General features: G+C 67.4%; 57 protein-coding genes (1 of these 57 running past the window's edge). 34 read left to right on the forward strand and 23 right to left on the reverse strand.

Annotated elements, in window-relative coordinates; translation table 11 throughout:
* Window positions 1–972: 972 nt before the first annotated feature.
* Together CR919_RS12075 and CR919_RS12080 are read right to left on the reverse strand one after the other, a co-directional pair.
* Window positions 973–1,536, reverse strand: coding sequence for a TlpA disulfide reductase family protein (locus CR919_RS12075; protein ID WP_099820219.1), 564 nt, complete (start codon window positions 1,534–1,536; stop codon window positions 973–975).
* Window positions 1,533–2,807: a YihY family inner membrane protein gene (locus tag CR919_RS12080; RefSeq protein ID WP_032977469.1), complete on the reverse strand. Its 1,275-nt coding sequence runs from the start codon at window positions 2,805–2,807 to the stop codon at window positions 1,533–1,535. Before CR919_RS12080 ends, CR919_RS12075 begins: the two co-directional genes overlap by 4 nt.
* A 77-nt stretch (window positions 2,808–2,884) precedes the next feature.
* On the opposite strand from CR919_RS12080, the gene wrbA reads away from it, so the two are divergent.
* From wrbA to CR919_RS12095, 3 genes are all read left to right on the forward strand, one after another.
* On the forward strand, window positions 2,885–3,478 hold the full coding sequence (wrbA, locus tag CR919_RS12085) for an NAD(P)H:quinone oxidoreductase (protein ID WP_093818977.1): 594 nt from the start codon (window positions 2,885–2,887) through the stop codon (window positions 3,476–3,478).
* A complete protein-coding gene (locus tag CR919_RS12090; RefSeq protein ID WP_099820220.1) occupies window positions 3,475–3,810 on the forward strand; it encodes a DUF2069 domain-containing protein in 336 nt (111 codons plus the stop codon). Before wrbA ends, CR919_RS12090 begins: the two co-directional genes overlap by 4 nt.
* Before the next feature lie 79 nt (window positions 3,811–3,889).
* Window positions 3,890–4,375, forward strand: a complete 486-nt coding sequence (locus CR919_RS12095; protein ID WP_033830416.1) for an asparaginase domain-containing protein — start codon at window positions 3,890–3,892, stop codon at window positions 4,373–4,375.
* A gap of 117 nt (window positions 4,376–4,492) precedes the next feature.
* Here CR919_RS12095 and CR919_RS12100 read toward each other — a convergent pair whose 3' ends face one another.
* The 3 genes from CR919_RS12100 to sufT all read right to left on the reverse strand — a co-directional run bounded on the left by CR919_RS12100 (window position 4,493) and on the right by sufT (window position 8,388).
* Window positions 4,493–6,232, reverse strand: coding sequence for a S8 family peptidase (locus CR919_RS12100; RefSeq protein WP_099820221.1), 1,740 nt, complete (start codon window positions 6,230–6,232; stop codon window positions 4,493–4,495).
* 450 nt (window positions 6,233–6,682) lie between these two features.
* On the reverse strand, window positions 6,683–7,777 hold the full coding sequence (locus CR919_RS12105; RefSeq protein ID WP_099820222.1) for a branched-chain amino acid aminotransferase: 1,095 nt from the start codon (window positions 7,775–7,777) through the stop codon (window positions 6,683–6,685).
* Window positions 7,778–7,836: 59 nt separating this feature from the next.
* Window positions 7,837–8,388, reverse strand: a complete 552-nt coding sequence (gene sufT / locus CR919_RS12110) for a putative Fe-S cluster assembly protein SufT (RefSeq protein ID WP_025877975.1) — start codon at window positions 8,386–8,388, stop codon at window positions 7,837–7,839.
* Window positions 8,389–8,509: 121 nt separating this feature from the next.
* Between sufT and CR919_RS12115 the strand changes: the two genes are divergently transcribed.
* Window positions 8,510–8,929 carry a hypothetical protein gene (locus tag CR919_RS12115; protein ID WP_099820223.1) on the forward strand — a complete coding sequence of 140 codons (420 nt, stop codon included), beginning with the start codon at window positions 8,510–8,512 and terminating at the stop codon, window positions 8,927–8,929.
* Window positions 8,930–9,087: 158 nt separating this feature from the next.
* Here the strand turns inward: CR919_RS12115 and CR919_RS12120 are convergent, their stop codons facing one another.
* Both CR919_RS12120 and CR919_RS12125 read right to left on the reverse strand, forming a co-directional pair.
* On the reverse strand, window positions 9,088–10,548 hold the full coding sequence (locus CR919_RS12120; RefSeq protein ID WP_099820224.1) for an NAD(P)(+) transhydrogenase (Re/Si-specific) subunit beta: 1,461 nt from the start codon (window positions 10,546–10,548) through the stop codon (window positions 9,088–9,090).
* Window positions 10,545–10,865: an NAD(P) transhydrogenase subunit alpha gene (locus CR919_RS12125; RefSeq protein ID WP_089238935.1), complete on the reverse strand. Its 321-nt coding sequence runs from the start codon at window positions 10,863–10,865 to the stop codon at window positions 10,545–10,547. Before CR919_RS12125 ends, CR919_RS12120 begins: the two co-directional genes overlap by 4 nt.
* 97 nt (window positions 10,866–10,962) lie before the next feature.
* On the opposite strand from CR919_RS12125, the gene CR919_RS12130 reads away from it, so the two are divergent.
* From CR919_RS12130 to CR919_RS12140, 3 genes are read left to right on the forward strand one after another with little or no spacing between them, the layout of a single operon-like run.
* Window positions 10,963–11,547: an RNA polymerase sigma factor gene (locus CR919_RS12130; RefSeq protein ID WP_099820225.1), complete on the forward strand. Its 585-nt coding sequence runs from the start codon at window positions 10,963–10,965 to the stop codon at window positions 11,545–11,547.
* Complete coding sequence (locus tag CR919_RS12135; RefSeq protein ID WP_099820226.1) at window positions 11,544–11,870, forward strand: hypothetical protein; 327 nt, start codon at window positions 11,544–11,546, stop codon at window positions 11,868–11,870. Before CR919_RS12130 ends, CR919_RS12135 begins: the two co-directional genes overlap by 4 nt.
* Before the next feature lie 4 nt (window positions 11,871–11,874).
* Entirely contained in the window at window positions 11,875–12,339 is a 465-nt protein-coding gene (locus CR919_RS12140; protein ID WP_099820227.1) for a DUF3106 domain-containing protein, read from the forward strand.
* Between the two features lie 72 nt (window positions 12,340–12,411).
* On the opposite strand, the gene CR919_RS12145 is transcribed toward CR919_RS12140, so the two are convergent.
* Complete coding sequence (locus tag CR919_RS12145; RefSeq protein WP_099820228.1) at window positions 12,412–13,491, reverse strand: NAD(P) transhydrogenase subunit alpha; 1,080 nt, start codon at window positions 13,489–13,491, stop codon at window positions 12,412–12,414.
* A 52-nt stretch (window positions 13,492–13,543) separates the two neighbouring features.
* The gene (locus tag CR919_RS12150; RefSeq protein WP_099820229.1) at window positions 13,544–15,865 is read right to left on the reverse strand and encodes a DUF1631 domain-containing protein; all 2,322 of its coding nucleotides are present in this window, start codon (window positions 15,863–15,865) and stop codon (window positions 13,544–13,546) included.
* A 332-nt stretch (window positions 15,866–16,197) separates the two neighbouring features.
* On the opposite strand from CR919_RS12150, the gene CR919_RS12155 reads away from it, so the two are divergent.
* The 4 genes from CR919_RS12155 to CR919_RS12170 are packed head-to-tail and all read left to right on the forward strand — an operon-like array spanning window position 16,198 to window position 19,049.
* Window positions 16,198–16,779: a nitroreductase gene (locus CR919_RS12155; protein ID WP_099820411.1), complete on the forward strand. Its 582-nt coding sequence runs from the start codon at window positions 16,198–16,200 to the stop codon at window positions 16,777–16,779.
* Window positions 16,776–17,708, forward strand: a complete 933-nt coding sequence (locus CR919_RS12160; protein WP_099820230.1) for a 5'-3' exonuclease H3TH domain-containing protein — start codon at window positions 16,776–16,778, stop codon at window positions 17,706–17,708. Before CR919_RS12155 ends, CR919_RS12160 begins: the two co-directional genes overlap by 4 nt.
* On the forward strand, window positions 17,705–18,259 hold the full coding sequence (locus CR919_RS12165) for an NUDIX hydrolase (protein ID WP_049463930.1): 555 nt from the start codon (window positions 17,705–17,707) through the stop codon (window positions 18,257–18,259). The genes CR919_RS12160 and CR919_RS12165 overlap by 4 nt, the downstream gene beginning before the upstream one ends.
* Window positions 18,252–19,049 (forward strand): N-formylglutamate amidohydrolase, encoded by a 798-nt coding sequence (locus CR919_RS12170; RefSeq protein WP_099820231.1) that lies wholly within the window; start codon window positions 18,252–18,254, stop codon window positions 19,047–19,049. Before CR919_RS12165 ends, CR919_RS12170 begins: the two co-directional genes overlap by 8 nt.
* Before the next feature lie 112 nt (window positions 19,050–19,161).
* On the opposite strand, the gene CR919_RS12175 is transcribed toward CR919_RS12170, so the two are convergent.
* Window positions 19,162–19,833 carry a hypothetical protein gene (locus CR919_RS12175; RefSeq protein ID WP_099820232.1) on the reverse strand — a complete coding sequence of 224 codons (672 nt, stop codon included), beginning with the start codon at window positions 19,831–19,833 and terminating at the stop codon, window positions 19,162–19,164.
* Window positions 19,830–21,248, reverse strand: a complete 1,419-nt coding sequence (locus CR919_RS12180; RefSeq protein ID WP_099820233.1) for an MFS transporter — start codon at window positions 21,246–21,248, stop codon at window positions 19,830–19,832. The genes CR919_RS12175 and CR919_RS12180 overlap by 4 nt, the downstream gene beginning before the upstream one ends.
* 106 nt (window positions 21,249–21,354) lie before the next feature.
* On the opposite strand from CR919_RS12180, the gene CR919_RS12185 reads away from it, so the two are divergent.
* A complete protein-coding gene (locus tag CR919_RS12185; protein ID WP_099820234.1) occupies window positions 21,355–22,239 on the forward strand; it encodes a LysR family transcriptional regulator in 885 nt (294 codons plus the stop codon).
* A gap of 244 nt (window positions 22,240–22,483) precedes the next feature.
* Here CR919_RS12185 and pip read toward each other — a convergent pair whose 3' ends face one another.
* Window positions 22,484–23,425, reverse strand: a complete 942-nt coding sequence (gene pip / locus CR919_RS12190) for a prolyl aminopeptidase (protein WP_032977488.1) — start codon at window positions 23,423–23,425, stop codon at window positions 22,484–22,486.
* Window positions 23,426–23,474: 49 nt separating this feature from the next.
* Window positions 23,475–24,332, reverse strand: coding sequence for a peptide chain release factor N(5)-glutamine methyltransferase (prmC, locus tag CR919_RS12195; RefSeq protein WP_099820235.1), 858 nt, complete (start codon window positions 24,330–24,332; stop codon window positions 23,475–23,477).
* Window positions 24,333–24,865: 533 nt separating this feature from the next.
* Here prmC and ahpC point away from each other — a divergent pair.
* The 5 genes from ahpC to CR919_RS12220 all read left to right on the forward strand — a co-directional run bounded on the left by ahpC (window position 24,866) and on the right by CR919_RS12220 (window position 29,845).
* Window positions 24,866–25,429, forward strand: a complete 564-nt coding sequence (gene ahpC, locus CR919_RS12200) for an alkyl hydroperoxide reductase subunit C (protein ID WP_025877950.1) — start codon at window positions 24,866–24,868, stop codon at window positions 25,427–25,429.
* A gap of 233 nt (window positions 25,430–25,662) precedes the next feature.
* Window positions 25,663–27,255: an alkyl hydroperoxide reductase subunit F gene (gene ahpF / locus CR919_RS12205; protein ID WP_099820236.1), complete on the forward strand. Its 1,593-nt coding sequence runs from the start codon at window positions 25,663–25,665 to the stop codon at window positions 27,253–27,255.
* A gap of 81 nt (window positions 27,256–27,336) precedes the next feature.
* Window positions 27,337–28,302, forward strand: a complete 966-nt coding sequence (locus tag CR919_RS12210; RefSeq protein WP_099820237.1) for a LysR substrate-binding domain-containing protein — start codon at window positions 27,337–27,339, stop codon at window positions 28,300–28,302.
* A 123-nt stretch (window positions 28,303–28,425) separates the two neighbouring features.
* Entirely contained in the window at window positions 28,426–28,830 is a 405-nt protein-coding gene (gene rnk, locus CR919_RS12215) for a nucleoside diphosphate kinase regulator (RefSeq protein ID WP_049468992.1), read from the forward strand.
* Window positions 28,831–28,888: 58 nt separating this feature from the next.
* Window positions 28,889–29,845 (forward strand): transaldolase, encoded by a 957-nt coding sequence (locus tag CR919_RS12220; protein WP_099820238.1) that lies wholly within the window; start codon window positions 28,889–28,891, stop codon window positions 29,843–29,845.
* Between the two features lie 550 nt (window positions 29,846–30,395).
* Here the strand turns inward: CR919_RS12220 and msrA are convergent.
* Together msrA and CR919_RS12230 are read right to left on the reverse strand one after the other, a co-directional pair.
* A complete protein-coding gene (gene msrA, locus CR919_RS12225) occupies window positions 30,396–31,061 on the reverse strand; it encodes a peptide-methionine (S)-S-oxide reductase MsrA (RefSeq protein WP_165787273.1) in 666 nt (221 codons plus the stop codon).
* Window positions 31,062–31,091: 30 nt separating this feature from the next.
* The gene (locus tag CR919_RS12230; protein WP_089238899.1) at window positions 31,092–31,355 is read right to left on the reverse strand and encodes a DUF2007 domain-containing protein; all 264 of its coding nucleotides are present in this window, start codon (window positions 31,353–31,355) and stop codon (window positions 31,092–31,094) included.
* Between the two features lie 196 nt (window positions 31,356–31,551).
* On the opposite strand from CR919_RS12230, the gene CR919_RS12235 reads away from it, so the two are divergent.
* The 6 genes from CR919_RS12235 (at window position 31,552) to CR919_RS12260 (ending at window position 36,879) form a co-directional block, all read left to right on the forward strand.
* Complete coding sequence (locus CR919_RS12235; RefSeq protein ID WP_099820240.1) at window positions 31,552–33,300, forward strand: glutamine--tRNA ligase/YqeY domain fusion protein; 1,749 nt, start codon at window positions 31,552–31,554, stop codon at window positions 33,298–33,300.
* 43 nt (window positions 33,301–33,343) lie between these two features.
* On the forward strand, window positions 33,344–33,991 hold the full coding sequence (locus CR919_RS12240; RefSeq protein ID WP_099820241.1) for a hypothetical protein: 648 nt from the start codon (window positions 33,344–33,346) through the stop codon (window positions 33,989–33,991).
* 50 nt (window positions 33,992–34,041) lie between these two features.
* Complete coding sequence (locus CR919_RS12245; protein WP_099820242.1) at window positions 34,042–34,773, forward strand: DUF6348 family protein; 732 nt, start codon at window positions 34,042–34,044, stop codon at window positions 34,771–34,773.
* Window positions 34,774–34,869: 96 nt separating this feature from the next.
* Window positions 34,870–35,430, forward strand: a complete 561-nt coding sequence (locus CR919_RS12250) for a nucleoside deaminase (protein ID WP_025877937.1) — start codon at window positions 34,870–34,872, stop codon at window positions 35,428–35,430.
* Window positions 35,414–36,481, forward strand: coding sequence for a 23S rRNA (cytidine(2498)-2'-O)-methyltransferase RlmM (gene rlmM, locus CR919_RS12255; protein WP_099820243.1), 1,068 nt, complete (start codon window positions 35,414–35,416; stop codon window positions 36,479–36,481). The genes CR919_RS12250 and rlmM overlap by 17 nt, the downstream gene beginning before the upstream one ends.
* Window positions 36,481–36,879 (forward strand): hypothetical protein, encoded by a 399-nt coding sequence (locus tag CR919_RS12260; RefSeq protein ID WP_099820244.1) that lies wholly within the window; start codon window positions 36,481–36,483, stop codon window positions 36,877–36,879. The genes rlmM and CR919_RS12260 overlap by 1 nt, the downstream gene beginning before the upstream one ends.
* Window positions 36,880–37,044: 165 nt before the next feature.
* Here the strand turns inward: CR919_RS12260 and CR919_RS12265 are convergent, their stop codons facing one another.
* Both CR919_RS12265 and ubiH read right to left on the reverse strand, forming a co-directional pair.
* On the reverse strand, window positions 37,045–38,226 hold the full coding sequence (locus CR919_RS12265) for a UbiH/UbiF family hydroxylase (protein WP_099820245.1): 1,182 nt from the start codon (window positions 38,224–38,226) through the stop codon (window positions 37,045–37,047).
* A complete protein-coding gene (gene ubiH / locus CR919_RS12270; protein ID WP_099820246.1) occupies window positions 38,223–39,428 on the reverse strand; it encodes a 2-octaprenyl-6-methoxyphenyl hydroxylase in 1,206 nt (401 codons plus the stop codon). Before ubiH ends, CR919_RS12265 begins: the two co-directional genes overlap by 4 nt.
* A gap of 109 nt (window positions 39,429–39,537) precedes the next feature.
* Between ubiH and CR919_RS12275 the strand changes: the two genes are divergently transcribed.
* The 10 genes from CR919_RS12275 to CR919_RS12320 all read left to right on the forward strand — a co-directional run bounded on the left by CR919_RS12275 (window position 39,538) and on the right by CR919_RS12320 (window position 49,418).
* The gene (locus tag CR919_RS12275) at window positions 39,538–40,122 is read left to right on the forward strand and encodes a hypothetical protein (RefSeq protein WP_025877927.1); all 585 of its coding nucleotides are present in this window, start codon (window positions 39,538–39,540) and stop codon (window positions 40,120–40,122) included.
* A gap of 8 nt (window positions 40,123–40,130) precedes the next feature.
* Window positions 40,131–40,685 carry a cob(I)yrinic acid a,c-diamide adenosyltransferase gene (locus CR919_RS12280; protein WP_089238883.1) on the forward strand — a complete coding sequence of 185 codons (555 nt, stop codon included), beginning with the start codon at window positions 40,131–40,133 and terminating at the stop codon, window positions 40,683–40,685.
* Between the two features lie 6 nt (window positions 40,686–40,691).
* Window positions 40,692–41,630: a histone deacetylase family protein gene (locus tag CR919_RS12285; protein WP_099820247.1), complete on the forward strand. Its 939-nt coding sequence runs from the start codon at window positions 40,692–40,694 to the stop codon at window positions 41,628–41,630.
* An 89-nt stretch (window positions 41,631–41,719) separates the two neighbouring features.
* Window positions 41,720–44,221 (forward strand): LPS-assembly protein LptD, encoded by a 2,502-nt coding sequence (gene lptD / locus CR919_RS12290; protein WP_243380116.1) that lies wholly within the window; start codon window positions 41,720–41,722, stop codon window positions 44,219–44,221.
* On the forward strand, window positions 44,218–45,561 hold the full coding sequence (locus CR919_RS12295) for a peptidylprolyl isomerase (RefSeq protein ID WP_099820249.1): 1,344 nt from the start codon (window positions 44,218–44,220) through the stop codon (window positions 45,559–45,561). Before lptD ends, CR919_RS12295 begins: the two co-directional genes overlap by 4 nt.
* Window positions 45,562–45,564: 3 nt before the next feature.
* Window positions 45,565–46,545, forward strand: coding sequence for a 4-hydroxythreonine-4-phosphate dehydrogenase PdxA (pdxA, locus tag CR919_RS12300; RefSeq protein WP_099820250.1), 981 nt, complete (start codon window positions 45,565–45,567; stop codon window positions 46,543–46,545).
* Complete coding sequence (rsmA, locus tag CR919_RS12305; protein ID WP_099820251.1) at window positions 46,542–47,345, forward strand: 16S rRNA (adenine(1518)-N(6)/adenine(1519)-N(6))-dimethyltransferase RsmA; 804 nt, start codon at window positions 46,542–46,544, stop codon at window positions 47,343–47,345. Before pdxA ends, rsmA begins: the two co-directional genes overlap by 4 nt.
* A 13-nt stretch (window positions 47,346–47,358) precedes the next feature.
* Window positions 47,359–47,742 (forward strand): Co2+/Mg2+ efflux protein ApaG, encoded by a 384-nt coding sequence (apaG, locus tag CR919_RS12310; protein WP_025877914.1) that lies wholly within the window; start codon window positions 47,359–47,361, stop codon window positions 47,740–47,742.
* A 15-nt stretch (window positions 47,743–47,757) separates the two neighbouring features.
* Entirely contained in the window at window positions 47,758–48,777 is a 1,020-nt protein-coding gene (locus CR919_RS12315) for a symmetrical bis(5'-nucleosyl)-tetraphosphatase (RefSeq protein WP_099820252.1), read from the forward strand.
* Window positions 48,774–49,418, forward strand: a complete 645-nt coding sequence (locus CR919_RS12320) for a DUF1287 domain-containing protein (RefSeq protein ID WP_099820253.1) — start codon at window positions 48,774–48,776, stop codon at window positions 49,416–49,418. The genes CR919_RS12315 and CR919_RS12320 overlap by 4 nt, the downstream gene beginning before the upstream one ends.
* A gap of 93 nt (window positions 49,419–49,511) precedes the next feature.
* Here the strand turns inward: CR919_RS12320 and CR919_RS12325 are convergent, their stop codons facing one another.
* From CR919_RS12325 to CR919_RS12350, 6 genes are all read right to left on the reverse strand, one after another.
* A complete protein-coding gene (locus tag CR919_RS12325) occupies window positions 49,512–50,003 on the reverse strand; it encodes a dihydrofolate reductase (RefSeq protein WP_099820254.1) in 492 nt (163 codons plus the stop codon).
* Window positions 50,004–50,008: 5 nt separating this feature from the next.
* Entirely contained in the window at window positions 50,009–50,803 is a 795-nt protein-coding gene (locus tag CR919_RS12330) for a thymidylate synthase (RefSeq protein WP_099820255.1), read from the reverse strand.
* Window positions 50,800–51,687 (reverse strand): prolipoprotein diacylglyceryl transferase, encoded by an 888-nt coding sequence (gene lgt, locus CR919_RS12335; RefSeq protein WP_099820256.1) that lies wholly within the window; start codon window positions 51,685–51,687, stop codon window positions 50,800–50,802. The genes CR919_RS12330 and lgt overlap by 4 nt, the downstream gene beginning before the upstream one ends.
* Before the next feature lie 84 nt (window positions 51,688–51,771).
* Window positions 51,772–52,266, reverse strand: a complete 495-nt coding sequence (locus tag CR919_RS12340) for a TPM domain-containing protein (RefSeq protein WP_099820257.1) — start codon at window positions 52,264–52,266, stop codon at window positions 51,772–51,774.
* Window positions 52,266–53,150 carry a TPM domain-containing protein gene (locus CR919_RS12345; protein ID WP_099820258.1) on the reverse strand — a complete coding sequence of 295 codons (885 nt, stop codon included), beginning with the start codon at window positions 53,148–53,150 and terminating at the stop codon, window positions 52,266–52,268. Before CR919_RS12345 ends, CR919_RS12340 begins: the two co-directional genes overlap by 1 nt.
* Before the next feature lie 3 nt (window positions 53,151–53,153).
* Window positions 53,154–53,774, reverse strand: coding sequence for a LemA family protein (locus CR919_RS12350; RefSeq protein ID WP_025877902.1), 621 nt, complete (start codon window positions 53,772–53,774; stop codon window positions 53,154–53,156).
* A gap of 298 nt (window positions 53,775–54,072) precedes the next feature.
* Here CR919_RS12350 and CR919_RS12355 point away from each other — a divergent pair, with 298 nt between their 5' ends.
* A protein-coding gene (locus tag CR919_RS12355) for a hypothetical protein (RefSeq protein ID WP_133119610.1) crosses the window boundary here: on the forward strand, window positions 54,073–54,914 show its 5' end (the start). It continues 1,231 nt past the right edge of the window; 842 of the gene's 2,073 nt are visible here — the first part of the coding sequence; its start codon is at window positions 54,073–54,075; its stop codon lies beyond the right edge, outside the window.

Below are 54,914 nucleotides of genomic sequence, written 5' to 3' on the forward strand. Positions count from 1 at the left end.
GCGCCAAGCTACATGGCGATCGTCGAGATCCAGGCTTGCACGGCGGCCCACGCCGGCTCTCGACACCTACGCTGCCAGATTCCGATCAGATAAGGCTTGGCCGCGGCATCCATGCCGCGGACACCCCGCACTCCGACACCGCCCCACCTCTGACAGATCTCCGCGACTTGGTAGATCCACGCCATGCGTGGATGGATCTCCATCGGAATCGATTATTTCGACAATTGAACGAAGAGCATCCACGCATGGCGTGGATCTACGTGTCGACCAAGGTCGACACCCACCAAGAGCAGGCCATGCCATTCCGACAGTTGGCCGCGGCATCCATGCCGCGGACACCCCGCACTCCGACACCGCCCCACCTCTGACAGATCTCCGCGATCTGGTAGATCCACGCCATGCGTGGATGAATCTCCATCGGAATCGAATATTTCAACAATTGAACGAAAGGCATCCACGCATGGCGTGGATCTACGTGTCGACCAAGGTCGACACCCACCAAGAGCAGGCCATGCCATTCCGACAGTTGGCCGCGGCATCCATGCCGCGGACACCCCGCACTGCGACACCGCCCCACCTCTGACAGATCTCCGCGATCTGGTAGATCCACGCCATGCGTGGATGGATCTCCATCGGAATCGAATATTTCGACAATTCATCGAAAAGCATCCACGCATGGCGTGGATCTACGTGTCGACCAAGGTCGACACCCACCAGGAGCAGGCCATGACATTCCGACAGATCGCGGAAATCCGTCGAAGGCGGGGTGGGTCCGGTTGCGGGGGCGTGAGCGCCATGGATGGCGCGACCGAGCTTACAGGGACGTACTTGCAGCGTCCCCCGCAACCGGACCCACCCCGCCATCCCACGGAATGCCCGCCGTTGCTTTGGCCGTTGCCGTTGCCGTTGCTTTGGCCGTTGCCGTTGCCGTCGATTCGGCGGGTGCAGGGCGCAGCCTTGCCGACCCACCTGTTACTTGGCAGCCGCGATCTGCTGTTCGATGTCGGCGGCGGTGACCGGGCCCAGGAAGCTGTGCGCCAGCTTGCCCTGCGGATCGATCAGGTGGGTCAGCGGCAGGCCGCGCGGGGTGGCGAAGTCAGCCGGCGGGTCGAACGGATCGACGATCACGATCGGGTAGGTCACTGGATGCTTGGTCAGGAACGACTGCATCTCCGGCGCCTCAATGTCCTCGTAGGCCAGTCCCACCACTTCGATGTTGCTGCGCATGGCATGCAATGCCGACAGCTCGGGCATTTCCTTGCGGCAGGGTGCACACCAGGTCGCCCAGAAGTTCACCACCACCCACTTGCCGCGATGTGCGGCCAGGTCGTAATCACTGCCATCGACCGCCTTCATCTTCAGCGTCGGGAACTCGGCAGTGACGCGCTCGGCGGGCGTGTCCTCCACCGGCGCCGGCGCGGCCGGGGTCGGTGCCTGCGCGGGCGGCTGGCTGCTGGCCGGGGTCGGCTCCTGCGCGGGTTTGCAGGCGGCCAGGGCCAGCAGCGCAGCCAGCAGCAATGGGGTCTTGCAGGTCATGGGGCGTCTCCAGAATCAGGGTAGATGTCGCTGACGCGACGCTTGAGGCGTTCACGCAACGGCAGGCGCAACTCGTCCAGCGCAGCCAGTGCGGCCCGGCCGAGGCTGTCATCGCGGTAAGGCAGGTGTTGTTCGGCCACCGGAATGCGCAGCTGCGTGCATTCGTACAGATCGCCCAGGCTGACCTGGTCCAGGTCGCGGGCCAGCAGCCATTCACCGCGCTCATCACGGCGCAGCAGACCGATGCCCTCCAGGTGGCAGGCCAGGTCCTGCAGCAGCGAGTCGGTCAGCATCGGTTCCAGCCGCAGGATCTCATCATCGGCCAGGCCCCTGCCCTTGGCGCGTGCGTGCTGGAAGCGCCCGAGCAGGCGCAGCAGGCCATAGAACTCGTAGCCCTGCGGCAGGCGCAGTTCCACCGGCTGGTAGCGGAAGGCCGCCATCGACGATGCCAGCGACGCGCCCAGCAGCACGGCCACCCAGCACAGGTAGATCCACAGCAGCAGGATCGGCACGAAGGCCACCGTGCCATACAGCTTCTGGTAGGACTGGAAGCTGCCCAGATAAGCGCCGATGCCCCACTTCACCAGCTCCAGGATCACCGCGGCGAGAATCGCGCCTGGAACCGCGTGGCGCCACTTCACGGTGTGGTGTGGCACCACCCGGAACATCAGGGTGATGCAGACGAATTCGATCAGGATCGGTGCCAGCCGCAACGCGAGATCGGCCAGCCAGCGCCCCTCCTGCGTGCCGAACAGCGGCATCGCGAACACCCGCGCCGACACGGCCAGCGACGCAGCGGCGAGCATCGCGCCGAGGGTCAGCACCGTCCAGTAGACCAGGAAGCGGGTCAGCCGCGGTCGGCTGCTGCCGACGCGCCAGATCTGGTTGAAGGTCTCTTCAACACTGTTGAGGGTGATCAGCAGCGAGATGACCAGGGCGATGAAGCCGGCGGCCGTGAGCTGGCCCGCGCTGGCCGAGAACTGCCGCAGGTAGCCCTCGGCAGCGCGCGCGGCATTGGGCACGAAGTTGGAGAAGACGTAGTCGCTGAGCTGGTCGCTCCAGCGGTCGAACACCGGGAAGGCCGAGAGCACGCCGAACACCACGATCGCCAACGGCACCAGCGCGAACACCGTGGTGTAGGCCAGCGCGGCGGCCGCCTGGAACAGGCGGTCGTCGAGGAAGCGGCGCCACAGGAAGCGGCCGAAGCTGGCGGCGCGTGCGCGATCCCGCGCGCGCTCCATCCACAAATTGAGCGTATCCAAAGGTTCCATCGGCGCAAGGGTACCCGATGCGGAATCGATGCAGGATAGCCATACTGGCGTCCACACGATGAGGAGAGCTGGGCGCGATGGGCGAAATCCTGGTGCTTTACTACAGCCGCGGCGGTTCGGTGGCACGGCTGGCGCGCCAGATCGCGCGGGGCATCGGCGAGGTGCCGGGCATGGCGGCGCGACTGCGCACGGTGCCGCCGGTGGCCGCCGTCACCCAGACCGCGCAGCCGCCGGTACCGGACGATGGCGCGCCGTATGTGAGCGTGCAGGACCTGGTGGAGTGCCAGGGACTGCTATTGGGCAGCCCCACCCGTTTCGGCAACATGGCCGCGCCGGTCAAGCATTTCCTCGATGGGCTCGGCGCCGAATGGGTGAACGGCACGCTGGCGGGCAAGCCGGCCGGGGTGTTCACGTCCACCGCGTCGATGCATGGCGGCCAGGAGTCGACCCTGCTGTCGATGCAGGTACCACTGCTGCACCACGGCTGCCTGATCGTCGGCATTCCGTTCACCGAGCCGGCGCTGAGCCACACCACCAGTGGCGGCACGCCGTATGGCGCAAGCCACGTGGCCGGTGCCGCCGACGACCCGCAACCAACTGACGATGAGGCGGTGCTGGCACGGGCGCTGGGCCGGCGCGTGGCCGACATCGCGCAGCGGCTGGCACGATGAGCGCCGCGCCGCGCACCGTGCTGCTGCTGGCCTTGATGGGGCTGGCGGCGCTGTTTGCCGGCTGGTTCATCAACGACAGGCACTGGCTGGCCACCCAGCTGGTGTTCACTGCGCCGCCGCTGGCGCTGGCCATCGCCCTGCGGCTGGGCTGGCGCAAGGCCGGGTTCTGGGCGGCGGTGCTGGCGCTGGGCTGGTTCAGCCACGGCGTGATGAGCGCCTGGAGCCACCCGGAAACGCGCTGGCTGGCACTGATCGAAATCGTGCTGGCGCTGCTGGTGATCTTTTCGGCCAGCCTGCCCGGCCTGCGCGCCCGTTTCGGGCGGCGGCGCTGACGCTGCGCCCGGTGGGCCGTATCATCTGTGTTCCCGGCCCCGCGCCGCTGTACCTGCCTTGGTTTCGCGCATGCACATGATGGAAGAGCTCCTGGTCGTCACCACCGGTGGCACGATCGACAAGATCTATTTCGACGACAAGTCGGACTACCAGATCGGCGACCCGCAGATCGGCATGATCCTGCGCGAACTGGGGGTCACGTTCCGGTTCAACGTGATTCCGATCCTGCGCAAGGATTCGCTGCACATCAACGACGACGATCGTGAGCTGATCCGCGCGACGATCGCTGCGCAGCCCACCCGCCACGTGCTGGTGACCCACGGCACCGATTCGATGGTGCAGACCGGCAAGGTGCTGGCGACGATTCCGGACAAGACCATCGTGATGACCGGTGCGTTGAGCCCGGCGCGGTTCCGTGGTTCGGATGCGGAGTTCAACATCGGCTGTGCGATCGGTGCGGTGCAGTCGCTGCCGGCGGGGGTGTTCATCGCGATGAATGGCCGGATCTTCGATCCGCAGCATGTGCGCAAGAACGTGGCGGCGAACCGGTTCGAGTCGGTTTGAGGGACGTGTAGTGCCGAGCCCATGCTCGGCAGCCCTCTGATAGCCTAGCGTGGGCTCGGCTCTACAAAAAAACACCCCGGCCGAGGCCGGGGCGTGCCCATGGAGAGGGGCTTGGGCTCAGTACTGGGCGTTGAGGGTCACGCCCGAGAAGGTGCTGTACGCCTTCACCCGCACGTGCCATACGCCGGCAGCGGGGCTGTTGACGGTGCAGGTCTCGTTGTTGCCGCTCAGGTACGGGCGGCAGGTGTAGACGGTGTCGGTCGGGGCACTGCCCTGGCGCAGGTACAGGTCGGCGTCACCGCTGCCGCCGCTGATCGCCACGCGCAGCTGCGCGCTGCCAGCCGGGACGTTGACGGTGTAGCTGAGCGATGCGCCGCTGGCCGCGCCGAGGCCGGTGACCGGCACGTTGTTCTGCAGCACGGTGCCGCCCGGGTTGGGCGTGGTGCCGTTGATCGCGGCTGTCACTGCGGCATCGGCGTCGATGATGCCGGCGCCGCAACCACCCGAGCACGCACCCGGCAGCGGACGCGCGGTGCTCTTGATGATGCTTTCCACCTGCGCCGGGCTGAGCGGGCTCGGTGCCACCGACTGCATCAGCGCAACCACGCCGGCCACGTGCGGCGCCGCCATCGAGGTGCCGTTGTAGGACGCATAGCTGGCGCTGCCCGGGGTGGTGGTGCCGCTGTTGAGCGTGGACAGGATGCCCTGGCCCGGTGCGGAGATGTCGATGCCGGTGCCGTAGTTGGAGAAGCTGGCACGTGCGCCTGCCGAGGTGGTCGCGGCCACCGCGATCACGTTCGGGCAGTTCGCCGGGACCGACGAGGACACGTTGGTGTTGCTGTTGCCGGCAGCGACCACCACGGTGGTGCCACGGCCGACCGCGCCGTTGATGGCGTTCTGGTAGGTGGTCGAGCAGCTGCCGCCGCCGCCGAGCGAGAGGTTGATGACCTCGGCCGGATTGGCGTTGGCGGGCACACCGCTGACCGTGCCACCGGAGGCCCAGACGATGGCGTCGGCGATGTCGGAGGTATAGCCGCCGCACTTGCCGAGCACGCGCACCGGCACGACCTTGGCATTGAATGCGGTCCCGGCCACGCCGTTGCTGTTGTTGGTCACCGCGGCGACCGTGCCGGCCACGTGGGTGCCATGCCAGCTGGAGTTCGAGCCCGGGTAACCGGCCTGGCACTCGTTGTCGCCGTACCAGTCACCCTCGTCGTTGGGATTGCTGTCACGGCCACCACCATCGCGCGCCATCGCCGCGTCGCTGATGAAGTCATAGCCGGGCAGGATGTTGGCGTTGAGGTCGGCATGGTTGGTGATGCCGGTATCGATCACGGCCACGACCACGCCGGTGCCGGTGGCCTTGTCCCAGGCCGGGCGCACATTGATCGACGCGTTGGACGTACCGAAGCCCCACTGCTCGCTGAAGCGGGTGTCGTTCGGGGTCAGCGTCGCGCGCATGATCTGGTCGACTTCGACGTATTCCACGTTCGGGTCGGCGGCGAGCTTGCGCATCAGCAGTTCGGCGTCGGCCTGGTCCAGCGCACGGTCGGTCCTGACCACGGTGGAGCCGACAGCGAGCTTGCGGACCTGCTGCAGGCCCAGCGCGCGGCCCTGGCTGCTGGCGATGCCGGCAGCGGCGGTCTTCAGCGAAGAGGCGAGTGCGGTGGTGTTGGCCACCGGCGCACTGCCGTCGCGGTACTTCACGATGAACCGCTGGTGGGTCGGCGCGGACTGCAGGCCGCTGAGCTGGACATCACCGGCCAGCGCAGGCGTGGCCAGCAGCAGCGATGACAGGACGGACGCACCAAGGACCACCCACACACGACGCACACGCGGTTGCGTTACCTGGGACATCGGATTTCCCTTCTAATGGTAGGAATGCCGGAATCGGCAGAAGCACCGGCCTGAACCGTGGGCTGGCTTGCAATGGCGAGGTTCGGGTCCGGCGAGCCAGCGGATTCCCCTGACCATCCGCTGTGTTGATGACGCTAGTGGCTGAAACCGGACACCACAAGATTTTCAGCGTCTTTTCAGCAAGATGAAATGTTGGATCTGAGACTTTCCGGGTCGAGGGTTTGTGAAGGTGAAGGAACTTTCGCGTCACCTGCACGGACCTGACTGCGCAATGTCGTGTCTCGTCATGTCTTTGCCGACATAGGCGGCGGTAGATGCGGGGTCAGATCCCTTTTCCGTGGGAAAAGGGATCTGACCCCCCGGCTCACAACGCAAAAAGCCCGTCACAAGGACGGGCTTTCCGGAAGATCAGCCGAGCGTGGGCTCGGCTCTACAGTTCAATGCGGGCGATCAGCCCAGCTTGACCAGCCAGCCGTGGCGGTCCGGCAGGCGGCCGTACTGGATGTCGGTCAGTTCCTTGCGCAGCGACATGGTCACTTCGCCGGCCGGTGCATTGATGTCACCCACCGAGAAGCCCTCGCCCTTCAGCTGGCCGATCGGGGTGACCACCGCAGCGGTACCGCAGGCGAACACTTCGGCGATCTCGCCGGAGGCCACGCCCTGCTTCCACTCATCGATGGTGACCTTGCGCTCTTCGACCTTCATGCCGCGGTCGCGGGCCAGCTGCAGGATGCTCTCGCGGGTGATGCCCTCAAGGATACTGCCGGACAGTTCCGGCGTGACCAGCGTGCCGTCCTTGTAGACCAGGAACACGTTCATGCCGCCCAGTTCTTCCAGGTACTTGCCTTCGACCGGGTCCAGGAACAGCACCTGCGAGCAACCCTGTGCCTGCGCCTTCTGCTGCGGCAGCAGCGACGCGGCGTAGTTGCCACCACACTTGGCCGCACCGGTGCCGCCCTTGGCCGCACGCGCGTATTCGGTGGACAGCCAGATCGACACCGGGGCGACGCCCTTGGCGAAGTACGGGCCGGCCGGGCTGGCGATCACGTAGTAACCGGCCTTGTGCGCGCCGCGCACGCCAAGGAAGGCTTCGTCGCCGATCATGAACGGACGGAAGTACAGGCTCGACTCATCGGCCGACGGTACCCAGGCGCTGTCGACGGCGATCATCTGCTTCAGCGATTCGACGAAGATCTCCACCGGCAGTTCCGGCAGCGCCAGGCGCTGCGCCGAACGCTGCAGGCGACGGCCGTTGGCATCGGGGCGGAAGGTCCAGATCGAACCATCGGCATGGCGGTAGGCCTTGATGCCCTCGAAGATCTCCTGGCCGTAGTGCAGCACGGCCGCGGCCGGGTCCAGCTGCAGCGGGCCGTAGGCGCGCACGTTGGCGTTGTGCCAGCCGGTGTCCTTGTCCCAGCGCACTTCCACCATGTGGTCGGTGAAGTGCAGGCCGAAGCCCGGCTTCTCCAGGATCTGGGCGCGCTCTTCAGCGCTGCGCGGGTGGTCCGAACGGGTGACGGCGAAGCTGGGAATGGACTGGGACACCGGAGATTTCCTGTTCTGGTTGCGGGTAATGCCGGGCCCGCATCACTGCGGGCCGTGGGTCAAAGCATGCCGGTTTCGAGCCGGGCGGCCTCGGACATCATGTGCTGGTTCCACGGCGGATCGAAGACCAGCTCGACGTCGGCCTCGGCCACCGTCGGGATCATTTCAAGCTTGCTGCGCACGTCGTCGACCAGGATGTCACCCATGCCGCACGCAGGCGCGGTCAGGGTCATCTTCACGTCGATCTCGCGCTGCCCTTCGTCCAGATGCTTGATCTCGACCTCGTAGACCAGGCCCAGTTCGACGATGTTCACCGGAATTTCCGGGTCGAAACAGGTGCGCAGCTGCTGCCACACCAGTTGTTCGACCTGCTCGTCGCTGGCATCGTCGGGCAGCTCCAGCGGTGCCGGCGCCTCCTTGCCGATGGCATCGCCATCCTTGCCGGCGATACGGAACAGGTTGCCCTCGACGAACACCGAATAACTGCCGCCCAGCGCCTGGGTGATGTACCCATAGCTGCCGGCGGGGAGGGTCACGGTGTCGCCCTGCGGGACCATCACGGCCTCGCAATCGCGTTCGAAGTGGACAGGTTCGCTGCTACGGGAATACATGGGGACCGATATGGGGCTGCGGCCGAAGCCACGCAAGACGGCATTCTAACGTAGGCGCCCGGCCCTCGCCGGTGCACTGCGGCAAACCACAGTATCCTGTGGGCGACCTTCAGGAGCTTCGATGTCCTCCAATGCCGCACGTGCCAGGACCGTTACCTGGCTCTGGCCCTTCATGTTGTTGCTGGCGCTGGCCACCGCCCCCCTCGCCTGGATGCTGATCGCCCTGTTCACCGGCCGTCCGGTCGGCTGGATGGCGGTACTGACCGCCCTGGAACTGGTGTTCATGCTGCGTCTGGGCACGCTTGGCCCCGGCAAGCTGCGCATCGCCCTGGTCGTGCTGGGCACGCTGCTGGTGGCCGCCATCGCGAACTGGGCCATCGCCAGTGCCTGGATGGGCGGCTCGATGGGCCTGAACCCGTGGGATGCCTCGCTGCGGATGGGCCCGCACCTGGCCTGGACGCTGATCACCCTGGCCAACGGCGTGGTCGAATGGCTGTGGCTGGCGGTGGGCATTGCCGTAGGCGCCTGGCTGGCGCGTTGATCGCGCCGGTGATGCCCTGATGGATCCACGCCACGCGTGGACATGTCTGGTAGATCCACGCCATGCGTGGATGGGGGGGTAGCGCCGGGCCATGCCCGGCGAGCGCAGCGGTCTGCACGAAAAGCCGCCGGGCATGGCCCGGCGCTACCGGTACGGCCTCAATGCCCGCCGTCGAGCGCCTTCAGCTCACTGACCAGCGACGCCGCCGCCTCGGCACCATCGCCATACAGCATGCGCGTGTTGTCGGCGTAGAACAGCGCATTCTCGATACCGGCAAAGCCGGTGCCCTTGCCGCGCTTGATCACCACCACGTTGCGTGCGTTGACCACGTCCAGCACCGGCATGCCGTAGATCGGACTGGCCGGATCGGTGCGCGCCACCGGATTGACCACGTCGTTGGCGCCGATCACCAGCACCACATCGGTGGTGGCGAATTCGGGATTGATGTCGTCCATGTCCGCGATCAGGTCGTAGGGCACACCCGCTTCGGCCAGCAGCACGTTCATGTGCCCAGGCATGCGCCCGGCCACCGGGTGGATGGCGAACTTGACCTTCACCCCGCGCGTGATCAAGCGCTGTGCCAGTTCCCAGATCTTGTGCTGGGCCTGGGCCACGGCCATGCCATAGCCGGGCACGATCACCACACGTTCGGCAAAGCCCATCATCGCGGCCACGTCGGCAGCTTCAATGGGCTTCTGCGAACCGGAAATCGCCTGTGCTTCCCCCCCGGCGCCAGCGCCGAAATTGGAGAACAGCACGTTGCGGATCGGCCGGTTCATCGCCTTGGCCATCAACCGGGTCAGCAGGATGCCCGCTGCGCCGACCATCATGCCGGCGATGATCAACGCCTCGTTGCCCAGCACATAGCCCTCGAACGACACCGCCAGGCCGGTGAACGCGTTGTACAGCGAGATCACCACGGGCATGTCGGCGCCACCGATCGGCAGCGTCATCAACACGCCCAGCGCCAGCGCCAGCACGAAGAAGGTGACGATCGCCCAAGGGCTGAGCGTGCTGGCAGCGATGATGCCCAGCACCACTACGGCCAGCGCCACCAGCAGGTTCATCACCTGCTGGCCCGGCCAGGTCACGCGCTTGTCGAGGCGGCCATCGAGTTTGGCCCAGGCGATCACCGAACCGGACAGCGACACCGCACCGATCGCCGCGCCGACCACGGCCAGCACCAGGACCGTGCCGGACGGCTGCCGCGCGGCCAGGTCGGCCAGCGCCTGCGCGCTCCAGTGGGTGGTATCGCGGTTGGCCAGGAAGGCATAGCGCAGCAGTTCCACCGCACCGATGGCCGCCGCCGAGCCACCGCCCATGCCGTTGTACAGCGCGACCATCTGCGGCATGTCGGTGACCGCGACCTTGCCCGCCGACCACCAGGCCAGTCCGGCCCCCAGCAGCAGCGCCACCAGGATCAGCGGCACGTTGTGCAGTTCGGGCAGGAAGAAGGTCGCCACCGTGGCCAGCAGCATGCCCAGCCCCGCCCAGCGGATCCCACTGCTGGCGGTCATCGGCGAGGCCATGCGCTGCAGGCCGAGCAGGAACAGGGTGGCGGCAACCAGGTAGCTGGCCTTGACCAGCCAATCGAGCAGTTCGACGGTGCTGATGTTCAAGCCTGCGGCTCCTTCGGTTCATCGTTGCCGGTCTTGCGCACGCTCGGCTTGAACATCTCCAGCATGCGCGCGGTGACCACATAGCCGCCGGCTGCGTTGCCGGCGCCGAGCACCACGGCAAGGAACCCCAGGATTTTCTCCAGCGGTGTCTGCGCGTGCCCCAGCACCACCATCGCGCCGATCAGCACGATGCCGTGGATGAAGTTGGAGCCCGACATCAACGGGGTATGCAGGATCACCGGGACCCGGGAAATGATCACGTGGCCGGCAATGGCGGCCAGCATGAAGATGTACAGCGCCACGAACCCGTCACTCACCGGCAACGCTCCTGCTCTGTCTTCGTCGCCCCATCATAACCACGGGCTGAACCCCGCGCGCGTCCCGGTCAACCACGGCCGCACTCACGCGTTGTCGATGGTGACCCCTGCCGAGGAACCGTACCCTGTGCTGGTGAGCAGCCCTGTCCCCCCGAGCGCCGAGACCGATGCCCTGCCGGCGTCGCTGGAAGCGTTCCTGGCCAGCGTCGGCCCCCGCGCCTTCCGCTTCGCCGAGGCCGGCCTGCGCCAGCGTGATGACGCGCTGGATGCGGTGCAGGACGCGTTGATGCGCATGCTGGACTACGCCGACAAGCCGGCCGCCGAGTGGGCGCCGCTGTTCTGGAGCATCCTGCGCCGGCGGGTGATCGACGTGCAGCGCCGTCGCCGCTTCCGCCTGCCGTTCTGGCGCGACAACCAGGATGCGGAGGGTGGCGAGATCGACTGGGCCGATCCCGGCCCGGACCCTGCGCAGGCGCACGAGCAGCGCCAGCAGTACCAGCAGCTGGTGCAGGCGCTGCGCGAGCTGCCCGCCCGCCAGCGCGAAGCCTTCACCCTGCGCGTGCTGCAGGACCTGGACGGCGCCACCACCGCCCGCGCCATGGGCTGCAGCGAGGGCGCGGTAAAGACCCATCTGGCGCGCGCCCGACAGGCGCTGCAGAATCAACTGGAGATGCACCCGTGAACCGCCCCCTGCCTTCCGATGACGCCCTGCGCAGCCTGCACGCGCAGTCGTTGCAGGCGCTGTCGCCGGCCACGCTGGCACGCTTGCGTAATGCCCGTCACAGCGCCAGCAGGGCACACGCCGGTCGCTGGCGCTGGTGGCTGGCCAGCGCCTGTTCGCTGGTGATCGCGCTGGGCGTCGGTGTCCAGTTCGTCGGCCCGGGCGAGCATCAGGGCGCTACCACCACGCCGATCGCGGCCGCAGAAGAAGACAATGGCGCGCTGTACGACGAGAATCCCGATCTGTACCTGTGGCTGGGCGACAACGACCTGGCGATGGAGTGAACCCATGTTGCGATACCCCTCCCTGCCCCTGCTGATCGCCCTGACCCTGTTGCCGGCTGGGTCGGCCCTGGCGCAGGCCTCCGCACCGGTGCCTGCCACCCGGCCGGCACCTGCTGCCACGCCGCTGCCAAACTGGGAACAGCTGGGCCCGGCCCAGCGCGAGGCGCTGCTGGCGCCGCTGCGTGACCGCTGGAACGGCGCCGATCCCGCGCAGCGCCAGCGCATGCTGTCGCACGGCCAGCGCTGGCAGTCGATGAGCCCGGAAGAGCGCGACAAGGCCCGCCGCGGCCTGCGCCGCTTCGAACACATGAGCCCGGAACAACGTGAGCAGGCCCGGGCATTGTTCGGCCAGATGCGTGACCTCAGCCCGGCCCAGCGCGATGCCATGCGCGAGCGCTGGTCACAGATGAGCGCGGACGAACGCAGGGAATGGGTGCGCGACAACCCACCGCCGGCGAAGCCGCGGTAACCCGCCATTCGCACGCTGGGCCCCTCATCCACGCATGGCGTGGATCTACCGGAGAGGCCCGGCGCTACCAACTCATGCCTGCCAGCGGGTCTTGGCCAGCAGTTCGTCTTCCCAGTCGAAGCCCAGCTGGCCGTCGCGCACGAACAGGGCCACGAAGTTCATCAGGTTGCGCGCATACATCTCGCTGGCCTGGGTGGCGCCCCGGCTGGCCAGACCCAGCGGGCCATCGATGGTCACGCCCTGGTGCTCGATGCATTGGCCGGGCTGGGTCAGTTCGCAGTTGCCGCCACTCTCGGCGGCCAGATCGACGATCACGCTGCCCGCGGCCATGCCTTCGACCATCGCGGCGGTGACGATCGTCGGCGCGCGACGTCCCGGCACGGCGGCAGTGCAGACCACCACGTCCACGCTGCGCAGATGGTCGCCCAGGCGCCGCTGCTGTTCGGCGCGCTCTTCGTCGGTCAGCGCCCGCGCATAACCGCCCTCGCCTGCCGCACTTACCCCGAGATCGAGAAAGCGCGCACCGAGCGACTGGATCTGCTCGCGGGTTTCCGGGCGCACGTCGAAGCCCTCCACCTGCGCACCCAGGCGGCGCGAGGTGGCAATGGCCTGCAGGCCGGCGACACCGGCGCCGATCACCAGCACCTTGGCCGGACGCACGGTACCGGCCGCGGTGGTCAGCATCGGGAAGAAACGCGGCGCACGTTCGGCAGCGATCAATGCCGCCTTGTAGCCGGCCATGCCGGCCTGCGAACTGAGCACGTCCATCGCCTGCGCGCGCGTGGTGCGCGGCAGCTGCTGCAGCGGAAACAGGTGCAGGCGGTCATCCGAAGCCAACGCGGCCAGCGCCGGATCGGCGGCCGGAGTCAGCAGGCCGACCACACTGGCGCCCGGCTTGAGCTGCGCCAGCACCGCGGCCGGTGGCGCCTGCACGCACAGCAGGATGTCGATCTCGGCCCAACGGGCGGCATCGAAGGCGCGGGCACCTGCGTCGTCGTAGGCGGCATCGGTGAAACCGGCGGCCTGGCCCGCACCGGGCTGATACCACACGGTGATGCCCAGCGCACCGAGCTTGCGCGCCGTCTCCGGCGTGAGCGCAACGCGTCGTTCGCCCGGCGCGGTCTCCTTGATCCCCAGCAACGCCACGGCCATGCAGATTCCCGCTGATCGGTGAGTGGGTCCGATCCTAGCAGGCGTACGCGGCTCAGTGCAGCGTCGCGCCGCCCGGGTCGAGACGGTCGAGCACGCCCTGCATGGCGCTGTCGAAGGCGCCATCGTCAACGTGGGGACGCAGCCGACCCAGCCGCACCATCACCGCCAGTTCCTCGGGCGAGGCCACGCAGAAGCGCACGCCACGACGGTTGACGAACAGCAGGCGCGAAGAAATCGGGCTGATCCAGGACAGCTTGCCGGCCTGCACCTTGCCATCCTTGTCGACGAAGTCCAGCCAGTTGCCGATTTCCATCCGGCGGAAGCGATCGGCATCGGCGTTGTCGAAATCGTCGGTATTGAAGCTACTTCCCAGCTCCACGGCCGGCGTTTCCGGTGCCGGCGGTGCGGGCAGCACCACCTGCGGCAGCTCGGGCAACGCGCGCTCCAGCTCCGGTCGCGATTCGGCGATGCCCTGCAATGTGTCGTGCAGCGCGTCGACGGCTGCGGTGGCAGCGTCGCCATGCACGCCGACGCTGGCAAACACCTTGGCCAGCAGCGGCTGCCAGGCCTGCAGCCACGGCTTGCCGACAATCTGCCGGCGCGCCTCGGCCACTTCCTCCAGCAGGCCATCAGCCAGGGTCAGCGCCTCGGCCACCGAAGCCCCCTCCTCGCCCTCGCGCAGCAGCGCCAGGGTCAGGTGGTGCTGCCAGGGCTGGCGCAGGAATTCGGCGATCGCCGGCGGCAGGGTGGCATCGCCGATGCGGCGATCCAGTTCCGCGCCGGCACGGGTACGGGCCATTTCCAGCTTTTCCTGGCCGCGCTGGGTCTCGGCGGCCCGGCGCTCGGCGATTTCCACGCGACGACGGTGCTGTACCAGGAAATCGCGGAATTCTTCTTCCAGGGTCAGGAAGATCGCCAGGTTCTCGTTGAACTCGGCGACCAGCCGCTCGATGATCTCTTCGACCTTGGCCATCAGCATGCGCTCGGCCTGGCTTTCGCCGGTGTTGCCCTCGCAGGCCTCGGCCAGCGAGTTCAGCAGCTTGCGCGCCGGGTGGGTCTTCTGCACGAACATGCGGCGATCCAGCATCGCCACCTTCACGAACGGAACCACCAGGCGGCCGATCAGCTCACGCGAGCGGCCTTCCAGTTCACGCTCGTCGAGCATCACATCGAACAGCATGCCGACCAGGTCGATCGCATCCTCGTCCTGCGCGTCCAGCCGGGTCTGGCCGGGATCGACACCCAGCCGGGTGGCGCTGGACAGCACTTCGCTCTTCAGCCGCTGCGCCAACGATTCGCCGTCCTCGCCGATCGCCGCGCGCAGGGTCGCACTGGGCGTGGCCTGCAGCAGCGACAGCACCGACATCATTTCGCGCTGGCTCAACGGGCGATGCTGGCCGACCGCGACCTGCGCCGCAGAGGTCGCGTCCTCGCGCACGTGGCGGGTCTGCTGCAGCAGTTCGTGCAGCGCTTCCAGCAACATGCCCTGCTGGCCGGAATAGGCTTCACCGGACGCGCTCTCTTCGCCACCGGCATGCTGCTGCATGTGGCCACGACGCTCCGACCAGCGCGCGGCAAAACGCTGTGCCCAGGCCGGCGCGGCCTGTTCGTCGTCATTGAATTCGTTGTCGAAGCCCGGTGCCGTGCGCTGCTCGACCAGATCATCCAGGCCATGCGGAACGTGCTGCGCCGGGGCCGGCGCAAGCGGTCGGCGCGGGGCACCCATCTGCGACATCACCCCGGCCGCGGCCAGGTGCTCGTCCAGCTTCTCGTAGATCCGGCCCACCGGCGCGCGCAGATCGCGCTCGCACAGCTTGATCAGCACCAGGTGCACTTCCGGGGCCAGCTCACAGCCGGCGAAGGCTTCGTGGATGGCCACGCCCAGATGCTCGGGGCTGATCGGGTTGCGGTCGGCATCAAGGTCGATACCGCCGCCCAGCCAGCCCAGGCGGCGGTCGAGCCGCGCCAGCACCGGCTTGAAGTCGCGCAGCAGCACGGTGGCGAAGTTGCGCACCGCCAACCTCGATTCCAGTACATGTTCCGGTACCAGGCTCAGGCCGTCCTGGGCCTGCCCGGACAGGGTCAGCTCGGCAGAGACGGGCTCGCCCGCAGCCAGGCCGGCCCAGGCATGGCCGAGGTGGCCGGCAAACGCGCCGGCAATGTCCTCACGGCGGCGGCGCAGCTCGCGCATCGCGTCCAGGAACAGCAACTGCGACGAGCCGGCATTGCCGGCACGGTCGAACAGGGCATCATCGAAGCGGGCCAGTGCCGCGCCAAAGGCCTGGCACAACGCCGGCAGGACGATGTCCCGGGCAAGCTGGAGCTGGGCCGGGTCACGGCCCGGCGATCCCATCGGAGTGGGCGCGCTCATCATTCGGGAAGGCTCCCCACCTTCTCTGGTGCGACAGACATCATGGACATCGCGACGGCCGGTACACCCCATGCACCGGTCCCTCGATGGTAGGCCGGCCAGCCCATCACGGACAGTGAAACAGTCCTCACTTCAAACCTCATGAACGGCGGCCCGGCAGTATTGCGTATCGTAAGCCGTGCAGGGCCTGCGAGGCGAGGGGAAGCGGGGCTCCGTGATCCGCCAGTGGCATGATGTTCATCACAGTTTGCTATTCAGGGGCCTGACGCGACACAAACGGCGTCATCTACCTCCCCGACTATAATCAGCGACCCGTGATGACCGGTTCAGACTCCATGCCCGACCCAGCTGCCCTGCTTGCCCTGGATGCCCGCCGTTCGGTGCCCTCGCGGCAACTGGGCGAGCCCGGACCAGACCCGGCCACCCTGCAGCGGATGCTGACCTCGGCGGTGCGCGTGCCCGACCACGGCAAGCGCGTACCGTTCCGCTTCCTGAAGATCGCCGGCGATGCACGTCACACTCTGGGCGACTTCCTGGCCGCGCGCAGCCGTGAGCGCGACCCGCATGCCGGCGATGCCGTGTTCGAGAAGGACCGCCAGCGCTTCAGCCATGCACCGCTGGTGATCGTGGTGGTGGCCAGCCCGCGCCCGGACCCGAAGGTGCCCGCCCAGGAACAGCTGATGACCGCCGGCTGCGTGTGCTTTGCCCTGTTGCAGGCGGCCCAGGCGCTGGGCTTCGGTGCGCAGTGGCTGACCGCGTGGATGGCCTTCGATCCCGCCGTGCACGCGCATCTGGGGCTGGCCGAGGGCGAAGGCATCGCCGGGTTCATCCACATCGGCACGCCCAAGGCCGAGGTGCCCGAGCGCGAGCGCCCGGACCCGATGGCGCTGCTGCGTGACTGGACCCCGCCGGCATGACCCTGCCGGCACCGCCGCCGCTGTACCTGGTCGACGCCAGCATCTATGTGTTCCGCGCCTGGCATTCGCTGCCGGACGAGTTCCAGGACAGCCAGGGCTGGCCGACCAACGCCGTGCATGGTTTCGCCCGTTTCCTGCTCGACCTGCTCGAGCGCGAACGCCCGCGGCACATCGCCATCGCCTTCGATGAAGCGCTGGACAGCGGCTTCCGCCACCGCCTGTACCCGGCCTACAAGGCCAACCGCGACCCGGCACCGGAAGCGCTCAAGCGCCAGTTCGTGCACTGCAAGGCGTTGTGCGCAGCGCTCGGCCTGGCGGTACTGGCCCATCATGATTACGAAGCCGACGACCTGATCGGCAGCGCCCTGCATGGCCATCGCGCCAGCCATCGTGGCGTGATCATTTCCGCCGACAAGGACCTGTCGCAGCTGCTGCTCGACCACGACGAGCAATGGGATTACGCACGCAACCAGCGCTGGGACGTGGCCGGGGTAAAGGCCCGGCACGGCGTGCACGCGCACCAGATCGCCGACTACCTGGCGCTGTGTGGCGATGCGGTCGACAACATTCCGGGCATCAGCGGTGTCGGCGCCAAGTCGGCGGCCGTGCTGCTGGCCCATTTCGGCAGCATGGACGTGCTGTACGAACGCCTCGACGAAGTGCCGTTCCTGCGCCTGCGCGGCGCGGCGCAGATGGCGGTGCGCCTGCGTGAGCAGCGCGAGCATGCCCAGCTCTGGCGCCAGCTGACCACCATCGCACTGGACGCCCCACTGGAAGGCTGCCAGCCCGGCATGCCGCGCCAGGCGGCCGATCCGGAGCTGCTCGGCGGCCTGTGCCAGACCCTGCGCTTCGGCCCCATGACCCGCCGCAGGCTGTTCAATGCCGCCGGCATTTCCGACCCCGTTCCCACTTCCAGCGAGCCCGCATGAGCCAGCGCAATACCGAAGCACCGCGTGTCGTCTACGAAGGCAAGTACCAGCGCATGGTCGTGCGCGGCAGCTGGGAGTACAGCGAACGCACCCACGCCGGCGGCCTGGCCGCGATCATCATCGCCGTCACCCCCGAGGACAAGGTGCTGTTCGTCGAACAGTTCCGCGTACCGCTGCAGGCACCGACCATCGAGATGCCGGCCGGGCTGGTCGGCGACATCGATGCGGGCGAGTCCATCGAAGTTTCCGCGGTACGCGAACTGGAAGAGGAAACCGGCTGGACCGCCGAGCACGCCGAAGTGCTGATGATCGGTCCTACCTCCTCCGGTGCCAGCAGCGAGAAGATCGCCTTCGTCCGTGCCACCGGCCTGCGTCGCATCGGCGAAGGCGGCGGCGACGAGAGCGAAGACATCACCGTGCATGAGGTTCCGCGTACGCAGGCGGCCGCCTGGCTGGTGCAGAAAATGGCCGAAGGCTATGAAGCCGACGCCAAGCTGTGGGCCGGCCTGTGGATGATCGAGCACCATCTGGACGGCCGCCCCCGTGGCTGATGCCGGCCAGCACGCGCTGCCGGCGCTGCTGGGCGCCGACGACCCGGCGATCTACACGATCCACCGGTCGCAGGGCGCCTCGCCGTTCCTGCTGCTGGCCGATCATGCCGGCCAGCAGGTGCCGCGTGCGCTGGCCGATCTTGGATTGCCGCAGACCGAACTGGACCGCCATATCGGCTGGGACATCGGCATCGGCGGCACCACCCGTGCACTGGCCGAGCGGCTGGATGCGTGGGCGATCGAGCAGACCTATTCGCGGCTGCTGATCGACTCCAACCGCCCGCTGATTTCGCCCACGCTGATCCCCGAGGTCAGCGACCACACCGTGGTGCCAGGCAATGCCGGGCTGTCGCCCGCGCAGCGGCAGCAGCGCATCGATGCGATCCACGCGCCCTACCATGCACGCATCGATGCCGAACTGGATGCGCGCCGCAATGCGGGACGGCCGACGCTGCTGGTGATGATGCACAGCTTCACCCCGGTGATGAACGGCGTTGAACGTCCGTGGCATGCCGGCGTGCTGTACCACCAGGACACCCGTTTTGCCCACGCCCTGCTGCAGGCGCTGCGCGATGAAGGCGACCTGGTGGTGGGCGACAACGAACCCTATTCGGTCAACCGCAGCAGCGACTACGCGGTGCCCGTGCATGGCGAAGGCCGTGGCCTGGTGCACGTGGAACTGGAGATCCGCCAGGACCTGATTGCCGATGACGCCGGGCAGCAGGCATGGGCGGAGCGGTTGGCGCGGATTTTCAGCGCGTTGCAGCCGCGGTTGTTGGCGTTCGGATGACCGCATCCGCGCATGGCGTGGATCTACTGCAGCGCTGACGGACATCCGCATCCGGCGAAAAACGAACGAGGCCGGTTCCCAGTAGATCCACGCCATGCGTGGATGATTTTCGTCAACGCAGCACGGGCGCATCCATCCACGGGAACGGCTTGAAGCCGTGCACCTGCACGGTCGCGCCGATCGCTGCAAAATCATCCTTGATGGTCTGTGCGCGGTTGCGATCCAGGGCTTCGCCCAGCACCAGCGGCAACGCGCGGCAGCGTGCCAACGCCTCGCCCACCGGAATATCCAACAGACGCGCCACGCGCTGTGTCGCAGCCTTGATCTGCTCGTCCGCACAGCCCGCCAGCGTCAACTCGAACGCAGCGAAGATGCCCGGCCCGACACCGGCGGCGCGTGCGGCGGCCTGCTCGACGGCACCCGCCTCGCCCAGTGCTTCATCGACACCGTCCACCTGCAGGAAGGCGTCGTACTCGGCGTAGTACGCCAACGCTTCCGCGTAATCGTGCAGGGAAGAAAGCGGACGCTGGCGCTTCTGCACATCCAGGACGTCAGCGAACGTGGCCGGTTCCAGGTAGGTCGTCAGACCCAGCGCCTGCGCGGCTTCGGGCACCTCACCGTCATCATCGAACGCGGCGTCTTCATCGGCCGGCAACCAGAAGCGCGCCTGCAGCAGGTCGTCATCGGTTGCGTGCACCCAACCGAATGACGCCCATACGTCGTGGTCGTCATTGCAGGAGGCAAACGCCTCCAGCGTCTGGCGAAGATCAAGCAATGCAATCATGCGTCGTTGGGCAGGGCGTCGGGAGAGCTGCAGTCTACCCGTGCCGGACGCAGGCCCAGCGCGATGACCACGCCGAGCGCGGCGAACAGCGCGGCACCGTACTGTGCATTGACCATGCCCTGCAGGGCATCGGCACTGGTTGCTGCCTGCGTACCGCGCGCGGCATTGGCCACCATCACCAGTACCGCCAGCCCCAACGCGCCGCCGATCTGCTGTGCGGTGGCGGCCATGCCGGAGGCTACACCCTGCTGCGGCCCCGGCACGCCCTGCCCGGCCACGATCCACATCGCCGTCCAGCTCATGCCCTGGCCGACGCTGAGCACCACGATGCCCGGCAGCAGCGGCCAGTAACCGGCGCCGTGCGGCATCGCCAGCGCCACCGCGGCGATGCCGACGGCACCAGCGGCGAAGCCCCACGCCAGCACCTGCCGCGGCGAACGGCGCTGCAGCATGCGCTCGGCAATGCGGATGCCGAAGGTGCATACCAGCGTCGGCAGCAGGAAGGCCATGCCAGCCTGCAGCGGGCTCCAGCCGTAACCATCCTGGAAGTACAGCGCCAGGAAGTAGTACTGCACGCCATAGCTGCTCATGAACGCGAAGGTCAGGCCGAGTGCTGCACGCAGGCCAGGCAGGCGCAGCAGTGCGAACTGCATCAGCGGATCACGGCTGCGCTTTTCGATCTGCACGAACACCGTCAGCAGTACCGCTGACAGCAGCAGGCAGATGAGCGTGGCCGGCGCGGTCCAGCCCCACTCCGGTCCCTGCACCAGGGTGGTGACCAGCAGGCTGCCGCCGGCGGTGACGGTGAGGCAACCGGCCAGGTCGAAGGAACGGCCGCGCACGCGCGGGCCATCGGCCGGCAGCCACGCGCCCGCGGCAACCGCACAGGCCGTGGCCAGCGGCACGATCACCGCCAGTACCGCCGGCCAGCCGAAGGCCTGGGTCAGCACGCCGCCCAGCAGCGTGCCCAGCGCCAGGCCCGCCGCACTGGCCATGCTCCAGATCGCCAGCGCGCCGTTGCGCACCGGGCCTTCGGCATACAGGGTATTGATCAAGGCCAGGGTGGCCGGGAACAGCAGTGCCGCACCGATGCCCTGCGCCGCACGCGCCACGATCAGCAGCGTGGCATTGGGCGCCAGCGCGCCCAGCAGCGAGGCCAGCGCGAACAGCAGCATGCCCAGCCGGTAGAAACGGCGGCGGCCGAGCAGATCGGCCGCACGCCCGCCCAGCAGCAGGCTGCCACCGAAGGCCACGGTGTAAGCGCTGACCACCCACTGCAGCTGCTGCGCATTGATCTGCAGCGCGCGGCCCATGTCGTGCAGGGCCACGAAGATGATGGTGGCGTCCAGGGCGATGATCAGCTGCGCGGTGGCCAGCAGGGTCAGCGCCCAGCGCGGGTATTTCAGGGGAGGCATGCGGCGCCCGGTGCGGAGGGGGGACGGCAGTCTCATTGATGCCGGTGCATCAATAAACCCCCTAAGTGCGATTTCTGTCATGATTTTCGGCATGAATGGATCCTCGATGGACCTCAATGCGGTGCGCATGCTGGTGCAGGTGGCCGAGGCGCGCAGCTTCACCGTGGCCGCCGGTCAGCTCGGCCTGAGCCAGTCCGGGCTGTCACGCGCGATCGGCAGGCTGGAAGCGTCGCTGGGAGTGAAGCTGCTGCAGCGGAACACCCGCAATGTCGCGCTGACCCCGGATGGCCAGCAGTTCGTCGAGCAGGTGGGACCGTTGCTGTGCGGCATGGAAGACGCCGAGCGGCTGCTGGCCGACCGCCCCTGCACGCCCTCGGGGGTGCTGAAGATCAGTGCGCCGTCGATGTTCGGGCGCAAGGTATTGGTGCCCTTGCTGGGGCCGTTGCTGCAGCAGCATCCGCAGCTGCAGGTGGAAGCGGTGCTCAGCGACCGCCTGGTGGATCTGGTGGAGGAAGGCTTCGATGCCGCCCTGCGCACCGGCACCATCGCTGACCAGCGGATGGTGGCGCGTCCGTTGAAGCCACTGCGCTGGGTGACCGTGGCCAGCCCGGCCTACCTGGCCGCGCAGGGCGAGCCGGCCGATGTGGCGGCATTGCAGGACCATGCCTGCCTGGCGGTGCGCAACCTGCGCAGCGGCCGGCTGGTGGACTGGCAGTTCCTGCAGGACGGGCAGCTGCGCGAGGTCACGCCGCCGACGCGGATGGTGTTCGACTGCGGCGACCCGTTGGTGGAGGCAGCGATCGCCGGCATCGGCATCGTGCAGGTGATGGATTTCGCGGTGGCCGACGCGTTGGCCGATGGCCGCCTGCAGCGCGTGCTGCAGCCGTTTGAAGGCCGCAGCCGCGCGTTGTCGTTGATCTATCCGCCGTCGCGGCAACACTCGCCAAAGCTGCAGGTGCTGGCCGAGGCGTTGCTCGCCGGGGATTGGTAGATCCACGCCATGCGTGGATGAGATTCAAACACAGGAGCAGCCAGGCATGGCCTGGCTCTACTGGGCCGTAGTAGATCCACGCCATGCGTGGATACCGACCCGTAGTAGATCCACGCCATGCGCGGATACCGACCCGTAGTAGATCCACGCCATGCGTGGATACCGACCCGCAGTAGATCCACGCCGTGCGTGGATGATTCAACGCGAGAGCAGCCAGGCATGGCCTGGCTCTACCACGACCCGATCAGGCGAAACTATCGGTGGCGCGCACCAGCGCGTCGACGTTCTCGGCTTCGAACGCCGAGTGGCCCGAGGCCGGGGTGATCTCCAGCTTCGCCTTCGGCCATACCTTGGTCAGGTCCCAGGCGTTGGCCAGCGGGCAGACCACGTCGTAGCGGCCATGCACGATCACGCCCGGGATGTCGGCGATGCGGTGCGCGTCGCGCAGCAGCTGGTCTTCCACTTCGAAGAAACCGCCGTTGACGAAGTAGTGGTTCTCGATGCGGGCGAACGCCAGCGCGAAATGCGGGTCTTCATGGCTGTTGATGAAGTCGTCGTCCACATGCAGGAAGCTGGTCGCGCCTTCCCACACCGCCCAGGCCTTGGCCGCATCCAGACGCGTTGCTTCGTCTTCGCTGGTCAGGCGGCGATGGAAAGCAGAGATCAGATCGTGGCGCTCCACCGCCGGAATCGGCTTCAGGTAGTGCTCCCACGCATCCGGGAACAGGCGGTTGGCGCCTTCCTGGTAGAACCATTCCAGTTCCCAGCGGCGCAGCATGAAGATGCCGCGCAGCACCAGTTCGGTCACGCGCTGCGGATGGGTTTGGGCATAGGCCAGCGCCAGGGTCGAGCCCCAGCTGCCGCCGAACACCTGCCAGCGATCGACCTTCAGGTGCTCGCGCAGCTTCTCGATATCGGCGACGAGGTCCCAGGTGGTGTTGTCCACCAGATCCGCGTGCGGGGTGGAACGACCGGCGCCGCGCTGGTCGAACAGGATGATGCGGTACTTGGCCGGGTCGTGGAACTGGCGCATCTTGTCGCTGCAGCCGCCGCCCGGGCCACCATGCAGCATCACCACCGGCTTGCCGTCCGGGTTGCCGCACTGTTCGAAGTACAGCGTGTGGCGGTCGTCGACCTTCAGGGTGCCGACGTCGTAGGGGGTGATGGCGGGGTACAGCGTACGCATGCTTGCAGCTCCGTGGTGGTGCCCTGCCCTTGGCAGGAGAACCCCCATTCTAGGCCGGTCGCCGGCCCAGGGTGACCCGGTCGCGCTGCTCCAGGTCCTGCACGGTCTGCACGTCGCTGTAGCCGGCCTGCTCGAACAGCGCGCGGATGGCATCGCCCTGGTCCCAGCCGTGCTCGATCAGCAGCCAGCCGCTTGGCTGCAGGTGGTCGGCGCCGCCGGCGACGATGCGACGGATGTCGTCCAGCCCATCCACGCCGGAGGCCAGCGCGGTGGCCGGTTCGAAGCGCAGGTCGCCCTGCACCAGGTGCGGGTCGTCGCTGGCGATATACGGCGGGTTGCTGGCGATCAGATCGAAGCGTTCGCCGCGCAGCGGCGCGTACCAGTCGTGACCACCTTCGGCAAAACGGACGTTGCCCAGCTCGTGGCGCGCGGCGTTGCGGGCCGCCACCGCCAGCGCAGCGGCACTGGCGTCGGTGGCCAGTACCTGCGCCTGCGGCCGCTCGCTGGCCAGGGCCAGGGCGATGGCGCCGCTGCCAGTGCCGAGGTCGGCCAGTTGCAGCGCGCGGTCCGGTGGCAGGCGGTCCAGCGCCAGCTCCACCAGCAGTTCGGTCTCCGGGCGCGGAATCAGAGTGGCCGGGTCGACCTCCAGGTCCAGTGTCCAGAAGCCACGGTGGCCAGTCAGGTAAGCCACCGGTTCACCCGCAAGGCGACGGCCCAGCAGGGCCTTGAAAGCGGCCTGTTCGGCGACCGGCAACGGATCGGTGGCATGCGCGAACAACCAGCTGCGCGGTCGCTCCAGCACATGCAGCAGCAGCAGTTCGGCCTCATGGCGGGCGTCGACGCCGCCCAGCCGGGTACTCGCGTCGGTCACGACTTGGCGCAGGGTGGGTTCGGGTTGCAGAGACATCCGGCAATTGTAGAGCCGAGCCGATGCTCGGCTACTTCTGGAACAGCCGAGCGTAGGCTCGGCTCTACAGGTCCACTGGAACAGCCGAGCGTAGGCTCGGCTCTACAGGTCCACTGGAACAGCCGAGCGTAGGCTCGGCTCTACAGGTCCACTGGAACAGCCGAGCGTAGGCTCGGCTCTACAGGTCCACAGCCGAGCGTAGGCTCGGCTCTACAGGTCCCCAGCCGAGCGTGGGCTCGGCTCTACGGATCCACAGCCGGGCATGGCTCGACGCTACAACGTGCTGGAATCCGTTCAGGTTCCGCCAGAGGGGATAAAGAGGGGCTATCAGCCCTCTTCACACGTCCAGGAAGATTTTCCTTGTCACACAGGCAGTTGCAGGATGGACGTGGCCGGATTCAGTGCCTGCTCATTGGATTTTGATAGTCTCCATCTATCAAATAGATGCAATCAATGCATTATCCTTATCGAAATGGAACCGGTAACCTAGCTCCTGTCGATTCACCCACTCCCCTTCACCCAGAGGAAAAACGATGTCCCTGATCAACACCCAGATCCAGCCGTTCGAAGCCAATGCTTACCTGAATGGCGAGTTCATCAAGGTCTCCGACAGCACCCTGAAGGGCCAGTGGTCGGTCCTGATCTTCATGCCGGCAGCCTTCACCTTCAACTGCCCGACCGAGATCGAAGACGCCGCTGACCATTACGCCGAGTTCAAGAAGGCCGGCGCCGAGGTCTACATCGTCACCACCGACACCCACTTCTCGCACAAGGTCTGGCACGAAACCTCGCCGGCCGTCGGCAAGGCCCAGTTCCCGCTGGTCGGCGACCCGACCCACCAGCTGACCCGCGCCTTCGGCGTGCACATCGAAGAAGAAGGCCTGGCCCTGCGCGGCACCTTCATCATCAACCCGGAAGGCGTGATCAAGACCCTGGAGATCCACTCCAACGAGATCGCCCGTGACGTCTCCGAGACCCTGCGCAAGCTGAAGGCTGCCCAGTTCACCGCCGCCAACCCGAACCAGGTCTGCCCGGCCAAGTGGAAGGAAGGCGAAAAGACCCTGACCCCGTCGCTGGACCTGGTCGGCAAGATCTAAAGCAGTACCCGCAGTACCGGCCTGCCGCAGCCCCACGCTGCGGCGCGCCTTTCATCCCCGTGCCGGTCCCCCCGCCGGCGTGGGGGTGAACCCAAGACAGCCAACGCGCGCCAGCCTTGGCCAGCCAGCCCCTTCCACGGTCGCTGTCTTGGGTTCACCCCTACCCCCTCGCTGGTCCGCTACCTTCTACAGCGGTGCCACGCCCCCGTTTTGCCTGAAGCCAGGAGAAGACCATGTTGGACGCCAACCTGCAGTCGCAGCTGAAGACCTATCTGGAGCGCGTGACCCGCCCGATCCAGATCACCGCGCATGCCGACGACGGTGCCAAGTCGCAGGAGATGCTGGACCTGCTGCAGACCCTGGAAAGCCTGTCGGACAAGATCTCGCTGCAGGTGCTGCGCGATGGCCAGGGCCGCGTGCCGTCCTTCGACCTGGGCACGCCGGGCCAGGACATCCACCTGACCTTCGCCGGCTTGCCGATGGGCCACGAGTTCACCTCGCTGGTGCTGGCCCTGCTGCAGGTCGGTGGGCATCCGTCCAAGGCCACCGCCGAGCTGATCGAGCAGGTGCAGAACCTGGAAGGTGAGTACAAGTTTGAAACCTACTTCTCGCTGTCCTGCCAGAACTGCCCGGACGTGGTGCAGGCGCTGAACCTGGCGGCGGTGCTCAACCCGCGCATCCAGCACGTGGCCATCGACGGTGCGCTGTTCCAGGAAGAAGTCGAGCAGCGCGAGATCATGTCGGTGCCGACCGTGTACCTCAACGGTGCGGTGTTCGACCAGGGCCGCATGACGCTGGAGCAGATCGTGGCCAAGCTGGACACCAATGCCAGCAAGCGCGATGCCGAGAAGATCGGCGCCAAGGACGCCTTCGACGTGCTGGTGGTCGGTGGCGGCCCGGCCGGCGCCGCAGCGGCGATCTACGCTGCGCGCAAGGGCATCCGTACCGGCATCGCCGCCGAGCGTTTCGGTGGCCAGGTGCTGGACACGATGGCGATCGAGAACTTCATTTCGGTGAAGGAGACCGAAGGCCCGAAGCTGGCCACGGCCCTGGAGCAGCACGTGCGCGAATACGAGGTCGACATCATGGACCTGCAGCGCGCCACTGCGCTGGTGCCGGCCGGTGAAGACGGCCTGGTGCAGGTGCAGCTGGAAAACGGCGCGGTGCTGAAGTCGCGCTCGGTGATCCTGTCCACCGGCGCCCGCTGGCGGCAGATGAACGTGCCCGGCGAAGACCAGTACCGCAACAAGGGCGTGGCCTACTGCCCGCATTGCGATGGCCCGCTGTTCAAGGGCAAGCGCGTGGCGGTGATCGGCGGTGGCAATTCCGGCGTTGAAGCCGCCATCGATCTGGCCGGCATCGTGTCGCATGTGACCCTGCTGGAATTCGATTCCAGCCTGCGCGCCGACGAAGTGCTGCAGAAGAAGCTGCGCAGCCTGGCCAATGTCACCGTGCTGACCAGCGCGCAGACCACCGAAGTACTGGGCGACGGCAGCCGCGTCACCGGTCTGGTCTACAAGGACCGTGTCGGCGGCGATTCCCATCGCGTCGAACTGGAAGGCATCTTCGTGCAGATCGGCCTGCTGCCGAACACCGAGTGGCTGAAGGACACCGTGGCCCTTTCGCCGCGTGGCGAGATCGTCATCGATGACCGCGGGCAGACCAATCTGCCGGGCGTGTTCGCCGCAGGTGATTGCACGACGGTACCCTACAAGCAGATCATCATCGCGATGGGCGCCGGTTCGACCGCCGCACTGAGCGCTTTCGATCACCTGATCCGCTCCTCGGTTCCCAAGAGCAGCGGTGCGGTGGCCGAAGCGGCCTGATCCAACGTTCCCAGGCCATCGGGAGCACCATCAACCGGCGGGGCAACGCCCTGCCGGTGCAGTACCCCGAGAGGTCTGAGGATGAACCTGCGTGACCTGAAATACCTGGTGGCCCTGGCCGATCACAAGCACTTCGGCCGGGCCGCCGCCTCCTGCTTCGTCAGCCAGCCGACGCTGTCGACCCAGATCCGCAAGCTGGAAGAGGAACTGGGCCTGCCACTGGTGGAACGTGCGCCGCGCAAGGTGATGCTGACCCCCGCCGGCCACGAAGCGGCCGCGCGGGCACGGGTGATCGTGTCCGAGGTGGAACAACTGAAGGAAGCGGCGCGGCGCAGCCGTGATCCGGAAGCGGGTACCGTGCGCCTGGGGATCTTCCCGACCCTGGGCCCGTACCTGCTGCCGCACGTGATTCCGCGCATCCGCAGCCGCTTCCCCGAGCTGGAACTGCTGCTGGTGGAAGAAAAGAGCGATGTGCTGCTGGAGCGCCTGCGCGAAGGCAAACTGGACGCCGCACTGTTGGCGCTGCCGGTGATCGACGACCAGCTGCATGCCGAATTCCTGTTCGAGGAGCCGTTCCTGCTGGCCGTGTCCGGCCGCCATCCGCTGGCCACGCGCGAGCATCTGGACGTACAGGAACTGGCCACGCAGAAGCTGCTGCTGCTGGAAGACGGCCACTGCCTGCGTGACCAGGCGCTGGAAGTCTGTCGCCTGTTCGGCGCCAATGAAAAGTCCGAATTCCGCGCCACCAGCCTGGAAACACTGCGACAGATGGTCGCTGCCGACGTCGGCATCACCCTGCTGCCCAGCCTGTCGGTGCAGCCGCCGGTGCCGCGCTCGAACAACATCCGCCTGCTCGACTTCGTCGGCGAGGGCCGTCCCAGCCGGCGCATCGCCATGATCTGGCGCCGCAGCTCGGCGATGAACGAGTTCCTGATGGAGCTGGCCGAGCAGTTCAAGCGCCTGCCCGATGCGCTGTTCACGCTGGAGGCGCTGGCCCCGGCCAACGGCGATGCTGCCACCCCGCTCACGCCGGTGCTGAACGGCTGAGACACCGCAGCCGGGCCTCGAAACCACCGGGAGTCGATTCCGGCCGCATTTGTCCCCACAATACAGTCAGGCGGCGCCAGCAGGTGCCGCCTTTTGCATGGCTTTCAACCAAGGAGCGTCACCATGAACACAGCCAGCGGCCTGCCGCCGTCGATCACTGTTTCCACCCTCGACATGGACCGCCTGGACGCCATGCTCGAATCTCCGGCACACAGCCAGACGCCGGCCGCGCGTGCGCTTGCCGACGAACTCAACCGGGCGACCGTGTTGCCGCCAGACCAGATTCCCGAAGGCATCGTCATGATGCATTCGCGCGTGGAGTGCGAAGATGAAGTGTCGGGCGAGAAGCATGTCCTGACCCTGGTCTTCCCCCGCGAAGCCAATGTCGATGAAGGCAAGGTGTCCGTGCTGGCGCCCGTCGGCAGCGCCCTGCTTGGCCTGGCCGTGGGCCAGAGCATCGACTGGACCGCCCCCGGCGGCCGCAAGCTGCGGCTGCGCGTGAGCGCGGTCCACAACGACCGTCCCTGACCTGCGCTGCGCACCGCGCGCGATCAGTTTCCCTGCAATCCCCGCACCAGGAGCCGTAATGAGTACCCCGTCCAAACTGTCCCAGCTGCGCGAACTGTCCGTGGTCGTTGCCGATACCGGTGACTACGAGGCGATCAAGCGCCTGCAGCCGGTGGACTGCACCACCAATCCGACCCTGGTGAAGAAGGCGCTGGACCTGCCGGTCTATGCGGAACTGATCGAACGCGAACTGGCCTGGGGCCGCCAGCAGGGCGGCGACCGTGAGACCGTGGTGCACGCCGTGGCCGACCGCCTGACCATTGGCGTCGGCGCGCTGCTGAGCACGCTGGTACCGGGCCGCGTATCCACCGAGGTCGATGCCGACCAGGCCCACGACACTGCCGCGACCGTGGCCAAGGCCCGCCAGTTCATCCAGATGTACGCCGATGCCGGCGTTCCGCGCGAGAAGATCCTGATCAAGATCGCCGCGACCTGGGAAGGCGTGGAAGCCGCGCGCGTGCTGCAGGCCGAAGGCATCGACTGCAACCTGACCCTGATCTTCAACCCCACCCAGGCACTGGCCTGCAGCGAAGCGGGCGCGTTCCTGATCTCGCCGTTCGTCGGCCGCATCCTCGACTGGTACGTGGCCAACGGCCAGACCCCGGCGAACATCGACGAGGACCCGGGCGTGGTGTTCGTGCGCGGGGTGTACGCCGAATTCAAGCGCCGCGGTTCGCCGACCGTGGTGATGGGTGCCTCGTTCCGTTCGACCGCGCAGATCGAAGCGCTGGCCGGCTGCGACCGCCTGACCATTTCGCCGGACCTGCTGGAGAAGCTGGACGCCGACCACGGCGCGCTGCCGCGCAAGCTGGTGGCCGGTGCCGCTGAAGCGGTGCAGGTGACGCCGATCGACGCGGCGACGTTCGCTGCCGACCTGGCGGCCGATCCGATGGCGACCGAGAAGCTGGCGACCGGTATTGATGCGTTTGCCAAGGATCTGGAAGCGCTGCGTCAGCGGATCCGCGAGGCACTGTGAGGGTTCCGGCCAACGGCTGAGCCCCTCGTGACGGGGGGCTTGGTCGCGAACTGCATGAAGCAACAGCCGCGCTGGGTCGGGCGGGTTGGGTTCGCGGGGGACGCCGTGAATCCGTCCCTGGAGGCTTGGCCGCCGCATCCATGCGGCGGACACCCCCGCGAACCCAACCCGCCCGCCCTCTGACAGTTTCCTGCGGCGGTCCGCCACGGAAGAAAGAAAAGAAGAGCAAAAGCCGGTCGCGCGCTGCGCGTGCTCACAAACAAAAAGGACGCGGCGAATGCCGCGTCCTTTTTGTTTTCTATCAGGTCGTCAGTAACCCAATGCTCTTGCCCACCGTCACCGGGAAACTGTCGAAGGCGGGACGGGTGCAGATGGCGGGACCGTACACGGCATGGATGCCGTGGCCGAGCCCCCAGGGATGGGTTTACGGCGTGTCCCGCCATCTGTCCCCGTCCCGCCAAACCCACAGCAACCCAGAGCCGCTTTGGCTTTGGCTTTGGCTTTGGCCGTTGCTTTCAGCCTCTGCCCGCCGCAGGCGGACCACCGCGCGTCAGCGCGGCACCTCCACATCCAGCCCGATCGGGCAGCTCACGCCTGTACCACCAATCCCGCAGTAGCCGTTCGGGTTCTTCGCCAGGTACTGCTGGTGATAATCCTCGGCGTAGTAGTACTCCGGCGCCGGGTACACGATCTCGGTGGTGATCGGCCCGTATCCGGCCGCAGCCAGCTGCGCCTGGTAGGCCTCGCCGCTGGCCAGCGCCGCCGCGTACTGCACCTCATCGGTGGCGTGGATCGCCGAACGGTACTGGGTGCCGGTGTCGTTGCCCTGGCGCATGCCTTGGGTCGGGTCATGGCTCTCCCAGAACAGCTGCAGCAGCCGCTCCAAGCTCACCACCGCCGGGTCGAACACCACCTGCACCACCTCGGTGTGGCCGGTCAGGCCCGAACAGACCTCTTCATAGGTGGGGTTCGGAGTGATGCCGCCGGCATAGCCCACCGAGGTGCTGTACACGCCCGGCTCGGTCCAGAACTTGCGTTCCGCACCCCAGAAGCAGCCCAGCGCGAAGCGGATCTGCTGCAGGCCGGCGAACCGGTCCTTCAGCGGATGGCTGTTCACGAAGTGCTGGTTGCTGTGCAGTGGCAGCGGTTGCTCGCGGCCCGGCAGCGCTTCTTCCGGGCGCGGCAGGCGCTGCTTGAAGGCCCCGATGCCGAGGATGCCCTGGCCAATTCCCAACATGATGCGCTCCTACGCCGGAAGGCCGGCAATGTCGTCGGCATCTGAAATGGGGTCGCCGGGGGCGTGGCCCAAGTCCAGCGCGGCGACGATGTCCTCGGCCTGCGGGCGCGCGGCATCGGGGATACCCACGCGCAGCACGCCGAAAAGCGGCAGCTCGCCCATGCCACCCAGCAGCGACTCGCCGAACACGAACGCCGGGATACCGGCGTCTTCCAGCGCGTGCTTGACCAGGTGGGCGTCGAACAGATTGTCGGCCTTGTACACGATGTGCATGGGGCGGCTCCGTGGGACAGGATTCCAGCATACGCCCGGGGGCTGAATGGTGCCGCTGCGCTGGCCGGGCATGGCCCGGCGCTACCGGTGCGGGATGATAGCGCCGGGCCATGCCCAGCGAGCGTAGCGGCAACCCGGGCAGCCCTTCCCGGTAAGCGTTAGACTGGCAATCTTTCTGCCTTTCTCTCGCCGACTCATGTCAGAGCACACCCCCGCCAGCCCCGAGACCCCCGCCGACAGCCACGAGAAGCGCGATTTCATCCGCCAGATCGTGCGCGAGGACCTGGCCAGCGGAAAGCACCAGGCGATCAAGACCCGCTTCCCGCCGGAGCCGAACGGCTACCTGCACATCGGCCATGCCAAGTCGATCTGCCTGAACTTCGGTGTCGCCGGTGAGTTCGGCGGCGTCTGCAACCTGCGTTTCGACGACACCAACCCGGCCAAGGAAGACCCGGAGTACGTGGCCGCGATCCAGGACGACGTGCGCTGGCTGGGCTTTGAATGGAACGAGCTGCGCCACGCCTCGGACTACTTCCAGACCTACTACCTGGCCGCCGAGAAGCTGATCGAACAGGGCAAGGCCTACGTCTGCGACCTGTCGGCCGAGGAAGTGCGCGCCTACCGCGGCACCCTGACCGAGCCGGGGCGTCCCTCGCCGTGGCGCGAGCGCAGCGTCGAGGAAAACCTTGACCTGTTCCGCCGCATGCGTGCCGGTGAATTCCCCGATGGCGCGCGCACCGTGCGCGCCAAGATCGACATGGCCAGCGGCAACATCAACCTGCGTGATCCGGCGCTGTACCGCATCAAGCACGTCGAGCACCAGAACACCGGCAACGCGTGGCCGATCTACCCGATGTACGACTTCGCCCATGCACTGGGCGATTCGATCGAGGGCATCACCCACTCGCTGTGCACGCTGGAATTCGAAGACCACCGCCCGCTGTACGACTGGTGCGTGGACAACGTCGACTTCGCCCACGATGACGCGCTGACCCAGCCGCTGGTCGACGCCGGCCTGCCGCGCGAAGCGGCCAAGCCGCGCCAGATCGAGTTCTCGCGCCTGAACATCAACTACACGGTGATGAGCAAGCGCAAGCTGATGGCGCTGGTCACCGAACAGCTGGTGGACGGCTGGGAAGACCCGCGCATGCCGACCCTGCAGGGCCTGCGCCGCCGTGGCTACACGCCGGCGGCGATGCGCCTGTTCGCCGAGCGCGTGGGCATCAGCAAGCAGAATTCGATGATCGATTTCAGCGTGCTGGAAGGCGCGCTGCGCGAAGACCTGGACAGCGCCGCACCGCGCCGCATGGCCGTGGTCGACCCGGTCAAGCTGGTGCTGACCAACCTCGCCGAAGGCCACGAAGAGCAGCTGACCTTCAGTAACCATCCGAAGGATGAAAGCTTCGGTACCCGCAACGTGCCGTTCGCACGTGAGCTGTGGATCGACCGCGAGGACTTCGCCGAAGTGCCGCCGAAGGGCTGGAAGCGCTTGGTTCCCGGTGGCGAAGTGCGCCTGCGCGGCGCCGGCATCATCCGCTGCGATGACGTGATCAAGGATGCCGACGGCACCATCACCGAGCTGCGCGGCTGGCTGGATCCGGAATCGCGCCCGGGCATGGAAGGCGCCAACCGCAAGGTCAAGGGCACCATCCACTGGGTCAGCGCGGTGCACGGTGTGCCGGCCGAGATCCGCCTGTATGACCGCCTGTTCTCGGTGCCGAACCCGGACGACGAATCGGAAGGCAAGACCTACCGCGACTACCTCAATCCGGAATCGCGCCGCACCGTCACCGGCTATGTCGAGCCGGCGGCTGCCACCGCTGCGCCGGAACAGTCGTTCCAGTTCGAGCGCACCGGCTACTTCGTTGCCGACCGCCGCGACCACACCGAAGCCAAGCCGGTGTTCAACCGCAGCGTGACGCTGCGCGACACCTGGTCGGCCTGATCGGATAGGCGGGCACCTGAACGGTGCCCGCTCTCGAGCCGCCATGCTGACAGTTCTGTCTTTCCTGTTCTGGCTGCTGACCGGGCACGCGGTGCTGGTCTTCTTCGCCGCGCTGCTGCTGATCGGCCTGGTATCGTGGCGCCGCCGCCGCCCTGGCTTCGCCCTGGTCGTGTTCCCTCTGGCCCTGCTGAACATGATCGTCGGGCAGTTTGCCAATGCCGCCTTCCTCAACCTGGCCGGCGAACCGGGCGAGGCGATCATCGTGCGGACTGAACAGACCAGCTCGCAGTTGAACGAACAGTACATCTGGCGTTACGAGGTCGTGCTGCACACGGCCGACGGCCGCGATGTCGAAACGGTCATGCATACTGATACGGCAGCCCTGTGGCCGCTAAGCAATGCGATCCGCATTCCAGGGGCCAACCAACCTTTTGCAGTCAAGTACGTCAACGGTTTTGCCCGCAACTTCGTCATCCTCACCGAGCAGTCGCCTTATGGCATTGCCCAGGCCCGCGCACGTGCGCGCGAACGGGTCGAGGTGGCCGCGCGCAAGCTGCATTTCAGCCCGGACAACGCTGGGTTCCGCGCGGACTATCGACGCGAGCTGGAGACCTGGCTGCGCGACCATGGCAACGATCCGCAGCAGCAATCCGACGCACGGCGATATCGCGCCGAACTCGACGCTCTGTAACGCCAGCCCTGCCCGGCGGCTGCGCCCCACCCTGCAAACCAGGTGCCCCGATGACCACGACCGCTTCTCCCCTCCTGCCGCTGCTGCACCAGGTCCTGCTGGGCCGTGACATCGCCTGCACCGTCGAGGGCGACGACCTGCGACTCGACAGCGGCCTGCAGCTGACGCCACACAGCGTCGCCAGCAACGAACGCGACAACGGCGGCTGGCAGACCTCCACGGTCATCGAGACCCGCCACGCCGGCCTGTTCGCCGATGGCCTGTTCGAGTACCAGCACGCCAATGGCGCGACCGAACAGGAATCCCTGCTGTCCGGCTTCGACACCTGGGTGCGGGTGGATCTGGCGACCCTGCAGGCCGCCGTCGGCGCCGAAGACGCACCGGATCTGCCGATGATGGGCCTGACCTACCCGACCGGCGACGAAGGCCAAGAACACGAGCGCACCGTGGTGCTGGGGCCGCTGGCCCATTACCGCGCCCGCGAACTGGACGACGCTGCCGCGTGCAGCGAGGACGACCACGGTTCCTGCCCCTGCTGCCTGTTCACCAAGAGCATCGACGCCTTCGACGACCTGCTGAAGGCCCACCACTTCCTGGCCATCCGCCTGTTCGCGTCGCGCGACGAGCAGGGCCAGTGCGAAGCCGACTGCCGGGTCAACGGCCATGACTTCGCCCCTGCCCTGCCGCTGCTGCGCGCCTACGCCGCGCGCTGGCCGCAGGCGGGGCTGGAGTTCCGCAAGCAGTACGTGGTGATCCGCACCGGCTCACCGTCACCGGCCTGAATCCAGCGCGCACGCCCGGTACATGCCACTGCCGCTACACTGCGCGCCGACATCTGTTGCACCTGTTCCTTTCACTCCCAACGAGGCACCCCCGCGATGCTGTACGCGCAAGTCCACCTGACCCTTCCCGCCTGGATCCACGACCAGATCGACCTGGATCGTCGATATCCGGGCGACGAGGCCAAGGTCGCGCTGGCGATCGAGCTGTCGCGGTTGAATGTCGACCACGCCAGTGGCGGCCCGTTCGGCGCCGTGGTGTTCGGGCCGGATGACAAGGTGATCGCCGCCGGCGTGAACCGGGTGATGCCGCATTCGACCTCGCTGGCGCACGCCGAGAACATGGCCTACATGCTGGCCCAGCAGCGCCTGCAGACCCCGCGCCTGAACGCGGTGCTGTCGCCGATCACCCTGGCCACCAGCTCGCAGCCGTGCTGCCAGTGCTACGGCGCCACCGTGTGGGCCGGCATCGACCGCCTGCTGATCGGCGCCAGTTCGGCCGACGTGGAAGAGCTGACCCCGTTCGATGAAGGCCCGCTGCCGGCCGACTGGGTGGGCGAACTCAACAAGCGCGGCATCGAGGTGGTGCAGGGTCTGAACCGCGATGCGGCGCGCAGCGTGCTGCGTACCTATGGGGAAAGCGATGGCGCCCGTTACTGAGACCGGCATCGGCCTGCTGTGCCTGTGCCGGCAGGGCTTCGAGCCGGAGCTGGCCGGCGAACTGCAGTTCCGCGCAGGCGCCGCCGGTTTTGCCGGTTACGCCCGCACCCAGCGCAATGATGGCTACGTGCTCTTCATGTGCGACGAAGCCGCGGCGCTTGCACCGCGACTGCCGTGGCGCGAGCTGATCTTCGCCCGCCAGAAGCTGGTGGTGCTGGCCGAGCTGCCGCAGCTGGACCCGGCCGACCGCATCACCCCGATGCTGGAGGTGCTGGCCGATGCGCCGCGCTTCGGTGATCTGTGGGTGGAGCATCCCGATTCGGATGCCGGCAAACCGCTGTCCGGGCTTGCGCGTGCGTTCGGCAATGCGCTGCGCCCGGCGCTGCGCAAGGCTGGCAAGCTCAGCGACAAACCCAACGCACGCCTGCCGCGCCTGCACGTGGTGTTCGTCGATGGCACGCACGCCTTTGTCTGCGTGGCCAACCCGGACGACAGCGCCCCCTGGGCACTGGGCATTCCGCGCCTGAAGCTGTTGCCGGACGCACCCTCACGCTCGGCATTGAAGCTGGACGAGGCACTGCTGACCCTGCTCGCCCCGGAAGAACGCGAAGCGCTGGTTCGCCCGGGCATGCGCGCGGCCGACCTCGGCGCGGCACCGGGCGGCTGGACCTGGGTACTGACCCGCCAGCACGTGCATGTGCTGAGCATCGACAACGGCCCGCTGCGCCAGCACGTACTGGACACGGGCCTGGTCGAGCACCTGCGTGCCGACGGCTTCCACTGGCATCCGGAACAGCCGCTGGACTGGATGGTCTGCGACATGGTCGAGCAACCGCGTCGCGTCGCCGAACGCATGGCCACCTGGTTCCGCGAGGGCTGGTGCAGGCACGCGATTTTCAACCTGAAATTGCCGATGAAGAAGCGCTGGGACGAGACACGCCTGTGCCTGGACCTGTTCCAGGACCAGGCCGGCAAGCCGCTGGTGGTGCGTGCCAAGCAGCTGTACCACGACCGTGAGGAAATCACGGTGCTGGCGTCGCCGCTGCGCTGATGAACGCCACGCGCATTTTCCAGCTGCTGAGTACCGCGTTGCTGGCATCGCCGGCACTGGCACAGCCGGCGCGCCCGCAGCCGGCGCAGAGCGCTCCGCTGCGCGATGACAGTGGCGTGGTCCGCCAGCAGTCACTGTCGGCCGGCCGCGTGACCGGCAGCGTCGACATCGTGGTGCCGCTGGGCGAAACCCCGGTAACGGTGCGTTCGCTGGCGCCGGCCAGCGTGGTCGGCCAGTACCGCCTCCATTTCGCCGAGCTGGACGTGGACGGTGATGGCTTCATCAGCCGTGAGGAGGCGCAGGCGAACCCGGCGCTTGCCGACGAGTTCAACGCGTTGGACGTGAAGCGTCGCGGCACGCTGGACCGCGCCGATCTGGCCGGTTGGCTGGTGGATTGAGGCCACTGCGGTAACGGTATCCACGCATGGCGTGGATCTACTGACGACGGCCGTAGCGCCGGGCCATGCCCGGCGGAATCCATGAACCGTGCTGCGTGCTACCGGCGAATGATCCGGCGCACGCGCGCCAACCAACGTTGGCGTCTACTCGCGATGCGCCGTCGGTCACACCCCTGCGGCGCGCTTCCAGAACGCCTGCACCAGCGGCGGCCACTTGCCCGCACAGCCCAGCGCGCGGCCACGCGCCAGGGTCAGGTGCATCTCGTCGTTGGAGAACAGCCGGTTGATCGCGTCGAAGCTGTACGCGGCGATCTGGTTGTCGCTGCGACGCTCACGTGCCCAGCGCTGCAGACGCTGCGGCGACAACCGGGGTTGCCCACGACGTTCGGCGGACGGCGCCAGCCAGTGCTGCAGGGCGGCGACGTCGCGCAGGCCGAGGTTGACGCCCTGCCCGGCCAGCGGATGCACCACGTGGGCGGCATCGCCCAGCGCCAGCACGCGACCGGCCACGTAGTGGCGGGCCAACTGCCGGCGCAGCGGAAACGCCGCGCGCGGCGAGGCCAGCCGCAGCTCACCCAGGCGTGCGGCGAAGGCACGGGTCAGTTCACGATTGAATGCGTCGTCGTCCAGCGCCAGTACGCGTGCCGCCTCGTCGTCGGGCAACGTCCAGACGATGGAGCTGCGGCGCTCGGCCACCGGCAGCAACGCCAGCGGACCGGTCGGCAGGAAACGCTGCCAGGCCGTCGCCTGGTTGGGCAGCTCGCTGTCCACATAGGCGACGACACCGCGCTGCTGGTAGTCGTGGCGCTCGACCTCGATCCCGGCCAGTCCGCGCAGGGTCGATTCCGCACCGTCGGCGGCCACGGCCAGCGCGGCTTCGATGCGACGGCCATCATCCAGGCGCAGGCGCACACCGTGCTCGTCCTGCTCAAGCGCTTCCACGCGCGCCGGGCAATGCAGCTCCACGCCGGCGGCCGGCAGCGCCGCCCACAGACGATCCTGCAGCAAGCCGTTCTCGACGATGAAACCCAGTTCGCGACGGCCGAAGCGGTCCGCGTCGAACAGCAGGTCGTCGCCACCGGCTGCGTCCCAAACCTGCATGCGCCGGTACGGCCAGGCCCGCGCCTGCGCGATCGTCGGCCACACGCCGAGTCGCTGCAGCAACTGCACGTTGTCGGCGGCGAAGGCGAACACCCGCAGATCCGGCTGTGCGGCCTGCCACGGTGCAGGCTCGCGTCCTTCCACCAGCGCCACGGCAAGACCAGCATCGGCCAGGGCCAGCGCGCAGGCAGCGCCGACCACGCCGCCGCCCACAATGACCACGTCCAGGCGTGCGCGCCGGTTCATGCGGCTTCTCCACGGCACAGGCGCGGCACGTCGCCACGGAAGCCCATTGCACCGCCAACCAGCATCGACTGCACCGAGGCGCGCTGTGCGGCGACCAGGCCCAGGCTGCGCAGGGGGCGCAGCAGCGGCGCCGGATTGCTGGTCAGCCGGGCAAGACCGCCGGAAAACGCCACCGTCTGCCGCCGATCTTCTTCGCGGCGGGCCACATAGGATCGCAGCAGTGCGTCGCTGCCAGCGTCGCCCTCCACTTCCAGCAGCTCGGCCAGCGTCAAGGCATCGCGCAGGCCGAGGTTGAAGCCCTGCGCACCCAGCGGGTGGATGGTCTGCGCGGCGTTGCCAAGCAGCACCGTGCGCTCCCCCACCAGCGCGCGCGCCAGTACCTGGATCAGCGGATAGGCGCTGCGCGGACCAGAGTCGAGCAGGCGACCCGCACGCCAGCCGATGGCCTGCTGCAGGCGCTGCAGCCACGCGCTGTCGTCCAGCGCCATCACCGCTTCGGCCTGATCACGGGCAACGCCGTGCACGGTGCCGAAATGGCGGTCGCCACGCGGCAGCAGCGCCGTCGGCCCGGTATCGGTGAAGCGCTCCCACGCAGTGCCATCGGGGGCACGCTGGCTGCGCACGCGGGCCACGAACAGCGTCTGCTGGAAATCGTGGCGATCGACCTCGATGCCCAACGCATCGCGTACGCCGCTGCTGGTGCCGTCGGCACCGACCACCAGCCGCGCCAACAGCATGCGCTCGCCGCTGTCGTCGGCCACCCGCACCTGACGGTAGCCGTCAATCACCTCGCCCAGGCCAAGGAAACGCATCGGCCGGTAGCGGCGCAGCCGTGGCAGCTCCTGCAGCCGGCTTTCCAGTGCCTGGCCGAAATCACGCGCGACCACCACCTGGCCGAACCACGGCCTGTCGTAATCGGCAGCATCGAGCTGCACGCGGCCAAAATCACCGGCGCGGCTGACATGGATGCGGCGGATCGGGCCGGGCGCCATCGACAGCTTCTGCATGACCCCCAGCGCGGTCAGCGCGTTGATCGTGGCGGCAGCAAAACTGAGGTTGCGCTGGTCGAACACCGCGGGCAGCTCGCCGGCCGGACTGGCTTCGAGCAGGCCCACGTCGCGGCCCAGGCGGTCCAGGGCGATGGCCAGGCTGGCACCCACCAGACCGCCACCGACGATCAGCACGTCATGTCGTTCACTCATGGGCGCATGATACGCGCTCGCCGTGCCGGCATGCCCGGCAGGGGGCCGGCCTGCGCCAAGCGCCGCGCCGGGCTAGAATGAAACCTGAATCCGCTCCGGCCCCACCGCCATGTCCGACTCCGCACCCCGCGCCTTCGTCCTGTCAGTGCTCGTGCTGTTGCTGGCGGCGACCCGCGTCAATCACTTCGCGGCAATCCCGGACGCGTCCTGGGCCGTGTTCTTCATCGGCGGCTTCTACCTCGCCCGCTGGACCCGCTGGGCGTTCCCGCTGCTGATGGTGTTCGCGGTGCTGGTCGACTGGATCGTGATCCGCAGCAGCGGCCTCGATTTCTGGCAGCACTACTGCGTGTCGCCGGGCTACTGGCTGCTGTTGCCGGCCTACTTCGCCATGTGGGCCGGCGGCATGCTGCTGGGCCGCAACTACCGCAGCGCGCAGTGGTCGGTGCTGGGCAAGGGTGCGTTGCTGCTGGTGGCGTCGGTGGCGCTGTGCCATCTGCTGGCGCAGGGCGGTTTCTACTGGACCAGCCAGAACGTGGCCGAGCCGACCGTGGCCGGTTGGGCGCAGAACTACGCGCAGTGGTTCGGCCCCTACCTGCGCACCACCGCGATCTACGTGGCCCTGGCCGCCGCACTGCAGCTGGCCGTGGAGCAGGTGCTCAAGCTCCTGCAGGCCCGCCGCGACATCCATCACTGAGCCGCGCCATGGGTCATCGCCTCTCGCGCATCTACACCCGCACCGGCGACGACGGCAGCACCGGCCTGGGTGACGGCAGCCGGGTCGGCAAGGACGATCTGCGTGTTGCCTCCTATGGCACCGTCGACGAAGCCAATGCCACGCTCGGCCTGTTGCTGGCCGTGCCGCTGCCGGAGGACGTCCGCGCGCTGGTCGTGCACCTGCAGCACCAGCTGTTCGATCTGGGCGCCGAACTGTGCGTTCCCGGCCATGCCGCGATCCACGCCGCCGACGTATCGGCGCTGGAACAGCAGCTGGACCACTACAACGCCGACCTGCCGATGCTGAAGGAGTTCATCCTGCCGGCCGGTGGCGAGGCCGCTGCGCGCTGCCACCTTGCGCGCACCGTGGTCCGCCGCGCCGAGCGCGACACGGTGGCCCTGGCCCGCGTTGAACCGGTGCGCAGCGAAGCGCTGCAGTACCTCAACCGGCTGTCGGACCTGCTGTTCGTGCTGGCGCGGGTGCTGGCACGGGCCGATGGCCACGGCGAAGCGCTGTGGCAGCCACAGCATCGCCAGCGCTGAGCCGCCATGCTGGCCTTCACCCATCCCGCCTGCCTGCTGCACGATCCCGGCCCAGGCCATCCTGAATGCCCGCAACGCCTGCAGGTGGTGCTCGACGCACTGCACGAGGCCTTCCCCGGCCAACTGGACTGGCGCGAAGCACCGCCGGCCAAGTTCGGTGAACTGACCTGTGTCCACGACAGCGCGCTGCTGGATCTGGTGCTGCAACCGCAGACCGCGCCGCTGCGCCAGCTGGACATGGATACCTGGACCTCGCCAGGCTCGGCCAGCGCCGCGGTGCATGCCGCCGGCGCAGGGGTCGCGGCCGTCGATGCGGTGATGCTGGGTGAGGATCCCCTGGCCTTCTGCGCGGTACGCCCGCCCGGCCACCATGCCACCAGCAGTACCGCGATGGGCTTCTGCCTGCTCAACAACATCGCCATTGCCGCCGCCTACGCCCGCGACCGGCACGGTCTGGAGCGGATCGCGGTGGTCGACTTCGATGTCCACCACGGCAACGGCACCCAGGACATCTTCCAGCACGACGCCCGGGTGTCCTACTACAGCACCCATCAGGCAGGGCTGTTCCCCGAGTCCGGCCTGCGCCGTGACCGCGGTGCCGGCAACCTGATGAACATCCTGCTGCCACCGGGCAGTGGTGGCTTCCGTTTCCGCAATGTCTGGGCCGACGAGATGCTGCCGGCGATCGACGACTTCCGCCCCCAGCTGCTGCTGATCTCGGCCGGCTTCGATGCCCACCTGCGCGATCCGCAGGCCGACCTGATGCTGGAAACCGACGATTTCGCCTGGATCACCCGCGAACTGCACGCGCTGGCACGCCGCCATGCCGCTGGCCGGGTGGTGTCGATGCTGGAGGGTGGATACGACCTGCAGGCCCTGGCCGAGTGCAGCGTGGCCCACCTGCAGGCACTGATGGCGACGCCTTCCGGCAACGGGCCTGGATGAACCCGAACCGGCAATCCGGGGAGGCCTTCATTGCCCCTATGCAAGGGATGGGGCAAGCTACCGTCCGTTTTCGCCCGAATCCGAACCGCGTGCGCCGAGCCCTCCGCCTGCTTCCCCTGCCCCTGAGCATCGCCGTCTGCCTTCCGGCATGGGCTGATGACAAGCCGCTCAACTGGGGCCTTTGCCCGGCCACCGACGTGATCCCTGCGTTCACCGACGCGCCGACGCCGGTGCCCGGCCAGGACAAGGCTGCCGCCAGCGCTGCGCGCGAACAGCAGCCCACCGACATCGAGGGCGACCAGCTGCTGGGCACCACCACCGTGCCGCAGTACCAGGGCAATGTGGCGCTGCGCCGGGGCGACCAGTTCGTCGGTACCGACAAACTCAGTTTCGATACCGAAAGCGGCAACTACGTCGCCGACGGTAATGTCCGCTATCAGGATGCCTCGATCCGGATGGTCGCCAAGCGCGCCGAGGGCAACCAGGAAAGCGACACCCACAAGATCACCGACATCCAGTACCAGCTGGTGTCCCGCCGCGGTAACGGCGAAGCCGAATCGGTCGACCTGCAGGGCGCGGTCGGGCAGATGCACCGCTCCACCTACACCACCTGCGACCCGTCGCAGCCGGTGTGGAAGCTGACCGCCCCGGAAATCGAAGTCGACAACGATGAAGGCTTCGGCACCGCCCGCAACGCGGTGCTGCGGATCGGCAAGGTGCCTGTGCTGTGGGCACCCTACTTCAAGTTCCCGATCGATGACCGGCGCAAGACCGGCCTGCTGTTCCCGCAGCTGGGCATGTCCGGGCGCAACGGTTTCGATTACGCACAGCCGATCTACTTCAACCTGGCGCCGAACTACGACGACACGTTGACCCCGCGCTACATGAGCCGGCGCGGCCTGATGCTCGACAACGAGTTCCGCTACCTCTATGAAGGCGGCCGCGGCGAACTGCTGACCGCGTTCATGCCCAACGACAAGCTGCGCGACCGCGACCGCGGCCGGGTGATGTTCGGCGGCTACCACAACCTCGACGACCACTGGCAGGCCCGCGCCAACCTGGCCTGGGTCAGCGACGAGCGTTACGTGGAAGACTTCGCCAACCGCCTGGTGGGCGTCACCGCCTCGAACCTGCAGAGCACCGTCGGTCTGTACGGCACCGGCAAGAACTGGACGGCCGGCATCATGGCCGACCGCTGGCAGCTGACCGACTACACCCTCAACGAAAGTGCGTTGGCCTACAACCGCCAGCCGCGCCTGTATTTCAACTGGGACAAGCCGCTGCTGCCGTGGCTGGAGACCGGTGTCTACGCCGAGGCCGTGCGCTTCACCCACGACGACATCAACTTCAAGTACGGCGCCGATGCGGGACCCGACCTGCAGTACACCCGCAACGGCAGCCGGCAGACCGACGGCATCGGTGTCAGCGGCGGCTCGCGACTGGACGTGAAGCCGTACGTGTCGTTCCCGATCAGCGGCGCGGCGTGGTATGTCACGCCTACGCTGGCTTACCGCTATACCGCCTACCAGTTGGACCGTGGCCTGGTTGATGGCGTGAACGGCATCCGCGGGCAGATTCTGCGCTCGCAGGGCATCGACCCGAACACCGCCACCCCCGAACAGCTGCGCGGCAATACCTCGCCCAGCCGCAGCCTGCCGATCGCCAGCCTGGATGCCGGCCTGTTCTTCGACCGCGAGACCACCCTCGGCGGCAAGTCGTTCCTGCAGACCCTGGAGCCGCGCCTGTTCTACCTGCGCACGCCCTACCGCAACCAGGACGAGCTGCCGATCTTCGATACCCGCGACTTCACCTTCAGCTGGGGCCAGCTGTTCCGCGATTCTCGCTATACCGGCGCAGATCGCCAGAACGACGCCAACCAGCTGACCCTGGCGCTGGGCACCCGCTTCATCGACCAGACCACCGGCAAGGAACGCTTCTCGGCCTCGATCGGCCAGATCCAGTACTTCGACGAATCGCGGGTGACGGTGGTCCCCGGTGGCGCACCGGTGGAAAAGGGCAAGTCGGCGTGGATCGCCGACGGCAACTACATGATCAACGACCGCTGGACGCTGGGTGCCACCTATCAGTGGGATCCCAAGTACAAGCGCGAGGATCTGGCCAGCGTGCGCGCCCGCTACCTGATGTCCAACGACGGCGTGGTCAACCTGACCTACCGTTACCGCATCAATTCCGGTGCCCCGGCCACCGCCAACAAGCACGACCGCACCCTGCTGGAACAGGCCGACCTGTCGTTCCTGTACCCGCTGAACGAGCGCTGGAGCCTGGTGGGCCGCTATTACTATTCGTTGCAGGACAAGGAACCGCTGGAAATCATCGGTGGCGTACAGTGGGACAGCTGCTGCCTGGCCGTGCGCGCCGTGGCCCGCCGCTACGTACGCAACCGCGAAGGCGAAATGAACAACTCCATCCAGCTCGAGTTCGTGCTCAAGGGCTTGAGCTCCCTCGGCCAGGACACGGACCGCACTTTGCGCCGTGCTATCCTCGGCTACAACCGCGACGACCTCTATCTCGTGCCGCCCAGCAACACCGGAGCGGCCCGCGATGACTACGATCCGAATCAGATCCCATGACCAAGAGCTTCCCCGTTCTCCTCGCATCGCTTCTGGCGGTGTCCAGCGTGTCCGCCCCCCTGCAGGTCATTGCGCAGGAGGCCCAGCCGTTGGACCGCATCGCTGCTGTCGTCGATGAGGACGTGATCCTGCAGAGCGAGCTCCAGCGTGCGATCGCCAACATCAAGGCGCAGTACGCCGGCCGCGAGGCCCAGCTGCCCCCGGATGATGTGCTCAGCCGCCAGGTGCTGGAGCGCCTGGTGCTGGTCAAGCTGCAGGTGGCCCGCGCCCAGGGCAGCGGCATCCGCGTCAGCGACCAGGAACTGACCCAAGCGATGAACGCCATCGCCCAGCAGAATGGTTCGACCCTGGATGCCCTGCGTCAGCGCCTGGCCCATGACGGCATCGACTTCAACGATTTCCGCGCCTCGGTGCGTGACGAGATCACCGTGCAGCGCCTGCGCCAGAGCTTTGCGCAGAGCCGCATCAGCGTCAGCGAAGGCGAGGTCGATGCGGCCCTGAAGCAGCAGGCCGACGCCGGCAACCAGTTCCACCTGGCACACATCCTGGTCGCCCTGCCCGATGGCGCCAGCGCCGAGCAGATCGCCACCGGCCAGAAGAAGGCCGACGGCGTGAAGGCATTGCTGGACAAGGGCGAACTGGACTTCAATGCGGCGGCCGTGCGTTATTCCGACAGCCCCAATGCACTGGAAGGCGGCGACCTCGGCTGGCGCACCCTGGATGAAATCCCGGCGGCGTTCGCACAGACGATGCAGCAGATGAAGCCCGGCGAAGTGGTCGGTCCGATCCGCGGCCCGAGCGGCTTCCAGCTGCTGAAGCTGGTGGAAGTGCGTGACGCCAGCGCGGCGGCAGGCACCCACACCGTCACCGAGTACCACGGCCGCCATATCCTGGTGCGCGTGGACGATGCCCAGTCCGACGCGGCCGCCAAGGCCAAGATCGACACCCTGCGCGCCCGCATTGCCGGCGGTGCCGACTTCCAGCAGGTGGCCAAGGAATCGTCCGAGGACACCAACAGCAAGGGCCAGGGCGGCGATCTGGGCTGGTTCCCGGCCGATGCGTTCGGCCCGGCCTTCGGCCAGCAGGTGGCAGGCATCCAGGACGGCGGCGTCAGCCAGCCGTTCCGCACCGATGCGGGCTGGCACATCGTGCAGCGCGTAGGCACCCGCCAGACCGACGTCGGCAGCGACAACCAGCGCGCCCAGGTCCGCGAGACCATCGGCCGCCGCAAGCTGGAAGACGAATACAACCGCTTCCTGCAGGAACTGCGTGGCGAAGCCTACGTCAGCTTCCGCAGCGGTGACCGGGCGGAAAATACCGCCACGCCGCCGCAGTCCTGAGCCATGCTCCCCGAGCTCGCTCTGGTACCGGGCGAGCCCGCCGGGATCGGCCCGGAGCTGTGTGTTCGACTGGTCCAGCAGCCGCGCGATGATTGCCGGCTGCTGGCATTCGCCGATCCGGACACCCTGCGCGCGGCCGCTGCCGCGCTGAACCTGCCCCTGCAACTGCTGCCCGAGGACGCGCATGCCCGCGTCCCCGGCGACCTGCGCCTGCGCGCCGTCGCCAACAGCGCCCCCAGCCGTTTCGGCCATGCCGACCCTGCCAACGCAGGCGCGGTGATCGGCGCCCTGCTGGGTGCCGGCCAGGCCTGCCTGTCCGGTGAACTGCACGGCGTGGTGACCGGCCCGGTGCACAAGGCGGTGATCAACCAGGGCGGCATCGCCTACAGCGGCACCACGGAACTGCTGGCCGACCAGGCCGGAGTGAAGGTGGTGATGATGCTGGCCAACGACATCGTCCGCGTGGCCCTGGCCACCACCCACCTGCCGCTGCGCGAGGTCGCCGATGCGATCACCGCGCCCGGTCTGGAACATACCCTGCGCACCGTGCATGCCGCGCTGCGCCGCGAGTTCGGCCTGGCCGCACCGCGCATCGCCGTGCTGGGCCTGAACCCGCACGCAGGCGAAGACGGCCACCTCGGTCGCGAGGAACTGGATCTGGTCATCCCGCTGCTGCAGCGCCTGCGCAGCGAGGGCATGGACCTGATCGGTCCGCTGCCGGCCGATACCGCGTTCCTGCCGGCCAAGCTGGCCGGCTTCGACACCGTGCTGGCGATGTACCACGACCAGGGCCTGCCGGTGCTGAAGTACTCCGGCTTCGAGCAGGCGGTGAACCTGACCCTGGGCCTGCCCTACCCGCGCGTGGCGGTCGACCACGGCACCGCGCTGGATCTTGCCGGCCGCGGCATTGCCGATCCTTCCAGCCTGCAGGCCGCCACAACGCTGTGTGCGCGGCTGGCACGGCAACGTACACTGAGCACATGACTTCCCCGCATTCCCCCTCCGGCCCGGTGTTTTCCGCCCCGGCCAAGAAGCAGCTCGGCCAGCACTTCCTTGCCGACCGCTACTACATCGACAAGATCGTGATGGCGGTCAATCCCAGCGACGGCGACCGCCTGGTCGAGATCGGCCCGGGCCAGGGTGCGATCACCCTGCCGCTGCTGCGCGTGCACCCGAAGATGACGGTGATCGAGTTCGACCGCGACCTGATCGCGCCGTTGACCGCCGCCGCCGAACCGCTGGGCGAGCTGACCATCGTCAACCGCGACGTGCTGCGGGTGGACTTCACCGAGCTGGCCGATGGGCAGCCGATCCGCCTGGTCGGCAACCTGCCCTACAACATCTCCTCGCCGATCCTGTTCCACGCGCTGGAACACGCTGCGGTGATTTCCGACATGCACTTCATGCTGCAGAAGGAAGTGGTCGATCGCATGGCCGCCGGTCCCGGCAGCAAGGTGTTCGGCCGCCTCAGCGTGATGCTGCAGGCCTACTGCGAGGTGACCTCGCTGTTCGTGGTGCCGCCGGGTGCGTTCAGGCCGCCGCCGAAGGTCGACTCGGCCGTGGTGCGGCTGATACCGCGCGATCCGGCCACGATCAACATCAAGAACCACAAGCGCTTCGCCGACGTGGTCAGGGCCGCCTTCGGCCAACGCCGCAAGACCCTGCGCAATGCCCTGAACAACGTGGTCAGCGCCGAGCAGTTCGTGGCCGCCGGCGTGCGTCCCGACGCCCGCGCCGAACAGCTGGACGTGGCTGAATTCATCGCTTTGGCCAATGCCACCTGATTACACTGCCGGTATGGAAGACGCTGACGTTTATGCCATCTCCGTCGAAGTCGCCCCGCGCTTCCTCGACGACCAATCCGCACCGGAAGACGGTCGCTATGCGTTCGCCTATACGATCCGCATCCACAACCAGGGCCGCGTTGCCGCCCGCCTGGTCGCACGCCATTGGCGCATCACCGATGCCAACGGCCGCGTCGAGCATGTCGATGGCGATGGCGTGATCGGCGAACAGCCGCGCCTGCGTCCGGGTGAAGACTTCCATTACACCTCAGGTGTCATGCTCGGCACCGAGCACGGCACGATGCAGGGCCATTACGACATGGTGGCCGACGATGGCACCGAATTCGCCGCGCCGGTCGCACCCTTCGTGCTGGCCATCCCGCGCACCCTGCACTGACACGGAGGCCGAACGATGAGTGTATGGGCGATCGGCGACCTGCAAGGCTGCTATGACGTAACCCAGCGCCTGCTGGAAAAGATCCGCTTCGATCCGGCGCAGGACACCCTGTGGTTCTGCGGCGACCTGGTCAACCGCGGCGGACAGTCGCTGGAAACGCTGCGGCTGGTGCATTCGCTGCGCGAACACAGCGTGGTGGTGCTCGGCAACCACGACCTTTCGCTGCTGGCCGTCGGTGCGCGCACCGAAGAGGAACAGCGCAAGGTCAACCCGGACCTGCTGCGTATCGTCCAGGCCGAAGACCGTGACGTGCTGCTGGACTGGCTGCGGCTGCAGAAGCTGGTGCACGTGGACCGTGAGCTTGGCTGGATGATGGTGCATGCCGGCCTGGCCCCGAAGTGGACCACGCAGATGGCCGAGAAGCATGCGGCCGAAGTGGAAGTGCAGCTGCATGGCGCCGGCTACCGCAAGCTGTTCCGCAACATGTACGGCGACAAGCCCAGCTGGGCGCCGAACCTGACCGGCTACGAGCGCTCGCGGGCAATCATCAACGTGCTCACGCGCATGCGCTACTGCACCTCGCGCGGCCGTATCGGCATCGAGGACAAGGGCACGCCGGGCACCCAGGAACAGGGGCTGTATCCCTGGTTCGAAGTGCCGGGCCGGGTCGAGCGCGACCTGAAGGTGGTCTGTGGCCACTGGTCTGCGCTGGGCCTGACCATCACCCAGGGCATCCACGCGATCGACACCGGCGCCGTGTGGGGCGGCAAGCTCACCGCGATCCAGCTCGACACCGATGAACTGCGTGTGGTGCAGGTCCCGGGACGTGACGTGCCGGCACCGGTCGCCAACGCACGGCCGCCTGCGCGGCCCGCACATGAGCGCACCGCAGGGCAAGGCAAGGACGGTGGCCAGGGCAACGGCAACGCTGCAACGGCTGGCGCCCCCGGCAACCGTGGTCCGCGCCGCCGCCGCCGCCGTGGTGGTGGTGGTGGTGGTGGCGGCAACAACAACGGCGCGCCTCCTTCGGCATGAAGCCAGGCAACCGCGCACCATGGACGGTGCTGCTGCTGACGCTGGCCCTGGCCAGCGGCTGCCAGCCCTCGTCGTCGCCAGCGACCGTCGGCGACGACAATGCCACCGCCCCTGCACCGGCTCCCACACCTTCTCCACCGTTGGTCGCTGCCGCGCGCGCGCAGATCGGCGTCACCACCCGCTACGACCCGGCCTATCAGGTGCTGGCCTACCCCGGTGGCGACGTGCCCGCTGATCGCGGCGTATGCACCGACGTAGTGGTCCGCGCCCTGCGTACGCAAGGGCTGGACCTGCAGGTCCGCGTGAACGAAGACATGCGCGCTGATTTCAGCGCCTATCCGGCGCTGTGGGGGCTGTCACGACCGGATCGGAACATCGACCATCGGCGCGTGCCCAACCTGATGCGCTGGTTTGATCGCCAGGGTTGGCAGCAGCCGATCAGTGACCGCGGCAACGACTTCGCTGCCGGCGACATCGTGGCCTGGAAGCTCAACGGCAACGGCCTGCTGCACGTGGGCATCGTCTCCGACCGGCGCCTGGCCGACGGCACGCCGCTGGTGCTGCACAACATCGCGCGGGGCACGCGGGAAGAAAACCTGCTGTTCCAGCACGCGATCATCGGGCACTACCGGATGCCGTGAGTGAGGCGGTGCTGTAGAGCCGAGCCATGCTCGGCTGCGATTTGTGTCCGCCAAAAGCAGCCGAGCATGGCTCGGCTCTACAGGACTCCGCGCTCAGCGGCGCACGTAATGCACGAAGCGGAACGCGTAGGCATGGCGTTCGTCAGCCGGGTGCGGCTCGCTGCTCGCTTCCTGCCAGTCCTGCGCGTCCACCTCGGGGAAGTGGGTGTCGGCCGGCACTTCGGCATCGACCCAGGTCAGGTACAGATCGCTGGCCTGGTCCAGCAGCTGATGGAAGATCTCGCCACCGCCGATGATGCACAGTTCGCTGGCGCCCTCGCCTTGTGCAATCGCTTTCGCCTCGTCCAGCGAGGCCACCGCACGCATGCCCTCGAACGGCACCTGGCCGCTGCGGGTCAGCACCAGGTTGGTCCGACCCGGCAGCACGCGGCCGATCGATTCGGCGGTCCTGCGTCCCATCAGGATCGGCTTGCCCAAGGTCAGCGCCTTGAAGTGCCTGAAGTCGTCCGGCAGGTGCCAGGGCATGGCATTGCCCTGGCCGATGCCGCGATTGCGATCCAGCGCCACCACCATCGACAGCTTCATCGTACTCACACCGCCACCGGCGCCTTGATCGCCGGATGCGGATCGTAGCCGTCGATGCGGATGTCATCGAACTGGAAGCCGAACAGATCGGTCACTCCCGGGTTCAACCACAGCGTCGGCAGCGCGCGCGGTTCACGCGACAACTGCTCGCGGGCCTGCTCGAAGTGGTTCGAATACAGGTGCGCATCGCCCAGCGTGTGCACGAAATCGCCCACGCCCAGGCCGGTGGCCTGCGCCACCATGTGGGTCAGCAGTGCGTAGCTGGCGATGTTGAACGGTACGCCGAGGAAGATGTCGCCACTGCGCTGGTACAGCTGGCAGCTGAGCTTGCCGTCCACCACATAGAACTGGAACAGGTTGTGGCACGGCATCAGCGCCATCTGCGAGAGCTCGCCCACGTTCCAGGCACTGACCACCAGCCGCCGCGAATCCGGGTTGCGCTTGATCTCCTCCACCAGCCACTGCATCTGGTCGATGCTGCCGCCGTCGGCCGTGGCCCAGCTGCGCCACTGCTTGCCGTACACCGGGCCGAGGTCACCGTTGTCGTCGGCCCACTCGTCCCAGATACGCACCTGGTTGTCCTTGAGGTAACCGATGTTGGTATCGCCCTTCAGGAACCACAGCAGCTCGTGGATGATCGAGCGCAGGTGCAGCTTCTTGGTGGTGACCAGCGGAAAGCCGTCGTTGAGGTTGAAGCGCATCTGCCAGCCGAACACGCTGCGGGTGCCGGTGCCGGTGCGGTCGCTCTTCTCCGCGCCGTGTTCAAGCACGTGCGAGAGCAGGTCCAGGTAGGCCTTCATGCCTTGCCCTCCGCCACCACCAGCGGCTGCGGCTGCAGCACCGGCGCGCGGCGCGACATCACCAGCAGCACCAGCCCGAAGGCGATCAGCGGCACGCACAGGATCTGGCCCTTGGTCAGCCAGCCGAAGGCCACATAGACGCCGTTGTCGGGCATGCGCACGAACTCCACGGCGAAGCGGAAGATGCCGTACAGCAGCGCGAACAGGCCGCCGATGAGATAGCGATGGCGCGGCTTGGCCGACACCGTCCACAACACCACGAACATCACCAGCCCTTCCAGCAGCGCTTCATACAGCTGCGACGGGTGGCGGGCGAACGGGTTGAGCGCACCGCTGGCGAACTGCGACTGCAGGGTGGCGTGGTCGAGCTGGTTCAGCGGTGCCGGCAGGCCGGACGGGAACACCACGCCCCAGCTGCCGTCGGTGTACTTGCCCCACAGCTCGGCGCCGATGAAGTTGCCGATGCGGCCAAAGCCCAGGCCCAGCGGCACCAGCGGCGCCATGAAATCCATGGTGTCGAAGAAGTGCAGCGCGTGCTTGCGCGACCACCACCAGCAGGCGGCGATCACACCCAGCAGGCCACCGTGGAAGCTCATGCCGCCGTCCCACACCTTGAACAGCAGCAGCGGGTTATGCAGGAAATCACCCAGCGCATAGAACAGCATGTAGCCGATGCGCCCGCCCAGCACCACGCCGAGCATGGCGTAGAACAGCAGGTCGGAGAAGCCGTTGGCATCGACCCCCGGCAGGCGCCTGTCGGCGATGCGCTTGCGCCCCAGCAGCCAGGCGGCAGTGAAGCCGAGCAGGTACATGATGCCGTACCAGTGCACCTTGATCGGTCCCAACGAAAGGGCGATGGGGTCGATGTCGTGGAAATAGATCATGAAGGGCGCCTTGCAGGGATGCCGATATTCTAGCGCCGCCCGGGAGCGGCCTCGCGGCGGCCCCGGTCACGCGATTGCCAGGCTTCAGCCCAGGATCTGCGGCGTGTCCGGCAGGCCGTCCTGATCGGACCGCGCCGACGCCGGAAAGTGCCCTTCCAGCAGGGTGGAAACCTCATCGATGGCATCGCGCAGCGCCGCCACCGGCTGGGAGCCGCGCAGGCCCTCGCGCAGGTGGGTACAGACCCGCTGCCATTGCTCGGGCGCGACCCGCCCCTGCAGGCCGCGGTCGGCGACGATCTCGATGGCATGGTCGGCCAGCAGCAGGTAGATCAGCACGCCGTTGTTGTGCGCGGTATCCCAGGTGCGCAGGCGGGCGAACGCATGCTCGGCCGCCTGCCGCGGGGTGACCTTGTGCCACAGCGCGTGCAGCGGCAGATCGGCCTCGACGGCGAACATCACCTGGCCGCCATGGCGCCGCTCGCCCGCGGCGATCGCCTCGGTGATCGCCTGCAGCGTGGCCGGCGGAAACGCCCGGCGTACCGATGGCGAAAACAGATGCCTGCACAGACGTTGGATCATCACCAGCCCCCCGACGCGCCGCCGCCGCCGGAACGGCCACCGCCGCCACCCCAGCCGCCGCCACCGCCAAATCCGCCACCGCCGCCGAAGCCGCCACCGCCCCAACTGCCTCCACCCCAGCCGCCACCGCCGGCGAAGCGCCCCGGATGGCCGGACAGCATCGCCACCACCAGGCCAACCACGCCGGCCAGGCCACTGGCCAGCAGCGTGGAGGTGAACAGGAAGGCAGCAACGGCCGCACCGGCGCCCCCCAGCAGGCCGCGCAGCGGACGCGGTACGCGTGAGAACACGCCACGCAGGATGCTGCCGGCGAACACGCCGATGAACAGCGCCAGGAACCAGGTATCGCCGCCGCCCTCGGGCGCACGCCCCTGCTGGCTGCTGACCGGCGCCGGCAGCGGTTCGCCGTCGATGATCTTCACCAGCATCGCCGTGGCGTCGGTGATGCCACCGGCATAGTCATTGGCGCGGAAACGTGGCACCAGGTACTCCTGGATCACCCGGTTGGCGATCGCATCGGGAATCGCGCCCTCCAGGCCATAACCCGGTTCGATGCGCACCCGCCGATCGTCCTTGGCCACCACCAGCAGCACGCCGTCATCCACGCCCTTGCGGCCGATCTGCCACTGGTCGAACACGCGGGTGGTGTACTGGGCGATGTCTTCCGGCTGCGTGGTCGGCACCACCAGCACCTGCATCTGGCTGCCCTTGCGCTGCTGCAGGTCCAGCGCCTGCTGCACCAGCGCCTGCTTCTGAGCGGCATCCAGGGTGCCGGTGGTATCGACCACCGGCGAATCCAGCGCCGGGATCGGCGCCAGCGTCTGCGCCTGCACGGCCAACGGCAGCCACAGCAACAGGGCCAGCAGCGTGGTCGCCAAGCGCATCGGTCAGTGGCCCGGGGCCGGGGCGGGCTGCTGCTGCGGCGCGTTGCCGAAATCAACCGCCGGCGCGTTGGAGATCTGCGCTTCGTTTTCCACGGTGAAGTTCGGCTTGGGCTGGTAGCCGAAGATCTTCGCGGTGATCAGCTGCGGGAACGAGCGGATGTAGGTGTTGTAGTCCTGCACCTGCTGGATGTAGCGGCCACGGGCGACGGTGATGCGGTTCTCGGTACCTTCCAGCTGCGCCTGCAGATCGCGGAAGTTCTGGTCGGACTTGAGCACCGGGTAGTTCTCGGTGACCACCAGCAGGCGCGACAGCGCGCTGCCGAGTTCGCCCTGGGCCTGCTGGAACTGCTTGAGCGAGGCTTCATCGTCGGCGTTGACGTTGATCTGGCCAACGCGCGAGCGGGCATTGGTGACTTCGGTCAGCACGCGCTCTTCCTGGCTGGCGAAACCCTTCACGGTCTGCACCAGGTTCGGCACCAGGTCGGCGCGGCGCTTGTACTGGTTGAGCACTTCGGACCAGCTGGCCTTGACCGCTTCGTCCTTCTGCTGGATGGCGTTGTAGCCGCAGCCGGACAGCAGGGAGGCCAGCAGCAACAGGGGAATGAGGCGGGTCAACAGGCGCATGGCCAAGGCTCCGGGTGGACTGAGCGTCGAGCATGCCATGGTCGGTGTTAACGGGCGTGTGGAGATGAACAGAACTCCGGCAGGGCCAACTGGCCCAAGCCTGCAGGGCGCTGATGACTAGGATCTGGCGCATTGCCTGGGCCGCGTCAGCGCACCAGCGCCGGGCCTGGGGGCCGCTCTGCTCTGGGCTTGCGCCTTCCGCCAGCACGGTCCCACTGGCAGGTCAGTTACGGGCTCATTTCGTACTTGTTGCATGGCCCTCACAAATTACGCATCTGATAGTGCACGGATCTCGCACTTGAACCGCCCGAGCTCCCCAGATGCAGCGGCCATCGGCCGGGAAATGGACATCGACCTCATCATGCAGAATCATTTTTTAAAAGCAGCGGTCATCGCTCTGATCATGCCTTCGGCTTGCGCCCGGCCGACCCCGGATCCCACACGGGATGCTCCGACGCCTGCGCCTGTCCTCACCACGCCAGCCGATGCCCAGACCCGGGACATGGTGCTTCACGTAGGGCGTGACAGTTACACGGGCAAGGCCTACATCGTGTCTGCGTCCACGCAGGAGGTCAGCACGGCGCTTCGCGCGCGAGGTTACTTTTCCAGATCATTTCACCAGAGGGGTGACACTCAACCTATCCTGGGGGACATGGAGCGGGATTGGGTGAAGGTCTACGGGCACTTCCATCCGGAGAAAAGTGCAATCGCGTTCGCGCAGAATCTTGCTGCGATTGATGCTGCGGCAGCGGCTGGCGTCATCGCTCCGGAAGAAAAATCCCGCTGGCGTGCCCAAGTGGAACAGCTGTCTCCATCCGATCTCGACTCCGCAGCCGCCGCGTTCACTGATCTGGCCGTGAAGCGGCTGACGTTTTCCAGCTCCTACATTGACACCGCACAACGCAGATCAGGCGACAAGCACGTTGTTTTGATCGACCTGACGGATCTGACAGGCGCTCCTTCGCAGACGCTGCTCTGGTATGCAGAGAGGCGACAGGGGGAGCGCCGTGTCAAATGGAAAGCCTTCGCGTCCATTCCCGGGGTAACCGCTGTCCCCTACCCGCACTGGGAAACCCAACTGGTCACAGAGAACGACGCCAGCCAGGAGTTCTCAGCCGAGGTGCAGACGCTGGTATCGAC

This window comes from Stenotrophomonas sp. LMG 10879 (genome assembly GCF_002750935.1).
Taxonomy (GTDB): domain Bacteria; phylum Pseudomonadota; class Gammaproteobacteria; order Xanthomonadales; family Xanthomonadaceae; genus Stenotrophomonas; species Stenotrophomonas lactitubi_B.

What these genes read in the sequence shown, in the direction of transcription:
- CR919_RS12265 (WP_099820245.1), bottom strand. Translation starts at nt 38,226, where the DNA reads ATGAACCGGCGCGCACGCCTGGACGTGGTCATTGTGGGCGGCGGCGTG.
- ahpF (WP_099820236.1), top strand. Translation starts at nt 25,663, where the DNA reads ATGTTGGACGCCAACCTGCAGTCGCAGCTGAAGACCTATCTGGAGCGC.
- sufT (WP_025877975.1), bottom strand. Translation starts at nt 8,388, where the DNA reads ATGTATTCCCGTAGCAGCGAACCTGTCCACTTCGAACGCGATTGCGAG.
- rsmA (WP_099820251.1), top strand. Translation starts at nt 46,542, where the DNA reads ATGACTTCCCCGCATTCCCCCTCCGGCCCGGTGTTTTCCGCCCCGGCC.
- CR919_RS12230 (WP_089238899.1), bottom strand. Translation starts at nt 31,355, where the DNA reads ATGCACATCGTGTACAAGGCCGACAATCTGTTCGACGCCCACCTGGTC.
- CR919_RS12185 (WP_099820234.1), top strand. Translation starts at nt 21,355, where the DNA reads ATGGACCTCAATGCGGTGCGCATGCTGGTGCAGGTGGCCGAGGCGCGC.
- CR919_RS12350 (WP_025877902.1), bottom strand. Translation starts at nt 53,774, where the DNA reads ATGCGCCTGTTGACCCGCCTCATTCCCCTGTTGCTGCTGGCCTCCCTG.
- CR919_RS12315 (WP_099820252.1), top strand. Translation starts at nt 47,758, where the DNA reads ATGAGTGTATGGGCGATCGGCGACCTGCAAGGCTGCTATGACGTAACC.
- pdxA (WP_099820250.1), top strand. Translation starts at nt 45,565, where the DNA reads ATGCTCCCCGAGCTCGCTCTGGTACCGGGCGAGCCCGCCGGGATCGGC.
- CR919_RS12150 (WP_099820229.1), bottom strand. Translation starts at nt 15,865, where the DNA reads ATGATGAGCGCGCCCACTCCGATGGGATCGCCGGGCCGTGACCCGGCC.
- CR919_RS12145 (WP_099820228.1), bottom strand. Translation starts at nt 13,491, where the DNA reads ATGGCCGTGGCGTTGCTGGGGATCAAGGAGACCGCGCCGGGCGAACGA.
- pip (WP_032977488.1), bottom strand. Translation starts at nt 23,425, where the DNA reads ATGCGTACGCTGTACCCCGCCATCACCCCCTACGACGTCGGCACCCTG.
- CR919_RS12340 (WP_099820257.1), bottom strand. Translation starts at nt 52,266, where the DNA reads ATGATCCAACGTCTGTGCAGGCATCTGTTTTCGCCATCGGTACGCCGG.
- lgt (WP_099820256.1), bottom strand. Translation starts at nt 51,687, where the DNA reads ATGATCTATTTCCACGACATCGACCCCATCGCCCTTTCGTTGGGACCG.
- CR919_RS12345 (WP_099820258.1), bottom strand. Translation starts at nt 53,150, where the DNA reads ATGCGCTTGGCGACCACGCTGCTGGCCCTGTTGCTGTGGCTGCCGTTG.
- CR919_RS12245 (WP_099820242.1), top strand. Translation starts at nt 34,042, where the DNA reads ATGACCACGACCGCTTCTCCCCTCCTGCCGCTGCTGCACCAGGTCCTG.
- CR919_RS12275 (WP_025877927.1), top strand. Translation starts at nt 39,538, where the DNA reads ATGTCCGACTCCGCACCCCGCGCCTTCGTCCTGTCAGTGCTCGTGCTG.
- ahpC (WP_025877950.1), top strand. Translation starts at nt 24,866, where the DNA reads ATGTCCCTGATCAACACCCAGATCCAGCCGTTCGAAGCCAATGCTTAC.
- ubiH (WP_099820246.1), bottom strand. Translation starts at nt 39,428, where the DNA reads ATGAGTGAACGACATGACGTGCTGATCGTCGGTGGCGGTCTGGTGGGT.
- prmC (WP_099820235.1), bottom strand. Translation starts at nt 24,332, where the DNA reads ATGTCTCTGCAACCCGAACCCACCCTGCGCCAAGTCGTGACCGACGCG.
- CR919_RS12155 (WP_099820411.1), top strand. Translation starts at nt 16,198, where the DNA reads ATGCCCGACCCAGCTGCCCTGCTTGCCCTGGATGCCCGCCGTTCGGTG.
- CR919_RS12175 (WP_099820232.1), bottom strand. Translation starts at nt 19,833, where the DNA reads ATGATTGCATTGCTTGATCTTCGCCAGACGCTGGAGGCGTTTGCCTCC.
- rnk (WP_049468992.1), top strand. Translation starts at nt 28,426, where the DNA reads ATGAACACAGCCAGCGGCCTGCCGCCGTCGATCACTGTTTCCACCCTC.
- CR919_RS12240 (WP_099820241.1), top strand. Translation starts at nt 33,344, where the DNA reads ATGCTGACAGTTCTGTCTTTCCTGTTCTGGCTGCTGACCGGGCACGCG.
- CR919_RS12220 (WP_099820238.1), top strand. Translation starts at nt 28,889, where the DNA reads ATGAGTACCCCGTCCAAACTGTCCCAGCTGCGCGAACTGTCCGTGGTC.
- CR919_RS12250 (WP_025877937.1), top strand. Translation starts at nt 34,870, where the DNA reads ATGCTGTACGCGCAAGTCCACCTGACCCTTCCCGCCTGGATCCACGAC.
- CR919_RS12295 (WP_099820249.1), top strand. Translation starts at nt 44,218, where the DNA reads ATGACCAAGAGCTTCCCCGTTCTCCTCGCATCGCTTCTGGCGGTGTCC.
- CR919_RS12235 (WP_099820240.1), top strand. Translation starts at nt 31,552, where the DNA reads ATGTCAGAGCACACCCCCGCCAGCCCCGAGACCCCCGCCGACAGCCAC.
- CR919_RS12130 (WP_099820225.1), top strand. Translation starts at nt 10,963, where the DNA reads ATGGTGACCCCTGCCGAGGAACCGTACCCTGTGCTGGTGAGCAGCCCT.
- CR919_RS12075 (WP_099820219.1), bottom strand. Translation starts at nt 1,536, where the DNA reads ATGACCTGCAAGACCCCATTGCTGCTGGCTGCGCTGCTGGCCCTGGCC.
- apaG (WP_025877914.1), top strand. Translation starts at nt 47,359, where the DNA reads ATGGAAGACGCTGACGTTTATGCCATCTCCGTCGAAGTCGCCCCGCGC.
- CR919_RS12320 (WP_099820253.1), top strand. Translation starts at nt 48,774, where the DNA reads ATGAAGCCAGGCAACCGCGCACCATGGACGGTGCTGCTGCTGACGCTG.
- CR919_RS12090 (WP_099820220.1), top strand. Translation starts at nt 3,475, where the DNA reads ATGAGCGCCGCGCCGCGCACCGTGCTGCTGCTGGCCTTGATGGGGCTG.
- CR919_RS12325 (WP_099820254.1), bottom strand. Translation starts at nt 50,003, where the DNA reads ATGAAGCTGTCGATGGTGGTGGCGCTGGATCGCAATCGCGGCATCGGC.
- CR919_RS12095 (WP_033830416.1), top strand. Translation starts at nt 3,890, where the DNA reads ATGGAAGAGCTCCTGGTCGTCACCACCGGTGGCACGATCGACAAGATC.
- wrbA (WP_093818977.1), top strand. Translation starts at nt 2,885, where the DNA reads ATGGGCGAAATCCTGGTGCTTTACTACAGCCGCGGCGGTTCGGTGGCA.
- CR919_RS12280 (WP_089238883.1), top strand. Translation starts at nt 40,131, where the DNA reads ATGGGTCATCGCCTCTCGCGCATCTACACCCGCACCGGCGACGACGGC.
- CR919_RS12260 (WP_099820244.1), top strand. Translation starts at nt 36,481, where the DNA reads ATGAACGCCACGCGCATTTTCCAGCTGCTGAGTACCGCGTTGCTGGCA.
- CR919_RS12180 (WP_099820233.1), bottom strand. Translation starts at nt 21,248, where the DNA reads ATGCCTCCCCTGAAATACCCGCGCTGGGCGCTGACCCTGCTGGCCACC.
- CR919_RS12140 (WP_099820227.1), top strand. Translation starts at nt 11,875, where the DNA reads ATGTTGCGATACCCCTCCCTGCCCCTGCTGATCGCCCTGACCCTGTTG.
- CR919_RS12285 (WP_099820247.1), top strand. Translation starts at nt 40,692, where the DNA reads ATGCTGGCCTTCACCCATCCCGCCTGCCTGCTGCACGATCCCGGCCCA.
- CR919_RS12080 (WP_032977469.1), bottom strand. Translation starts at nt 2,807, where the DNA reads ATGGAACCTTTGGATACGCTCAATTTGTGGATGGAGCGCGCGCGGGAT.
- CR919_RS12160 (WP_099820230.1), top strand. Translation starts at nt 16,776, where the DNA reads ATGACCCTGCCGGCACCGCCGCCGCTGTACCTGGTCGACGCCAGCATC.
- CR919_RS12100 (WP_099820221.1), bottom strand. Translation starts at nt 6,232, where the DNA reads ATGTCCCAGGTAACGCAACCGCGTGTGCGTCGTGTGTGGGTGGTCCTT.
- rlmM (WP_099820243.1), top strand. Translation starts at nt 35,414, where the DNA reads ATGGCGCCCGTTACTGAGACCGGCATCGGCCTGCTGTGCCTGTGCCGG.
- CR919_RS12165 (WP_049463930.1), top strand. Translation starts at nt 17,705, where the DNA reads ATGAGCCAGCGCAATACCGAAGCACCGCGTGTCGTCTACGAAGGCAAG.
- CR919_RS12330 (WP_099820255.1), bottom strand. Translation starts at nt 50,803, where the DNA reads ATGAAGGCCTACCTGGACCTGCTCTCGCACGTGCTTGAACACGGCGCG.
- CR919_RS12115 (WP_099820223.1), top strand. Translation starts at nt 8,510, where the DNA reads ATGTCCTCCAATGCCGCACGTGCCAGGACCGTTACCTGGCTCTGGCCC.
- CR919_RS12210 (WP_099820237.1), top strand. Translation starts at nt 27,337, where the DNA reads ATGAACCTGCGTGACCTGAAATACCTGGTGGCCCTGGCCGATCACAAG.